Genomic DNA, 57671 nt, shown 5'->3' on the forward strand with positions numbered 1-57671 from the left:
AACACATTATGTATGCCGGAGAACCCCACTCTGAAATACAAGTCTTCTATTCGTTCATTCACTTCACTTACTTGTCTTCGAATGGACATTAATCTTTGCGCATATTCTTGCAGCCTACCAATATTGACGGAAATGTGGGGCTCCATTGGCGTTGATGTATCACGGCCGAAGAACCAGTCTTTCATCTCTTGGAAATAAAGTTTCGCCTTTTGAGCGACCTGATCAAACCACACATTCACCCTTTCAATTGTCTCTCGTGTCCAATTTTCCAATTTAGAAGCGAGCTCGATACATTTATCCTTAATAAATTTCACAGCCTCGTATGCCTCTTGCGATACTGCGACATAAGTTGCTCTCACACTCTCAGCGAATAAATAGTAAGTTTCCTTCATCTTGATCACACTATTAATCCAAGAATATAATTTATTAGAGAGCTCTCGATCCTCGATGTTGGGTTTTCTTGAAGATTTGAAATTTCCATCCGCATCAAATTCCACACTCTCTAGAGAATGTGCATATAAGAATTGGATGTGGAACCCTGAAGTCTCTTTGAGACCTACAACTACATCTGCATAATCTACATTGCCGCCAGCACTCACTACATCTCCTTTTTGTACAACGAACATATAACGTTCACTTCTAAGTGCAGTTTTCTTCCTTTCTGTTAGATCATTCCAGAACACCGGTTGTCCATTTACAGAGTACGCGTAAATGTCCATATCTAAATTATCGAGGAATACTTCTGTTGCAAGGTTACTCCCTTTGGAGTGTCCATAAAGTGAATTTGTTCCTCCCTCAATCTTGTACTTATCGAAGAATGCGTTCGCTTGCTCGATTTGCGTGGAAGTACCTGTTAACATTGACCGTATATTATCAGGCCAATCTACCCAATCTATTAGGTTTAACGATGCATAAATTTCACTTCCTCGGAAAAGCACCCCTCTATTCCCATTACTGTCTTCTAAGGCATAACCAACGAAACCGGTCTTATCATGTACGGTTGGGCTTCCCTTCGTATTATGATTTTCGTATCCAATCAGCCTTACATCGCTTAATGTTGTTCTATTATTTTTTATAAAAGAATCATATGTTTCTATAAGAGAGTTAATTTCATCAAGCTTATCTTCATTAGAGTCCAATTTAGTAGCATAAAATAATATTTCAGGTATCGTGTAGCTTACAGAATATGTGTTAGTAATTACATTTTTTAAATCAATATAAGATAATTTCGATAAAAAATATCTTTCCTCGTTGCTTAAGTCATTCATATTGATTGACATACGTTGTCATCACCTTCCAACCATATCTTCGAAATAACCTATATTCTGTACAGTACGGTCACCCTTAAAAGTTATATCACGCATAAAACCATCACCCATCCAAGTCCATGCAAAATTGGTTGTATGTGATATCCGTATTAAGTCTTTTGCTGGCTGAAATTTGTTTTTCTGTACGTATGCTACCGAAATCAGGAAATTTCTGTTTGTTATTTTCAGCATATAGGAATATAAATCACGTAAGAACTTTGCATCTTTCTTGTAATCTTGATCACTTTCTGCGCTTACTGCTACGAATAACTCAATTTCCCCCTCATAGCTCATATCCTTTGCAAAATCATCGATTGGTGTATTAATTGTACTTGGATCATGCGGTCGGTTTGATAATGCAAAAAAGAATTTTATGGCCTTCTCTCTATTATCTAATTTTTCAACACCAGACTTATATTTTTCAGTAAATTGGTAGCTTAAGCTTGCAGACACATAATTATCGTTATACCCTGATTTCTTCATATTTTTATGTACATTAAACGGTAGTTCTTTATTTTTTTCTGGATAAACCATCATACTATCACCCTCAGACTTACCAGGATAAATCATACCCCCCGGTTCAAAATACTCCTCCACAAACTTCTCACCATACTTATCCTCTAAATAATCCAACATCTTATTAACCCTGTACTCTTTAGGTGCAAACATGCATCCCGACACTCCTAACATCGATATAATCATGAATATATGTAAAATAATTCTTTTTTTCAAAGTTAGTAAACTTCCCTTCTTGAAATGGTATGGAGAGCCGCAGAATAACCTGCAGCCCTCAATACATGTGTAAACTTATTTAAATTGACTTGCGTTATTATTAATAGTAGTTTCAGCTGAATCATAGTTTGAAACTGTTGTATTTAAGAATTTTGAATACTCATCAATTATTTTTTTATAATCCACGAATTTTGCAGCAAGTGCATTGAATTTTTCTTGAATCGTTCTTGAAGCATCACTTTCCCAGGAGTTCGTTAAGCTGTTCATTTCCTTCTTTATATCCTCTAGCTTTGTAGTTAAGTTTCCGTTTAAAGTAGTAATTGTAGAAGCCGTATTGGTTACCTCGGCGAATGATATACTGATCCCTTCAATAGACATATGTATGAGCCTCCTTCACAATATAATTTTAGTTTGTCAATCTTTTAGCTGCGCTTACGATATCTGTTTGTGTTTCTTTGTATGTGGTTGCGCTTTGCTTTAGAAATCCAGAGTACTGTTCCATTAATTTTTTCATATTGTCAAAATCATCTCTGAAACCCTCAATTTGTGTTGTATAGGCCACATTATCTTGACCTTTCCAAGCGTTCCCCATATTCTTAACTTCATTAAATAATTGATCATACAAACGTTGGTACTCGGCCGAATGACCATCCATGGTCTTCGCTACAGTTTCTAATTTTGCTGGATCTACAACAATCTTTCTTGCCATAAATAATTGAATCCCCTCTCAAAAATAAATTTTTTATATTAACATCAGCCTAGAGCCATTATGAAGCCCTAACTCTTGAGCTGACATGTCAATATCCAAGATCGTTCCCGTTTCTCTATTACAAATAACGGTGTCTCTGGATGCTGCGAAGTAACCATTCGATAAATCAGCTATCGCATTCGTTAATAAAATCTCAACCTCATAAAGCTTTAAGGTTAGTGGTATATATACGTCATAAGCTTGATTAATCGCAGGTGTATATACCTCAACAAGAATTTTATCCATCATTATTGTTCCTCCATCGGATACATGGTCGATGTTAACAGCTTAATCAGAACGGTCTTTCCATTCGTAACTGTATAACCGAATCCATCTCCAATCTCCTCGTACATTGGAGAAGTCAGTTTGCCAACTTTCAACTGATATTGATCAGATATTCCATTACCTAGCCAAATACCATCATTTAAGGACACCTTCGCTTTAAACCAGTTCTCAAATGATATAGAGGATAGAGAAGAAACACGTTCACAAAGAATGAAATTCACCTGATACATCACTTCACCTTTCTCAAGCAATACCTTTAGCTTATCCTTGGAGTCATCAGATAAACTTGAGAATAAACTCGAGAACGAGTGAATGATACAAGTTAACCTCTCAAAGGTTGGAGCAGGTTCCCCCGCTGCAATAGCATCCTTATACGCATTGTTTCGACTGACTAAGGTGCTGAATAAATCAACAACAACTTGATCGAGCTCCGCTTGGGTTCTAAACAGCTTATAAGTTTTGGAGTCGTCTGGAGCGAACTTCATGTCTGGATCTAACACCATTAATTCCGTATTCGCTCTCACAGCTATAACCTCAGCTAGACCCTGAACAAAACTTGTATTGTCATTATTTTGCGATAATACAAGCCCTACATATTGCTGTTCAAAATTAAACCAAGCAGGTAACAAACTTTGTTTCTCAACACCTATTGGAATCTTCCGAGTCGAGTTTTGCTTCAACTCGTTAATGAAGAAGGAGATATCAATGACATCAGGTAATATTGGAATTCTTCTCGCACGTAATCCTGTCCAACTTTCTGACAGCTTACTGCAATTCTTTCGTATATGATCAAATCTCTGCTCGATGTCCTCATGTACATGGGCAATCTGGAATTCGTAGACCCGATCGGTCTTCATGATACCTCTTCCCTTGAACTTGGAAGGATACACACCCTCCACATTACCTAGCACACTTGAATAATCATTCACATCATTAAGTTGAAGTACGTACAACTGTTTGAAGTTCTGTAACAATCTAAATCGCACAGCGCTTGTACTTAAAGTTGTAAGAATGAAATAAATGCCGTACTTTACTCCTTCTCGTGTTAAATAAGCGATCTGTTCCTCTTTATCCTCATATAGCTCCGTAAATGCAGAGTAATTATGGATAGCAACGACGATTGCAGCCATATCAGTTTGGGCCATTCTTATATAAGAATGGTAATCCCCACCGTAATCAGCAAATAGTTTCTTACGCTCCTCAACTTCTTTGTAGAGCATCTTTAAGAGATTGTTAACTTTCTCTGTCTCATGCGATAAAAGAACATCCCCTACGTGAGGCGCTTCGCTAAATGCCCGCATCGTCTCAGAACCGAAATCAAGAACGTACAGATTAAGCTCAGACGGCGTATACTCTTCAATAAGTGAATAGAACAATGTGGACAAGAACGTTGTCTTTCCGCTTCCAGCTGCACCGTAGATGATCGCATTTCCTTCTCTGGTTAAAGGGAATGTCATCGGGAATTGGCTCTGATTCTCGGGATCATCAAATTTACCAATCACTGGATTTAGCTCACCCTTGACTTGATTACTCTCCTGAAGTTCCCCTCTCACATCACCCAAATAGATAAACTCAGAAATCGGTTCAAGCCATAGGGATCTGATCTTAATGTTTTCTTCTTTGGCGATTGCTGCCAAGTAGTTATTCACTTCATCAAGTTGTTTCGTCGGATTTGCAAATTGTTTCTTGCGCTTATCTATCTTTAACTGCTTGACGACACGCCCTAAATTATCAATGACCGTGATGCTTTCATCCTTATTCAACTCTATGCGGTCAGAAGGATAATAGGGAGCGCCGCCCCATGCGGATTGGCCTAACTCAAACAGCTCATTAAAGCCAACTTGTACGAAAAACCGTCCTGTAACCGATAGCTCTGCTGCATCTGGTCGTTTGATAACATCCATACTATCTGCACGCTCTTGTACTTTCAGACAGATACGGAACTTGCTATTACTCCAGATTTGATCATCAACAACGCCTGATGGTTTCTGGGTTGCTAAAATTAAGTGCACGCCTAAGCTTCTACCAATACGTGCGGCACTCACAAGCTGCGCCATAAACTCAGGCTGCTGTGTTTTGAGTTCAGCAAACTCATCAGAAATAATAAATAGATGCTGCAGTGGTTCTGTTACCTGACCATCGCGGAACAATTTTTGATACTTATAAATATCAAGATTACTTATATTTAACATCTTGCTCGTATCGCTAAAAATAGCTTGTCTACGTTTTAGCTCACTTTGGATTGAAACTAGGGAGCGCTTTACAGCAGCACCGTCAAGATTCGTAATTGTACCTGCCAGATGCGGCAAAGTCGTAAAGGCATTGGCCATCCCACCGCCTTTATAATCGATCAGAATAAAAGCAACCTCATGCGGATGATAGTTAACCGCTAACGAGAGGATAAACGTCATAATAAACTCACTTTTACCTGATCCCGTCATACCAGCGATCAAGCCATGCGGCCCGTGATACTTCTCATGTAAGTCCAGGAAGAATCGTTCTCCTGTTGTCATTACACCAATTGGCGTCTCTAGTGACAGAGTTGGATCGTTATCCTTCCAGCGCGTAAGTGCATTAAGATGTTCAACCTTGCTAACCTCAAACATATCCAGGAACGTTAGCATATTCGGTAATGCATATGAGGCACCTGTAGTATCCAACTGAATATTCGCCATCTGTACTGCGAGATCCAGCTCGCTTTCTCGTGAAAATAACGTCGGCTCGAAGGCAATATGTTTCCCTGATATGTCATCTTTGTCATATATCTTCGATACATCTCCGTTATATTCAACAACCATGGAGCACTCTTTAGGCAAATTTTTTAACTCATCGTACAAGTGAATGAGACTAAAGCCGCGATGCTCTTTCTTCTTAAGGAGAACATTCATCATCTCCGCCTTATCTGACAGACTTTTGTCGATAGCGAAGATCACATAATAGGGTGTAACTTCCCTTAACTCTTCATCTGATGAAATATGCTCTCGTTTGGCAATCTCCCTCTCTAAATAGACCGAAAGTTCCTTAACCTCACTTGGCTCTGTAGCAATAAAACGGATCGATTTATCATTGCTCCATACATGAGGCAACCACTTAACAAATTCCCATGTATCGGCCTCTTTCTTATCGTACAAAAACACAAGTTTGAGCTCATCATAGCTATGTAATGCTGTAAGCTGTAAGATCAGTCCTCTTGCCTCATCAATGACGAGTGGTCTTCTTCCGATCATTCCGCTGACCCAGTCGTCAAGCAATGACAATGAGATTGGAACCTGCTCCAACGTCTTTGGCTCTTGTGCCAGTGAATACAGCTGCTCCTGCAAGTGATCATCGTCCAGAGAAAATCTTTTTTCAGGAAATTTGATGTCAGCTGCAAGTGGTAAGTTTCCTATTCCCAGACTGATTTTCAAAAAATCATCTTGCCTGTATGTACGTTCCCATAGATTACGTTTAAGATGCTTAATTCTTGATACGCAGTTGTCAATTGTTACGTGATTCTCATGTAAAATCTGCTTCTGATATTCGCTTGTACTAGCAATTTCCTGTCGTACATCTTCGATATAGATCTTGTACTTTTCTTGGCGGATACGCTCATTTCGAATATGTTTCCTCTTCTCATACCTTCTTGCGAGTATTGGCCATAAGATCGAGCCAATCAGCATACTGAGGGACATGACTAATGTTGGTGCAGCACTCATGATGTTCCCTTTGTTCTGAAGTGCATTTTGCACAGAATATAGAGCAGTAAAGAGGGATGCCATTCCCATTGTGATGGATGGACCTAACATGAGCATGAGTGGTGTTTGCTCCATGTTGCCCTTAGCAGGTGGAGGGTCGATCTTGAGCTCCATCTTCTCAATATCACGCTTAAATCGTGGTGAACGGTAGAACTTATCACCTTCTGCTATTTCTTCCTCGAAATCATCCAGTTCTTCTTGAATTTTAGGCTTATTCTTCACTAAGAGCTTAAACACGTTACTGTTGTACTCGACTTGTCCATCAGGATTGTTAATTGCAATAAATCCATTACCGACAATGATCTTAAGGCCAATAATATAAATCATATCTCCAGGCTTCAACATCTGTTCGACTACACGTTTCCCGTTAACGAACGTTCCATTAGAGCTATTCTGATCTCGAATCATGAGTGATGTAGGGGTAACGAACATCTCAGCATGTACAGAGGAAACATAGCGATTCCCATACTGTAGCTCGCAGCCGTTCACTCGGCCGATTTTGAACAAACCTTCTTGCGGTAAAAAAAGCTTTTGATAATTTTTTCGATCTTCCGTTATCGGCTCAGCAAAAAGAATAACGACTTCGTTCGTTTTCTTTAAATGGATGTGGGTAATCGTCATTGCGTCTATCCTTAATTCAGCAATCTTCTTGCTGTTCTGATCTAGGATAATCGCATTTCTGTTAGACTTTAGCAGCCATTCACCTTCTACACCTTCCACGCTAATGACCCGTTCTTCATAACCAAGACGATTGGATTGCGTGATCCAATACTGTCCAGTCTTCTTCTCAGGTAAAACGCAGTGATATACTACATTTTCTTTCAATAAAGATAGCTGCATATTGTTTCTCCTCAGTTTCAATTACAGGAAAAAATAAACCAATTTGAATATAACAATAGAAACCCTTATACGGGTAAATTTGATAATAAGTTCTACTGATCGAATGATCTAAAAACAAATTTGAAATAAACGTCGATGCTTCCGTTGCATCACGCAATATGTGTATTTCTTCTTTGAGAATATGTATAGATAACTCTTCTACATGATTAATAAATAATTTATAAATTGCCCCCTTATTTATCTTGCTCAGACACTCTCATACGACTGTGCCGGACTGATGATACTCCAATATAACTATCGTATTGTTGGTCTAAATGCCCCCTTTTTACTAGAACTATTGTTATCACGTGTTGATTCCAATTACCTAAGAACCAGGACTAAATATCGTGAGGTACTACCCATTATATTGCAACTGTAATTTTTTGTCGATAATTGAAAATACTTTTTTTTCTGATAAACTTGTCGAACATATCCTAAATAAGACCTATTGTGGGACTTATAAATTGTTGCTTTAACCCACAATTACATGGATTAGCACTATGCTAATAATCGGGTTAATCGTCATTAATCCTAACTCTAGTTCATTCGACCCTATATCGTTACACATTCGTTTGTTTAAAAATGATCACATATACCTATTAATTTTTCGAAAATACAGAATAGAAGGATTGACTTTCTATTAATCAAGTATTAATCTATTAATAGATTCAAAGATTTTCCAAATTACATATTTATCATATTGATAAAGGCAAACCCACTTAAAAGTGGCGACGCAAAGCTATAGGGACTAAAGCGATTCATCGCAATGTCAGCCAGTTACCGGTACTGAAGCTTCTTAACGATGATTCGTTATGACAACCCTTCTTTACTAGGTAAAGAGGGGTTTTTCTATTGCTCGACCCTCATATTGATAAAGGCAAATCCATTGAAAAATGGAGACGCAAAGCTATAGGGGCTAAAGCGGTTATCCGCTATGCCAGCCAGTTGCCGGTATGGAAGATTTACGTGCATACGTAATACAAACCTTCCGTTCGGCGAAGATTAATCTATTAATCTAGCATATTTCGGGAGGTTTTCTTTTATGAAACGTACACTTATTGCACTATTTGCTGCTGCGGTATTACTAAGTAGCGTTACAGCTGTAAAGCCTGTAAGTGCCCAAACTGAAGCATTCGCTCTTGTTAATGATATTGTGAAATTACCAGCTGACCATTACGACACCCAAGAAACAGAACATATGAAAGAGAGACTCGCTAAGATCCCAGCGAAATTTTTACAAAACTTAAAAGAAAAATCGGTTAGAATCAAGCTTGTTAACGGCAAAATTACAGAAGAACCTGAATTTGCTCAGTACAAAGGGGTTACACCAAGAGGTTGGGAACAAACAGGACTTACTTGGGATGATATACCTGGTGTTAGCACAAATAACGTTATTGTTCGTATTGGATACAGTGATAAACATAACGGGCATAACAGCCAGAACTTAGAACTACATGAAACATTACATGCTGTAGATCGCATGGCGCTTGGAGAAATAAGTGCAAGTAAAGAGTTTAATGAGATTTTCAAGAAAGAAGCAGAAATTAATTACAAAGATGATGGTTATGTAAGTGCTTATCCAACTGAATATTTTGCAGAAACAGCTACATTGTATTTGTATAGTAAAGCAACTCGTGAAGATTTGAAGAAAGATATGCCTCTGACTTATGATTTTCTGGACAAGCTATTTAACAAGTAATAACAAAAAAAGAAGTTCCTCATGAACCGTAGTGGTTAGAGGAACTTCTTTTTTATTTACTTAAGGATAAACACGATCTGGTTTCACGTTCTTCCAAGCTTCGGAAGTCTTATCTTCACGCTTGTAGTCGTGGTTGTTAGTAGCTTCTAACACATCGAGGTAATACCATTTATCTTCTGTGTTGTCTGGCCATTTCTTCGCGTGAGTATCTAGACCTTCTTTTTTCACTTTACGATTTAATACGCTATTAATGAATGCCATTGCTTCAGCGCGCGTGATGTACTGATCAGGTTTGAAAGTCTTGTCTGCGTAGCCTTTGATCCAACCTTTGTTCGCAGCGGATGCAATATATTTCTCAGCCCAGTGTCCTGAGATGTCTGTAAATGAATCGTTATCACGCTCATCGAGCTTATCGAACTTCGATGCGGTTGTTGCAAATTCAGCTCTTGTGATCGGTGTGTCTGGTTTGAAAATGAGATCTGGATAACCGCTAATGACACCTGCTTTAGCCATTGTCGCGATATACTTATTCGACCAACGAGCATTCTCTACATCAGTGAAAGATTGATTCGTTGATAAGAATTCCTTACGGCTGTTGTCTTCCATCAATCTGTAGAAGATTGTAGCTACTTCTTCACGACTGATGTTATTCTCTGGTCTAATTGTGCCATCTGGATAACCTGCTACATAGTCAAAGTGTAGATCCTTCTCTAACTTCGGCGGTACTGGCGGCAGTGGAGGTAACGGTGGCAATGGCGTTACGTTGTTGCTTCCACCTGTGCTTGGCGTTGATCCGCCGTTATCGTCTGGATTAGGTCTAGTTGGGTTTAACGTGTAGTAGAATGTGTAGCTTTGTTGTGCAGCATCTGTTACCAAATAGGAAGCATTAGATTGAATAGGCGTGTAACCTGTAATAGCTTTAGCTGTAAGCGTAATGCTTTTTCCAACTTCACCTTGAGTTTGTGTAGATGACGCTAATTCTTGATTTGTGCCATTCTCAAGATAAAGAATAGAAATTGGGCGCATTACTGGTACTTCAATATTTTTCGTGTAGTAGAAAATATGCTCCTGAATTTCTCCATTGGTTACTTGATATTGAGTACTCTGCTCGATAGGAGTGTAACCAGAAATTGATTTCGCAGTGAGAGTAATTGTTTTACCTACTTCACCTGAGGTTTGTATAGGTTTTGAAAGTTCCGTGTTAGTGTCTCTTTCAAAATATTTAACTGTAACATTGCGGAATTCTGGTTGTACTTCATCAGTAGCCCATATTGCATACAGTGTTAGATTGTTTGCTGGCATTGTTACTTCTGAACCTGCTACATAGCCATCACCTGAACCGTCTGCATTTGTATTCCACACTTTAAACTGTTTACCCTCAGGTGCTGTCATTGTTTCATGACCTGCAACCGTGAAGCCTTCACCAGCTTCTTTTTCTGTTCCAGCTGGTGCTGATCCTGTTCCTCCGTTTACATCATAAGTAACGGAGTACATTGTAATCGGGATAGCCTCCCATATTGCATACAGCGTCAGATTGTTTGCTGGCATTGGCACTACTGTTCCTGCTGCATAACTAGCACCTTTACCGTCTTCATTTGTATTCCACTCTTTAAACTGTTTACCCGTTGGGGCTGTCATCGTTGTATGACCTGCAACCGTGAAGTCTTTACCTGCTTCGCTAACTGTTCCAGCTGGTGCTGGTCCTGTTCCTCCATTTTCATGATAGGTAACAGTATATGTGGTAACCGGGATAGCCTCCCATATTGCATACAGATTTAGATTGTTTGCTGGCATTGGCACTACTGTTCCTGCTGCATAACTAGCACCTTTACCGTCTTCATTTGTATTCCACTCTTTAAACTGTTTACCCGTTGGGGCTGTCATCGTTGTATGACCTGCAACCGTGAAGTCTTTACCTGCTTCGCTAACTGTTCCAGCTGGTGCTGGTCCTGTTCCTCCATTTTCATGATAGGTAACAGTATATGTGGTAACCGGGATAGCCTCCCATATTGCATACAGATTTAGATTGTTTGCTGGCATTGGCACTACTGTTCCTGCTGCATAACTAGCACCTTTACCGTCTTCATTTGTATTCCACTCTTTAAACTGTTTACCCGTTGGGGCTGTCATCGTTGTATGACCTGCAACCGTGAAGTCTTTACCTGCTTCGCTAACTGTTCCAGCTGGTACTGGTCCTATTCCTCCATTTTCATGATAGGTAACAGTATATGTGGTAACCGGAACAGCTTCCCATATTGCATACAGCGTCAGATTGTTTGCTGGCATTGTTACTTCTACATCTGTTACATAGCCATCACCTGAACCGTCTGCTTTTGTATTCCACTCTTTAAATTGTTTCTTCGCAGGAGCTGTAATTGTTTCATGACCTGCAGCTGCGAACTTCGCACCTGCTTCTTTTTCAGCCTCAGTTGGTGCTTTTCCTGTTCCTCCGTTTACATCATAAGTAACGGAGTACATTGTAATCGGGATTACTTCCCATATTGCATATAGTGTTAGATTGTGAGCTGGCATTGTTACTTCTGCACCTGTTGCATATCCAGTGCCAGTTCCTTCTGCATTTGTATTCCACTCTTTAAACTTTTTACCCGCAGGAGCTGTAATCGCTTCATGACCTGCAACTTTGAATTTTGCACCTTCTGCTTTTGCTGTTTCAGTTGGTGCTGGTCCTGTCCCTTTATTTACATCATAGGTAACGGAATAATTCCCAATGTATCCATACCAAACAATTTCAGACGGATTTGAAGAACTCAAAAATACATTTCTTGGACTATCCACTGACTTAAGGCTATAACCCGTAACAGTTAGTGCTGGTACAGAGTATGTTTTACTAAGATCTAAAGCTAATACATTATTAAATTTAAAATTTTCACTATATAAATGCTGTGCCTTCTCAGGTGATTCCACTTCAACCCCTTGTTCATTAACAGGCTTACCTGATTCATTGACTTTGTATCCTTTAACAAGAATGGAACCTTTACCAATTGCAACTTTTGGCACTTCAAAATTCTTTGTTGTTTGAGTGCCTTTTGCATCGTTATACGTTATCGTTGTATCACCATTGGTTGGATACAATTCACCCGATTGTGGATTTTTCTTGGAATCCATTTTGACCGTATACGTAAGTTGTGCTGGTGCACCTTCGATAATATTTCCGACTTTCCAAGTAAACTTTTCTTTTGTTGCATCCCATTCAATCGTTCCCTGAGTGAGCGTGTAGTCCGAAACTGATATGTCTTTACTCGCCAACTTCAGGTTAAAGAATTCACCCATTGGATCTACAACAACTGCATCTGCTGCTGCATATACGTTTTTACCAGCAAGCTCTGTAAATACTTTCTCGAGTTCTGAACTACTTGAAGAGTAGTAGCCGCTGTTTTGAACATTTTTCAATACATACGTAGCATTTTCATTGCCTTTTACTTCAAGACCAACTGAGTACATTTTAATTCCAGCGTCTATTGCAATCTTTGCTTCGGAAATTGTACCAATTCCGTTATCCTCAACTTTGTACTTACAAGTCCAGCCCCAAAAATCACAATCAAATCCATATGAACTATTTAATGAGTAACTACTTCCTGAACCAATTACTTTGCTATAATCAAAATTTGAAAGTGCAAAATTATGTTGGCTATCAACCCATTTCGAATAACTCGCAACTGAACTTGCTTTATAACTGTAAGTTGGTTCGCCATCACTTAGTAGTACGATAACCTTATTATTGGATTTACTTTTTTGAAGTAATGTTCGAGCACTATTAATACCACCTTGGATATTTGTGCCTCCATCAGCTTCTAATTTATTTATTTTATCTTTTAAACCTTTAACTCCGGCAGTACCCACGAAATCAGATTCAACTGTTACATCTTTTGAAAAGGAGACGACTGCAACATTCGAAATGGATCCTTTACCTAAGAGTAAATCAACAAATTTGTTAGCAGCTTGCTTTGCTTTAGTCATTCTGGAGTCTTCAGGTTTTTTCGTATTGTCCATACTACCTGATCGGTCAATCACCAAAACAACGTCTGATCCTATTGCTAGGTTTTTCCCTTCAGCAGTAAGCGTCACTTTCCACTCGTCACTTACACTTGTCGGTTCTGCCTTCTTCGTTAAGTTAATTGCTCCTGGATTTGGCCATACTGGACCTGGATTTGTTGTTGCTGCTTTAGTTGATGCAAGCGTTCCAGGCAACATACCTAGTACGATTGCAACCGTACATAACCAAGTGACAACTTTTCTCCATACCTGCTTCATTCTCGGCACCCCTTTTTAATAAATAAAAATAATTCCTTCTTCAAAACAAAAAACGCCCAATTGCACTAACCTACTGTTATATGCAACCGGACGATCATAAGTAACATGTACTTTTAGACTCCTGGCTTTGCGACCTAGTCCTTTCGGACTAGTGTGCCGTATTCAGTTGTGCTTTTCTTTTCTTACCTTGACATAACAAAAATCGCCCAGCTGCAATAACATGTTGTTATATGCAACCGGACGATCATAAGTACGAATACTTTTAGACTCCTGGCTTTGCGACCTAATCTTTCGAATTAGTGTGCCATATTAAGTTTAGTGATGCAAGTATTACCAACCTATTACCTACTATATTTTTAAAGGAGTATTTTGTCAACATCTTATTTGTGAAAATTGTGACAATAAAGACACCTTTCTGCTCAATTAAGTCGAAGGGTGTCTCATTATCCTATTTTACAACATTACTTCCCATAAGCTCCATCTGCAAAACTCGTCGGATCATACCACTTATAGCCGCCTGATGGTGCAGCCCAAGGTTCTTTCTGTGGCTCAATAGACTCTTGTGGAAATTCATTCTCTGGACCAGATGTGATCAGATTCGTCACAGGACTTAATTCTAAGCCTTGGATCTGATCCAAACTCTTATAAGTCTCTTTCTTTCCTAGCCAGTTCATCAGATTTACCAGTAGAACCCCGTCGTCCCCTTCTGTAAACCCGTCATATGTCTTCTTTACTTTCCCGTCACGCTCATCGCGATACTTTGGTGTTGCATCCTCGACTGCGGAAGAATCTCCAATGAAAGCTGCTTTGCCCAAACCGACTTTAGCAACAGCTACATAAGGACCCTCTTCAATTCCTCCACCCGCATAATTACCCTTATCCACTTTATTATTCCACGATGAAGTCGTCTTAGGTACGTACACGATGCCCTTCGCTTTCTTCGGATCGAGTACTGCAAGAGTGCTTCCTGCATGCATCTCCACAGTCGTTACACCCTTCGTGATACCAAACGCTTGCGCTGGTTTAACAACAATAGATGGAGCTGTTATATCGCCAAGTGCGTTATACCGGAAACGAATGCCGAAATTTTGCCCCAGCCAATCTGAGCTCTGGACACCTTGCATTGCACTGGATGCCTTCTCACCTGCATTCATCCCCTTAGATGGGTCCGTCCATGCACCTCTACGGTAACCATTAAACGCTTCATTCGCATCCCAACGGTTCATGTTCCGATCCGCATTATAATGATCCCCTACGAAAAAGATACTACCGCCCTTCTGCACATACTCAAGCATCGCTGCTTGTTCTGTCACCTTGAAAGGAATGTTAGCCTCTGGTATAACGAACACATCATATTCTTTCAAATCATCATAAGTGATCGGCGTTGTCTTCCGCAGTTCGGTTACGAAATTCCCCTGCTTCGCAACTCCATTCGCAAAGTCAGAGAATGCTCCATCAATGACCCAATCTGCCGAACCTGCAGTCTGACCGTGCGTATTATCGAACAATACTTTGCCTTTTTGCGTACCTACAGCTGCAATCTGTGGAGCAGGATCCGTCGCCTTCTCAGCCTGTGCAGGAACTAAGAATAGGGCACCTGTAAGCGTTAAAGCGACAGCAAGTGATACAATTGACTTACTTTTTTTCGAAAATAGTACCATACCCAGACCTCCTTATTTACGAATTGTAATATCGTCGAAATTCATTCTCTTACCCGAAGCACCTGTCACAACAATTTTAAAGCGAACAGGACCTGATTCATTAATGTTAAAAAGATGCGGAGTTAGCGTACTCGCACTCTCCACCACTGTACCTACTTCTGTCCAAGTTGCTCCCGCATCCGTAGACTTCAATAACTGCCACTGTGCACCTGTCTCCGTACCGTAAGTGGAAGAGTAGATCTCGAATGTTGAAGCTCCCGCAACGTCAAAGTTCATAATGATATTCGCATTTGCTCTAGCTCGAAGCGAGTAAGTTCCGTTCTTCTTGTCGTTAGCTTGATTACCTGCCATTGCGTTGTCCATCGTCCAGTTCCCTGAACTTAAGTCCACATTCGCAACTGCATAGCCACCTTTAAAGTTGCTGTTAAAATCTTCTGTCATGACCACCACTGGATCTGGTGTTGTGTCTTTAACAATAGTTGTCGCAGCACTCTTCACAGCTGTACCTTGTAAAGTTCCGCTAGATGCAACTGGAGTAACTTCAAACGTAATTGTTTTGCCAACTTCAGATGCTGTTAGTACAAGGTTTGCCCCAGAGGCACCTACGATTTCAACAGCATCTGCATACCATTTGAGAATAGTAGCTCCTTCCAAGTCGCTATCTGCATCTTCATATACATAGCTGCCAGTCAACGTCTGACCCACGACAGCATTTCCTGTAATCGCAACATTCTTCGCTACAGGTGCTGTATTCGGCTTTGGACCTGGACCTTGATCTGACAGCACTTCAACAGCTGTAATCACTTCAAGGGATGGAACTAGATTATAATCATCGATTGTACCTGTGATGCGAACTTGAGCATTAATAGATGCAATATCCAACACGGTCTTTAAAGCGCTAGAAGCCCAATATTTCACGTTCGTTGGCACTTGGATAGCGTTACCCGCTTTGAAATCCACAGCGCCCTTCTGATCGGCAATTACGAATACTTCATTCGTATTGCTAAGTGCATTCTTAGAAGTTAAATAGCCAACAAGCGTTACGATCGTGCCTTTAGATTTTGCTTTTGCTTCAGCCACTGTTAAGCCAGCAACTGGCTCTGTCACAGTTAAAGTAAGCTTTACTTTAGAGGCATATCCGTTTACTGTTCCTTCGAAAAGAGTCGTTCCAATTACGCTCGTATCAACAACCGCAGGCGACCATGTTACTTGAACTTGCTCATGGCTACCATCATTCATTGTTGCTTGCACTTGGGATGGAAGCGAGTAGACTGAGCCTTTTACAACAGAAACTGCGATTGGATCAATCTTCATGATCTGACGATCTTCTGTCATGGCAAGTACGGTCACTGTAAAATCTTTCGTTCCAACTACTCCATTACGTGTAACCGTTGCTGTAAGTGTTACAACTGCATCTGGTTCACCTTTTAACGGACGTTTAACTACACCATTGCTACCCACGACTAACGGTTGATTGAAGGTCCAAGTTACAGTTGTTCCATTCACACTTGTAGTTGGTAAGTTAAGTGTGCTCGTTACATGCTGTAAATCTGTATTATCTTTCTTCACAAGCACATCTGTAATAGCTGCAATTGCTCCATTCACTGCATCCTGATCTGACATCGCACCCGCTTCAAGCACAAGTACATAGATCGGATCGCTGACATAACCTTCATCCGTCTTCACAGCTGAAATTTCGAGTACCGTACCCGCTTCTTGAGGGGCAATCGTAGCTTTAAATGCACCTGTTGCCGAATCTGCAACTGCCGCTGCAAGTGTCACAACTCCCGTACGAATCGTTACGGTCGCACCACGCTTCGCATAACCTTGAACCGCTGCATCACTTTCTGTAACGCCACTTACAACAATCGGGCTTGCATCACTCTTATACACTTGAATCGTATATTCTTTGGTCTTGCTAGTACCATCTAAGCTAATGGTAGCTACTAATACTACATTCACATCTTGTGTAAGCCTTGAACGATTTACTTGACCGTTCGTGACATCAACGATTGAGGATTGAGAACTATTTTTTAATAGCCAAGAGATAAGTGTGTCGTTTAATCCAGATGAAGGTAAGTTAATCGTAGACGCTGATCCGTCATATACGACTTGAAGATTCGCTGACGCTTCATCTAACTTATCCTGAACTGATTTAAGCTCAGCGATGACAGTCATATTGAAGGTTTTCTGTCCTGTCTCTGTACCTTTCGTTACGGTTGCAGTCAATTGAACTTTTGCATCAGGCTCACCTTTAGCTGGACGCGTAACTTTTCCTGCCTCTGTGATAAATGCTGGGTGGCTGGACTGCCATGTGATACTGGAACCATTGTCACCAACTGATGGCAAGGTTAGATCACTTGTAAGTCCTGTTGCTTCATCCAAAGTTAATGCTGCCAAGTCTGTTGCTACTATCTGCCCATCGGTTAATCCGCCTGTGCCTATAAGATCAGAGGATAGACGAGGGTACAACTGCGGCTTACCACCGAATACACCTACAACCCCTGTTACAGAAGCAAAGTCACCATTCTTCAAGGAAGTTGTTACCCCATATTTTTGTAAAAATACTTCATAACTGACACCTGATTGCGTCATTGTGAATTTCTGAGCAGCCATATTCGAGACCGCCACATTCTCAATCGTGACTAGTTCTGCATAATGATCTTGAAGCTGATTAATTGTTACGATTTTACCTTGAGGAGCAACACCTGAGCTTAGCTTCTTAACCGCTGCCTTATCAATCTCAATCTCACTTTGGTAGGTTAACTTCTTGCCACTAATCTCTACACGATCACCAATGACTAGAGCTTCCCCACCTTCAACCGTAGGCGTGAATGCAAGAAGGCCTCCTGTCTCATCTTGTACGTAGAAGCTTCCCTTCGTTGCATTTGTACTCACGATCGGCGTTGTTGTCACTGTTCCACGAACTTTGACTGCGTTTCCATCGGCTGTTGCTGCTTGACGTACTTGCCCAATCGTTAGTAAAGTTGGGTCTGGATTCGTACCACCATCATCTTTCTGAATGCGACCTTCAACTTTGTAATCAATTGGACTTGTAAAGCTTTTAACGAAATTAACGAGTGCTTCTAAATCTTCTGGGCCAGTTACAGGATTCTTGCCAAGCTGCCCCATTGGTATATATTTAGAACCTGTTGACGTGTACATGTAATTATTAATCGCAAGTGTATACGTTCGATCTGGATCAATCGGTGATCCATCTAACATTGTAATGGAAGTAACTTTATTCAAATCGACGTTATACTTATATTTAAATCCGCCAATGCTGAAATCCGGTCCATACAGCTTGCTGAGCTGTGCATTTACGATCTTGGTTAAGTCTGCTCCTTTAATATCTACCTTCATCACAATGTTGTTAAACGGTAGAATATTAAATAACTCGCCCCATGTAATGTCCCCAGCATCTACTTTATCTCGAATACCTCCGCCATTCATCAGTGCAAAGTCGGCATTCATCGACGCTTTCATGCTATCTGCAATTAAATTTCCAAGTGCATGATCGCCATTATTCGTATAGCTGCCTTCCATTGCATTCACTGTATTTCCTACGACTTGCTCAATCTGTGGACGAACTTGATCCATATATTTGGTCAAAATGGCTTTCGCCTCTGGATCAGCTGCTTGCTTGTTCTGGTCGTTGTAGACGATCTCAGCTTTCTTCTCGATAATATCCTTCGTTACAGGATCAATAAGCAAATCGATATCTGCGAAGGCTTTAGCGTATTCCCAAGCTTGCACGATCAGCTTATTGTCTACAACACCGTTAGCAATCTTGTGGTTATGTGCAGACAATATTACATCGACTTCATCATCAATCGCTGCTGCCATTGTTGCTGCTGCACCTGTTACTTTGTCTCCTAAACCTTCGGACTCCATATGAGCAAGAACGATAATTGCTTTAACACCCTGATGTTTCAACTCTGCTGTGTACTTATTAACGGCTTCTGCTTCATCCGTAAAGACAATATCTTGAATACCAGCTGGCATGACCATGTTGGCTGCGTTACGAGTTACTACGCCGATAAATCCAATCTTCACGCCATCAATTTCTTTCACTGTGTAAGGGTCAAGAACTAGCTTGCCGTCACTCTTGTATGAAACATTAGCTGCTAAGATCGGGAAGTTAATACCATCATAATTCGGTGTTCCTTTACCCTGTGGATGCTCTCCGCCTTTCACCATACGAAGCATCTCTTGCGTGCCTTCGTCAAACTCATGATTGCCTACTGTTCCTACATCAAAGCCAATCGCTTCCATTAGCTCAATAGTAGGCTCATCCTGGAGTAATGCAGATACCGGTGAGCTTCCACCCCATGCATCTCCTGTTTCTACGAATAACGTATGTGTAGGATCTAGTGCTTTTATTCCTTTAAAATATCCAGCGAGTGTATCCATTCTGCCAACTGTTACGTCAGCTACTTTGTCTCCATTCAGATCTTCACTATACGTCTGATCAATCTTTCCATGCAGATCGTTCAGCCCCAACAAACGAACGTGGAACGGAGTTGGCACAGGTGTTGGTGTTGGTGTTGGTGTTGGTGTTGGTGTTGGTGTCGGTGTTGGTGTTGATGTCGGTGTTGGTGTTGATGTTGATGTCGGTGTTGGTGTTGGTGTCGGTGTTGGTGTCGGTGTTGGTGTTGTTGGAGGCTTAGATGTGGTAATGATTTTGTTGTTGATCATAATAAAGACAAACTTATCTAGCGTATATGCGTTCGGTGCTTTCGCAAAGTTAACACCGCTGATGTGAACACGGGCATGTTCAATCACGCCATTGCCTGTCACTTTCACTGAAGATGAGAAGTCTGCGAGTTTAACAACAGCATCTGTATTCACCATCAGGTCACTAAAGATTGCACCTGCTTGGAAATTCAGTTTATCCACTGTACCACTGCTAAGTTCTAAGGATGTTCGCATTCCATTTACATCTACAGCTGCAAAATTCCCTACTAACTTGACTTTAACTTGAGACAATAGGAATCCTTCAACTGCAATTTGCTTGAATCCTACTGCTGTTTTGTTCTCAAGCTTCGCACCGGATAGCAGATACGTCTGGTTAATCGTTGTTGTACCTTCAGCAATCACGCCTACGTTACCAGAACGTTTCAGCACGTCCATTTCATTTAACTGTGAATTTTCGATGCGAAATCCATTCGTTCCGCCGCCTAGAATGATTGTCTTGCCCAGTACCTTCACATTCTGAAGATGAACGCTGCGTTCTCCTACACTTCCTGCTAGAACGAGGTTACCGGGAATTGTGACATTCTGAAGCTTCACATTACCTGTCGTTACAATCACATGATCGCCTTTAATCGCATCGACAGTGCCTGCTTTACTTACAACCATCGTCCGATTTAATAATTGATCTAAGAAATCTAAGATAGACTTCGCTTCACCACGTGTTACAAAAAGGTTCGAAGAAGCAAGTAGGTCGTCTAACTCCGCCTTGGCTCCTTTCTTGCTTAATGTTCCGAGTGCATCTTTATTCCAAAGTGTCATCATTTCATTTAAAGAATTACCATAAGTCCCTTCAGTCGGAACGAGCGATTTTAATAAACTGCTCACTTCCTGCTTGCTGATCGTGCCACTTGTACCTAGTCCTTTTCCAAATGGATCAATCGATTTTTGTTTAGGAAACAACTGATTGACGAGCTGCATAAATTCACTGCGTGATAGCTTGTCGTCCTCTTTTTTCAAACTTACATCACTTACTGCCGCCTGTGTAACCATAAGCGCACTACTACTGAAGAACAGGCTGAATACTACCGCGAAAATAAGTGCTAACTTCGCTGCTTTCCTAAATATCATTACAACTCCTCCTACAATAATAATCATGAATAAGGGTGTACACCCTAATCCTACCATAATTTATTCGGACAAATTCATCTTCAAATGAATAATATATTTATTTTTCAGATAAAAAAATGGCATATGAAGCAGGCAAGACTTTAACAGCTCTTACATGCTTCATATACCGTTATACTTACAATTTCTTAATTCAATTAATGATCATCAGCAGGGGGTATGAGTAGAAACCCTTCATTTAACGGATCATCCTCATTGGAAAAGAACGTATGCATCCCCATCATCCAAGCAGACCCCTCAATACGAGTCAGTACAGCTGGAATACCGCCTACTTCACTTACTCCCACAACCGTTCCACGGAAAATCGAACCGACAATACTCTCATGAACGAACTCCTCATTCATACCTAATTGCCCATTACGATACAAGGTTGCGAGTTTCGCAGAGGTTCCTGTCCCGCAAGGTGAACGATCAATTCCGCCAGGTGGAACAACAACCGTATTCTTCACATGCGCTTCGGGATGGGTAGGGTCTGTATAGAACTCAATATGTGTTAACCCCTTAATCGAAGGAAGTTCGGGATGCACAACCTCTACCGACTGATTAATCGTCTTACGGATACGTATAGCTGTCTCGACGATCTTCGAACCATTGGATGGAATAAGTTCCAACCCAATCTTGCGTGCGTCAATTATGGCATAGAAGTTACCACCATATGCAATGTCACAATCAATGCTGCCAAATCCCTCAACCTCGACCTGAATGCTTTTTAACAAGAATGCTGGAATATTGGCAAAAGAGACCCTCAATGCTTTCCCATTCTCCACCGTAATAGAAGCTTCAACAAGTCCCGCTGGTGTATCCAGCTTAATCGTAGTAACCGGCTCGCTAACTGGTATCATCCCTGTCTCCACAAGTGCCGTACATACGCCAATCGTATCATGCCCACACATTGGCAAGTAGCCGCCTGTCTCGATGTAGATTACGCCAATATCGGCTTCTGGGTGGCAAGGATCAGTAAGTAATGCACCTGACATTACCTCATGTCCCCTTGGTTCATTCATCAGAATACGGCGAATATCATCATGTTCCTGCTTCATGTACAGCATCTTCTCCATCATCGTGCTGCCAATCAGCTTCGGAAGTCCACTTGTGACTGTTCTCGTCGGATTTCCCCCAGTATGTGTATCAACCGTTGTAAAAGTTTTCTTCGCTCTCAATAGGTGTGCACCCTCTCTTTAAATCGCTCGAAACGTAGTGGTTTTGGCGAAACAATCGTCTGCGACTGTCCTGTGATGATCTCACTCATTAATTTACCTGTTACTGCTGCAAGACTGATGCCATCTCCTTCATGTCCAGCTGCGATATAGAAGCCCGGTACTTCTTGAACTTCAGATACGATCGGGAGATGATCACTCGTCCATGGTCTTAAACCCGTGTAGGTTCGCACAATGTTAAAGTCGTGCAGCTTCGGGTAGAACCTTAACGTTCTTCGTGCCATACAACGAACAACTTCCATGTTGCAGGAGGTATCAAATCCTACAAACTCTCGACTGCTGCCGATTAAGAAGTTCTGACTTTCAGTCGGTTCAAATACAAGAGCAACACCATATTTCGCTGTCTCTTCATCAACTTTACGCTCTCCACCAAACTTAGAGATCAAGTAGCCGAACTCCATCACCTTACGTATGCCAACTGGCATCTGGCGCGAAGCTACAATAAGATGGCCTTTGCGTGGAACAATCGGGATCTCGATACCAATCATCTGTCCGATCTTAGGTGCCCACACCCCTGCGGCGTTGATGATCTTGGTAGCTGTAATATCCCCATTATTCGTTCGAATCGTAAATCCACTACTCGTTCCACCTTGAGTTATTCCTAACACTTCCGTATGTAAACACATTTTCACACCATATTTATTCATCGCATCTTCAAATAAAGAATACGTAAGTAAGTATGGATTCACCGTTGAATCTGTCGCGCATTCGAGTCCTCCCGGCAGATCATCGGCAAAGTAAGGCGACTCGTCAAGAATGTCTTGTCGATCCAGCATCCGAAACGAAAGCCCAAGCGCCTTCTGACGATCCACCCACTGTTTCGCTGCATCCATTTCCTCGTCCGTTTCACACACCAGAATACTTCCCGGTGCCCGATATTCGAATTTGCGAGTCAAATCTTGACTCAGTTCATGAATGATCTGTTGACTTACGAGCGACATCTGACTGTCGAATCCTGGATCTTTATCAATGGCAAGGATGTTTCCATCACACCGGGAGGATGTGCCGCTTGCCAGCTCTCCTTTTTCAATAACGGTAACATCTACTCCCATTTTCCCAAGAAAATAAGCAATCGATGACCCTACGATCCCACCACCGATAATCGCAACTTCTGTATGCTTAACACTCATTGTTGATCCCCTTTGCACGTGTTGATTATGGATTTCACTTTGTTATTTCATTCTTTAGCAAGATTGATGCCAGTGGGTATGACCTTTGTTTTTGCTTGCTAGTTTTAATAAAATGTTAAAAAAAGGTAAACGGAAGAGAAAAATGCATTGTAGGAACGTAGTGATCGCCTTTGAAATCGTGAAAGTACAGCAGAATAAATTCAAAGTTCACGATTGAGACAGCGACCGGAAATGCGTTTTTCTCTGAAGTGGCCAGTTTTTTCGAACAATCTCTTAAAATGTACAAATAAATTTACACTTCGCTTCGATATGTGTATAATTTATTATTATTTTACTATTCAGATAATAATGACGAGGTGAATCTATTGAAACACAAACTACCACAAATAATCGATCTACTCCGAACAAACTTCACCTATACCGCTGATAAAAAATTAAAACAACCATTTAACCCACCCGTTCTCGGAAGCAAGGGAAGTCTACAAACTTCTGCAGAAATCCATTTTTACAAGCATGGCGATCAAGTTTATTCCTATAACGATACTGCTTGGCAACCTATTGCGTCAGCTTGTGTTACCGATCCAATTAAGTCTATTATACAATGTTTTCATGAAAACGTTTACATATTTATCCAAGATGAAGCCGGCAATCCGCTTGGGTACCTAATTACTTCCGATCTTATGGACGCCTTATTCCAGTCGCATCAGCGGCTTGAGGCTTTTTTTGAAGGCATGATTGAAACGATGGATGCTTCCATTTCAATGATTGATGAGGATGAGCGGACGATCGTATGGACGAAGGGTGCAGAAGATATTTTTTCAATTAAAGCCAAAGACATTCTTGGCAAGCCGATCTCGGATTTTTTCCCGATTCATATGCTCCAAACGCTGCGTGCGCTGCAAACCGGCGATTCCGTGTTCCGCAAGCAGCACCAACCTCGTCCTGATCTATATGTGCTCATTAATTCGAATCCAATTATGCTTGATGGGAAGATTATCGGTTCCATTGCTGCGGAGAAAGACATTACGAGCGAAGTAAGGCTCAACCAAGAACTGTTCAATGCCACAGCCAAAGTACATCATCTTCAGCAGCAGATGGCGCAGCTTATGCCGTCCTCTGATCCTTTTATCCATATTAAAGGAACGAGTCGTGCGATCAAGCATGCCATTGAGATGAGCAGCAAAGTTGGCTCCACGAAAGCAACGGTTCTGGTTCTCGGCGAGAGCGGTGTGGGTAAGGAGTTGTTCGCTAAAGCCATTCACGATACACGCGAGAAAATCGATGCACCCTTCATTGCGATTAACTGTGGCGCGATTCCACCTTCATTATTTGAAAGTGAATTATTTGGTTATGAAAAAGGAGCCTTCTCTGGTGCTGATCACAATGGGAAGAAGGGCAAAATTGAGCTTGCAAAAGGTGGTACTCTTTTCTTAGATGAAATTGGGGAAATGCCGCTGGATATGCAAGTGAAATTGCTGCGCGTCCTTCAAGAACGTAAGTATTACCCTGTTGGTGGAACCAAGCAATTAGAAGCAGACTTCCGTGTCGTTGCTGCAACGAATCGAGATCTGGAGCAGCTTGTGAAGAAAGGCTTGTTCCGCGAAGACCTATACTATCGCCTCAATGTCGTGACTGTTGATATACCACCGCTACGTGAACGGAAAGAAGATATTATTGAGCTGACCCAATATTTCTTATACGAATTCGCGATTAGCTACAACCGCCTGATTCAAGGACTCCCACAAGAAGTGATGCTCGATCTAATGCAGTATGACTGGCCGGGCAATATTCGTGAGCTGCGCAATACGGTGGAGCGCCTTGTAGTGTTTGCAGCCGACGGGCTAGTGAAGCGAGAATACTTGCCGCAGTCCATCTATACGCGCAAGAAATCCGAAGACTACGAAGAGCCTGTACTGATCCCATCAGCGGTCGGTTCTTTGCAGAAAGAGATGGAAACTCACGAGAAGCAGATCATTCTCAAGGCACTTGATCTTGAAAAAGGAAATAAGCAAGCTGCCGCAAAGCGACTTGGCATGAGTCGAGCTACGTTATACAACAAGATGAACAAGCTCGGGCTTATTGAATAATTGAGGATGAAAACCTTTCAGAATTAAGGTATTCTAGTAGTATGATTTATATAAAAATCAAAATAAGCTTTTAGTCTAATACTCACACGATTTACTTCCATTCACAGACGGGAGCTGACATGATGGAACTTAGAGTCAAAGATTTATTTCAGATCGATACCCTGAAGCAAGCATTCGTAGTTAGCGGTAATGAAGGGCTTCATAATCAAATAAGAGGTGTTACGATTATTGAAGCACCCGATATCGCCGAATGGATCAATGGTGGCGAACTGCTGCTCACGAGTCTATATCCGCTGCAATCCTACAACTATGAGGAGCAGCAAGCGTTTATCGAGCGTTTAGCTGAGAAGGATGTAAGCGCTTTAGTTGTAAAGACTGGGCGATTCGTTCATGACGTTCCCGAAGGAATTATTGAAGCATCCAAGAGACTTCGTCTACCTGTTATTCAAATACCCAAGCAAATTCCATACCGTGATGTGATGTATCCGATAATGAAGTCGCTTTTTAATAAACAAGTGATCAAACTCAAATACTTCAAGGAAGTTCACGAGAAATTCACGGCACTTACGCTTACAAATAAAGGATCAGATGAGATGATCGCTTCTCTAACCAAATTGATTGGCAATCCAGCGACATTGTACGATCGTAACTTCGGCTCAATTGCAACAACGGATTCAAGACTGGTTAGCTTTGAGCAATTAGAGAAAGAAGAAACGGATGGCGTTCGTATGGATACCGAATTCCCCTGTTATCGGCAGCGAGTCGTTTATCCCGAGAAAGGGGTAAATGTATACAATCATTATGTGATCCCTATTGAAACGATCAACCACATTAAGATACATCTCGTGATTCATGAGACTTGCAAGCCGGTTGAACCCCTAGACTTTATTGCAATTGAGAATGCGGCGACCGCACTGTCACTAGAGCTGATTAAGCATTATGCAGTTGCTGAAGTTGAAATGAAGTTTAAAGATGACTTAATTGATGATTTGTTACATGCTAAATTCGATAATTTGCAAAATGTATATCAACGCGCGAACGTAATCGGTCTGGATTTAAGCAAATCTTATGCCGTTGTGCTATTTAGGCTGAATAACCTAAAACCAACAAGTTCAGATTCCGAAATGTTCGGTTTGCACAATCCGAATCAGCGTATACTCTACGAAATTATTCAGCAGGAGCTTGCCTCGGGTATGATTCGAAGTCGAAGCGATCAATTAGTTGTACTCTGGGGCATGGATCCAGATGCAGATGATAAATCGGCTTGTACGCATGTCATTAAAAAGGCAGCGAAGCAAATCCAGCAAGTTTTCTTAAAACGCAGCCCTCACTTTGATGTTCAAGTCGGAATTGGTAATATCGCACATACTTTATCCGAACTTCCACAAAGCTATAAAGAAGCGCAAGATTCCCTTCAACTTGGCACGATCATTAAGGGGAAGAACGCTGTTGCGGCTTTTTCAGATTTAGGAATATACCGATTGCTATGCCAAATTCAGCATACCGATGAGCTGGTTGATTTTATACCACTCTCTTTAACCAAGCTACTTGCATACAAACAGCCAAACCGTGATGATCTGATCAAAACGCTGCGAACTTTCTTGCACCATCATCAGAATGCTGCTAAAACCGCAGAAGAATTATTTTGCCATTATAAGACAGTTACATATCGAATGGATCGCATTAAAGAAATTACAGGCATCGATCTAGATGATCCCGATGAGATGCTGTCTGTTCAAGTCGGACTTAAAATTCTGGTGCTGATTGGGGACAAGAAGGAGTCTTTGCAAGTTGATGCTAATATGCAGCCTGTTGTACAGGTATAGATTGTAATTAATACAAATGCACCTTCACCATATTGATTAATCCGTTCAACTGACTGCTTAGCCAAGTAATCCGCTTCCAAATTAGGTTTAGGCAAGTCGCTTATAATCTAATCCATAGCAAGATGTAATTCAGCTACTGATCTTCCGAATGCGAAACAATCTCATATCCATATAAAAGACCCTATCATCGAGAACTCACTTCTCAAATGCTAGGGTCTTCTTGTACATTCATCTCAATTTACAACCGTAAATTTAGTCGCTTTCCCTCCGATGTAATTCTACCTGGGCTTACTCAGCAACAATGATGAGTGCCTGTCCACTCTCTCTGAATGGTGTCTTCTCAAAATCAGAATAAGCTTCGACGTGATGGAAACCTGCATGCTCAAACATCACACGTAGATCAGCATACGTTAAGCGTAGCAAAGCAATTGTATTCGTGAATGTTAGCTCTTCCGCTGTAATCGTACTCGTGAATTGAATCTTTTCACCTGTCAGGTCATATTTGCGATCAAATACAAAGTTGTCTTTAACGAGTGGTAGGAAGTCAAACTTCTCAAGTCCCTCTAATCCCTGTACATTCACAATCTGAATAATGAACTTTCCATCAGGACGAAGTAATGTTCTTACATCATGGAACAACGCTTGCACTTCATCTCGTGTATTCAGATGAACGAGTGTATTGCCAATACAATAGATACCGTCGTATTCACCTTGTAATTGATTCACTTGCTGCATCGCAAGGTTCGAAGCCGTAAGTGTCGCAATACGACTTTCCTTCTCTTGAAGCGCTGAATACATGGATGGTTCAGGCTCTGTCGCTGTCACGGTATAATCCATTGAAGCAAGTGCTTCAGCTGTACATCCCGTTCCCGCCCCTACATCTAGTACCCGCGCACCTGACTGTAGATAAGATTGTATGAATTGAATCTGCTTTGGATTCGCAGGGAAGATTTGTTCGTAGTACGGTGTAAGATCGTGATAAAAACTCATATTTCGTTCCTCCAATCAATAAGGTTACGATGTCTACTATATAGAACTATCAATCATAATGGAAACCGCTTTTCTCATTAAAATAGGACTCTTCTACAAACTCAGTTACACGTTCTTTATCCATTTAAACAATAACTCCCCCTAAACAATATCCTGTATTTCCCTTCTCTTGCAATAAACCCTTTAATTCATCCCTTTTTCAATTAAAAAAATGAAAGCGCTCCATACTCTTATCCAGTCTGGATAAAAAGACGCGGCTCTTTTTATCAAGTTGCCTCGATGTTTATTAATTATAAAGCGCTTACAATAAAAGCATGGATCGTATATATAACTTGCAGAAAGGACAGATACGACTATGGACACTATACAAAAAGAAACAACTCGCCTTGTTGAATGGCTAAGCCAGATTGGCGACGACCCAAATGGAGGTATTACTCGTCTTCTGTACTCCGAAGAATGGACAACTGCCCAGCAAGCATTAGAACAGTACATGAAAGAAGAAGGCTTTACAACTTACTACGATGAGATTGGTAACTTGTATGGTCGAATTGAAGGAAGTACGTATCCTGAGGAAACGATCATGAGCGGTTCCCACATCGATACCGTACGTAATGGTGGTAAATACGATGGTCAATACGGCATTCTTGCTGCATTTATGGCGATAAGAGCACTTAAAGAACAACACGGACAGCCACTTCGTACATTAGAAGTTGTGTCTTTTGCAGAAGAAGAAGGCAGCCGTTTCCCTTATACATTCTGGGGTAGCAAGAACTTAACAGGTATTGCTCGCAAAGAAGATGTTGAGGGTATTGCAGATTTCAACGGAGTTCCTTTCCTAGAGGCAATGAACCAAGCAGGCTTCCGCTTCCGAGATGAAGCTGCTGCTGCTCGTACAGATATTAAAGCTTTCGTCGAGCTTCACATTGAGCAAGGCAGTGTACTTGAACACGAGAAACTATCTGTTGGTGTCGTTCACAGTATTGTGGGTCAGCGCCGCTTCACAGTCGAGATTACAGGTGAAGCGAACCATGCAGGCACAACCCCAATGGGTTACCGCAAAGACGCTGTTCACGCCGCTGGTCGCATGATTCAACAAATTCTAGACCTTGCGCAAGCTGAGGGTGACCCACTTGTAACGACCGTCGGCAAAATCGAAGTCAAGCCAAATGTTGTGAACGTCGTGCCTGGTAGTTCCCTATTCACACTCGATATTCGTCATACGGACAAAGCGGAACTCATCCGTTTCACAGAAGTTGTAACGGATGTTATGCATCAGACTGCTGAAGCATTCGGTGTTGGGCTTAACATCAACATGTGGATGGATGAAGATCCCGTTCCTATGGACAAGCAGATTCTCGAAGTACTAGAGAGACAATGCAAAGACAATAACATTCCTTACAAAATGATGCATAGCGGAGCAGGTCATGATTCACAAATCCTAGCGAAATTCGCACCTACAGCCATGTTGTTCGTGCCAAGTCGCAAGGGAATTAGCCACAATCCGGAAGAATATACAAGCCCTGAACATCTAGCAGATGGCGTTCGAGCTTTGACGCATGCACTACACGAACTAGCCTACTAAGTAAATATGTTTAGAAACATATAAGGCAACTAGATCTGCATCACTTGCTAGTCAACTAACAACTTCCGTTAAGGAGAGTGCAAATATGCAACAGGAGCAAAACGAACAAGGAAAGATGGCTTATTGGAAAAAGATTATTGTCATGTTCTGTTTAGGATGGACTGTGATCTGGATTTACCGTACCATCTTAAATCCCGTTCTTCCTGAAATTCAAGCTGATTTAGGAGTAACATCTGATACAAGTATGGGTATGATCTTCAGTGTATTCTTCTTCGCTTACACCGCCATGCAGATTCCGTCAGGGTTACTCGCCGATAAATTTGGTCGTAAGACCATTATTATTCCCGGATTCATCCTATTTACAATAGGTGCCCTCCTGGTAGGTTTCTCGACTTCACTCATGTTCATCTTGATCGCTAGTTTCATTACAGGACTTGGACAAGGTACATACTACGGTCCTGCTTACTCCATCACATCAGAGACCATTCCACAAGAAAAACGTGGTATCTCTACTGCAATTATTAACAGTGGTTCTGCACTGGGTATGGCAATCGGTCTAATCGGTTCCAGCTTCCTTGTTAAAGACATGGGTATTGATTGGAGAGTTCTACTCTTCATTACAGCAGCTCTATCTTTCAGCATGATGATCGTATTCGCAAGAAACATTAAACAGCAGAAAGCACTGATCGCAAATGCTGCTGGTAAAGATGATGATAATCCACAAGAGAAAGCATCATTCAAGACACTTCTTACGAATCCAAGAATGATCGCCTGTTACGTGCTTTACTTTGCAACTTGTTATGGATATTACATGATCGTGACTTGGTTGCCTTCTTACTTGCAAACAGAGCGCGGTTTTACAGGATCAGCAATCGGCTTCGCAGCTGCACTCGTTGCATTCAGTGCTGTACCGGGTTCCCTATTCTTCAGCCGTCTATCCGATAAGTTCAACAAGAAGAAAATCACTTTCATTATTACACTCGAATTGTTAGCAGCAGGTATGTTGTTCTTAACCGTATCTGTTCAAACGACGACACTTCTAATTGTTTGTCTAGTTCTTTACGGGTTCCTAGGTAAACTTGCAGTTGAGCCGATTCTAATCTCTTATGTAGCAGATATTGCTCCTAAGAAAGGTATTGGTACTACGTTTGGCGTGTTCAACTTCTTCGGTATGATGTCATCGGTTTTAGCACCACTCGTAACAGGTCTTATCTCTGATGCGACAGGTTCGAAAGTATTAGGTTTCTACCTTGCAACTATCATCATCATTATTGGTGCAACATTCATGTTAATTACGAATCTTAGAAACAAACCACAAGGTCCAAACACAGTTAGCTCCTAATCTATAGCTGACATGATATCGAATTCATTTTGTAAAGGAGAGAATGTAACAATGGGATACCCTAGAGATTTATTATCCAGCCGTTCCATTATTAAAAGAGGCAATTTCGCTTTAATTCCACCAGAAGGACAAGTTAAGAACGTTGTTCCTGGTTTTGAAAATTGTGATCTGACGATCCTCGCTTCCCCACGTTTAGGTGCGAAATTCGTTGATTATGTAATCACGATGCACGAAGGAGGCAAGAATTTACAAGGCTACGGCGAACCAGGCGTAGAAACATTCGTGTACTGTATGGAAGGGCAAGTAAAAGCATCTGCAAATGATGAAGCCTTCCACTTAACACAAGGTGGCTACTTGTACTGTCCTTCGGGTGTAACGATGTACTTAGAGAACGCGCAAACTGCCGATACCAAGCTATTCTTATACAAACAAAAATACACACCACTTCCAGATAACAGCCGTACGCCTTGGGTCGTATCCGGTAATGTCAATGAGATTGCTGCAATTGATTATGACGACATGGCCAATGTAAAGCTGCAAGACTTGCTTCCAACGGACCTTGCTTTCGATATGAACTTCCATATCTTAGCGTTCGAACCCGGCGGCTGTCATCCATTTGTTGAGACGCATTATCAAGAGCATGGTGCGATTATGCTATCCGGTGAAGGTGTATACAACCTAGACAATGAGTGGATTCCGATTAAAAAAGGCGACTATCTGTACATGGGGCCCTATGTTCCACAAGCTACATATGCCGTAGGCAGAGAACCATTCGCTTACTTGTACTCCAAAGATTGCAACCGTGATGCTTCTCTTTAATTCATACATCTAACCGCCCCCCTGTTGTTAGACCTTACCCTCAAACAACAGGGATTAGCGGAATACATTGCAAAGTAGGTACTGATCATGAAAGTAACCAAACAGAAACTGCACAAGCTCATTAGCACAAAGCTTACACGTGCAGGCTTAACGACTAGCCATGCAGATGTCGTGGCAGATGTACTCGTTCATGCGGATGTTCGCGGTGTTCACTCTCATGGTGCTATGCGTGTTGAATATTATGCAGAGCGTATTGAAAAAGGCGGTACAAATGTAAATCCTAACTTCACCTATGAGCAGACCGGTCCTTGTTCGGCAGTACTCGATGGAGACAATGGCGCAGGTCACGTTGCAGCTAAGCAAGCCATGGAACATGCCGTGAATATTGCCAAAGAAAATGGAATTGCGATTGTAGGTGTTCGTCGGATTGGTCATAGTGGTGCTCTATCCTACTATGTGCAACAAGCTGCACGTGAAGGATTAATTGGGCTTTCCATCTGTCAGTCTGACCCGATGGTTGTACCTTTTGGCGGTGCAGAGCCTTATTACGGCACGAACCCAATTGCATTTGCCGCTCCAGGAGAAGGCAGCTCCCTCATTACGTTTGACATGGCAACTACCGTACAAGCTTGGGGCAAAATTCTTCATGCACGTTCCAAGCACGAAGCCATTCCGGACACTTGGGCGGTTGACAAGAACGGTGCTAACACAAGCGATCCATTCCAAGTACATGCACTCCTGCCAATCGCTGGACCTAAAGGATATGGCCTCATGATGATGGTCGATATTCTCTCCGGTATCTTACTAGGACTACCATTCGGAAGCCGTGTTAGCTCGATGTATAACGATTTAACGGAAGGTCGCAATCTAGGACAATTGCATATCGTCATTGATCCTTCCTTCTTCACGGACTTAGAAACATTCCGTCGTAACATTACACAAACAATGCGCGACTTAAATAACATCAAGCCTGCACCTGGATTCGATCAAGTGCTCTACCCAGGTCAGAACTATGACATCATTGAACAAGAAAATGAGGCTAACGGTATTGAGATTGTCGATGAAGTGTACGATTATCTCGTATCCGATGTGATTCATCATAACAAGTACAACCACAAGGATCCTTTTGCAACTTAAATAATATCCTCTTTATAAACCGAATCAGAAGACAACTATAGACTATACGAGGTGGATGAGAATGTTACATACGATCATTAAGAAGAATTCCTATCAAGATTCCGTAAACCTGATGCTTCTAACGAACCATATTTCCGCACAAGAAGGTGTAAATCAATCTTCCATCATGATGGGTACGCCTGCAAATAAAGAAATTATGGGCAATTCCGGATTATATACAGTTGAACTCGAACAAGCTGGTGCTAACGATATTTGTATCGTCATTGATCTAGAAGATAACACGAGCATCGATGACATTCTTGTGGCCGTAGACAACTTCCTTAATGATCAATCCATTAATAACAGCCAAGCTACCATCCAGAATGTTCGCTCTTGGGAACGTGCGATCAAAGAAAATCCAAGTGCCAATATGGCGATGATCTCTGTACCTGGTCAATATGCAGCAGCAGAAGCAAATAAAGCACTCGATCTTGGTCTTCATACCTTTATTTTCAGTGATAATATGCCTGTTGAAGATGAATTACGTTTAAAAGAAAAAGCACATAACAAAGGTTTAATCGTGATGGGTCCCGATTGCGGTACAGCTATTCTATCTGGTGTCCCTCTTGCATTTGCTAACCGTGTGAAATCCGGAAACATCGGTATTGTAGGTGCTTCGGGTACTGGTATTCAAGAAGTTTCAACTCTAATTGACCGTATGGGCTGCGGAATCAGCCATGCCATCGGTACAGGTGGACGTGATCTCTCTGAAGGTGTTGGAGCGATTACAATGCTAGATAGTATTCAAGGGCTTGCAAGTAGCGAGCAGACGGAAGTCATCGTTATTGTATCGAAGCCACCAGCAAAACCTGTACGAGATAAAGTTGTACGTTTACTACAAGGTGTTAACAAACCAGTTGTTACTCTATTCCTTGGCGAGAAGCCAACCGAGCATGTTGGTAATGTGTATCAAGCTTACACCATTGAAGAAACAGCTAGAATTGCTGTTGATCTTGCTAAAGGAAATAGCATTCTCCCAGCTTATAGAAATGAGCTTGAAGTACCTACTACGATCTTATTGCCAGAACAAACTTCCATTCAAGGTCTATATGCAGGCGGTACACTCGCAACGGAAGCTGCAATGCTGATTGCAGACGCACTTCAATTAAAGGATGGAATTATTCACGAAGAAGGTTACGTGCTTCGCTCCGGCGGTCACTGCGTCGTGGACTTAGGTGACGATATGTACACACAAGGTAAACCACACCCAATGATTGACCCAGCTACACGTATTCAACATATAGAGAAAGCAGCTCAAGACCCTACTACTGCAGTTATCTTGTTCGATGTCGTTCTAGGGTACGGTGGGCATGATCACATGGCAAGCGTACTTGCTCCGGCGATTGCAAAAGCAATTGCAGCAGCTAAAGCAGAAGGTCGCAACCTTTACTTCGTTGCATCGATCTGTGGCACACACCAAGATCCACAATCTTTTGCTGAACAAAAACGTATGTTTGAAGAAGTCGGTGTCTTGATTACAGAAAGCAATAACCAAGCCGTACTCACAGTTCTTAGCATGATGAATCTATCTATCGAAGATGCACCTAAGGCACATGTACCAGCTAATGTTGAAGCTACTGAAGAGTTGAATACATCGGAAGCGATGAGAGATTTACTAAGCAAAAAGCCTTCCATCATTAACGTTGGCTTATCCAAATTTACAGATGCGATTACGGCAAGCGGTGCAACGGCTGTACAGTACGACTGGAGACCCGTTGCTGGCGGCAATGTCAGAATGCAGCAAGTATTAGATCACTTGAATCGTACAGATGACTATACGATTGATGAATCTAACCAAGCCGTCATTGATAAAATTGCAGGTGGCGCACCATTCCTAGTTGACGTTGTTCCAGCGCATACGGTAATTCCTGAACTAAACAGCAGAACGTTATTACACGCAGGTCCACCAATTGCTTACGAGGACATGACTGGTCCAATGCAAGGCTCATGCGTCGGCGCTATTCTATTCGAAGGTTGGGCGAAAGATGAGGCGGATGCTCGCCGGATGCTTGAACAAGGTGAGATCAACTTCATTCCTTGTCACCATGCCAATGCAGTAGGTCCAATGGGTGGAATCACTTCCGGTAACATGCCTGTATTCGTCGTTGAGAACCGCTCTGAAGGTAATACAGCATACTGCATCATGAATGAAGGAATTGGTAAAGTACTTCGCTTCGGTGCTTTCTCCGAAGAAGTAATTGCTCGTCTGACTTGGATGAAGGATGTTCTTGGACCTACACTATCCAAAGCACTTCGTTCTACAGAAGATGGCCTGAACCTGAACGTTATGATTGCAAAAGCCATCACAATGGGCGATGAGTTCCATCAACGTAATATTGCAGCATCCCTTATTTTCCTAAAAGAAATTAGCCCTTACATCGTAAGTCTCGATATGGACAAAGAGCTTATGCAAGGCGTTATTAAATTCTTAGCGAATACAGACCAGTTCTTCTTGAACATTATGATGGCATCTACAAAAGCAGTAATGGATGGTTCTCGCACCATTGAATCTGGAACAGTCGTTACAGCGATGTGCCGTAATGGTAAAGATTTCGGAATTCGCATCAGCGGTATGGGGGATCAGTGGTTTACAGCACCCGTTAATATCCCGCAAGGCTTGTTCTTCACGGGCTACTCCCAAGCTGAAGCAAACCCAGATATCGGTGACAGCGCGATTACAGAAACATTCGGTGTTGGTGGTATGGCGATGATCGCTGCTCCTGGCGTAACGAGATTCGTAGGCGCAGGTGGCTTCTCAGATGCACTTGCAACAAGTAACGAGATGGTTGAAATTTGTCTAGATCAGAACCCGAACTTCACCGTTCCAACATGGAACTTCCGTGGTGTCTGCTTAGGTATCGATGCTCGTAAAGTTGTGGAAACAGGCATTACTCCTGTCATTAATACTGGAATTGCCCATAAGGAACCAGGAGTAGGACAGATCGGTGCCGGCACGGTACGTCCACCTGTTGAATGTTTCGAGAAAGCACTTGAAGCTTATGCAACTAAGCTGGGATTACAGTAATACACCGATCTACACATCGATCTTCATGGGAGAGAACGTACACGCACAGCTGGCTACGCTTCTCTCCCAGAAGCCGGTGGGTTATATTCATAGCATTTTTGAAAATGGAATCAATATCGCGTTTGGTAAGAAGCTCATTTTTGTTGGAACAACGAAGAATGGCATGCTGCCTTATGGCATTCATATGAGGCAAGAACAAGTTCGCAGGCTTCGCTTCTATGTCAAACAGAATCAAACTGTGATCGCTCAGTCTGCTGACTTGATTCACTTTGATCACCCTGATTATCCAATGACGATCGATCTATCTATGGCATCGAGATTTCAATACACAATTGATTCAAGCCAATACTTGAATTATCACGATCTTATTAATGATGATGCGATGGATCACTTGCACTTCATTAAGAAAGAACGAACCGGTCTTGGAGCGACTTGGGAAGAATTTTTCCGTGATACAGATGAAATAAGGTTAGAACTTTCTATAGAAACGACAATTCGAAATAAGAATGAACTGATGCAAATATTGCTCTCTGAGGCAAACATAGATAAACAGAAATTAGATCGACTTCTTCGCTATTTCTTGGGACGCGGACAAGGGCTCACACCGTCAGGTGACGATTATATCGTTGGATTGTTAGCTGTGCATACGTTGACACAAGCCTTTCATCCTGCCTTTGTAAGTACTTTGCGTCAACTGATTGAAACGGAAGAGCTTACAACAGACGTAAGCAAATCCTATTTACTGCATGCCCTGGAAGGACGTTTCAGCGACAAAATAACGCATGTCATTCATGCGCTGACTTTGAAAGATACACTACTTTTTCAAGCTAAATTGATCAGACTATTACAAACCGGACACAGCTCCGGCATCGATACGGCATTAGGAATTATCCATGCCCTCATCACCATAAGGAGGAATCATCATGTCAAAACGCGTTGTAATTGCCTTGGGGGGGAACGCCATCCTACAACCTCACCAAGAAGCAACATATGAGAATCAACTAGAAAACGTACGTAAAAGCAGCGAGATCATTGCTGATATTGTTGAACAAGGTTATGAGGTTGTCGTTACACACGGTAACGGCCCGCAAGTCGGACTCATCTTGCGTCAAAATGAAGAAGCGATGGATGTCGTTCCTCCATTCCCTCTTGATGTATGTAACGCGAAATCACAAGGGATGATCGGCTACATGCTGGATCAATGCTTGAAGAATGAGATTCATAAGCGTGGACTGAAACAAGATGTGGTGAGTATATTAACACAGACACAAGTGTCTGCTGATGATGAGGCATTCAATCACCCAACAAAACCAATTGGAACGTTCTATAGCGAGGAAGAAGCGAAGCAGATGATGGAAGAGAAAGACTGGAATATGATTGAAGATGCGGGTCGAGGCTGGAGACGTGTCGTACCTTCTCCACAACCACAATCGATTATGGAATCCGAATCCATTATGAAACTAGTCGCTAGTGGCTCTCTCGTTATCGCATCAGGTGGTGGCGGAATTCCAGTTGTTGCAGCTGAAGATGGCACGATATCTGGTGTAGAGGCTGTCGTGGATAAAGATCGCAGTGGACTTAAACTTGCACAAGAAGCTAATGCAGACATCTTCATGATGGTTACTGATGTGAACACTGTGTTTATCAACTATGGTACACCAGACCAGAAAGCACTGCGTCACATTACAGTTGATGAAGCGAATCAGTACATGCATGATGGACACTTCTCTTCTGGTAGTATGGGACCAAAGATGGAAGCTGCTCTTTCATTTGCTAAGCTTGGTAAGCACTCCATCATTTGTTCTTTAAAAGAAGCTGCAATCGCGCTTCAAGGAGATAGTGGTACACATATTTCATAATGAAAGAGGGCGAAAGCCCTCTTTTTTCAATACCACTAATCTTATAAATTTACTTGTTGTCCGATCCCAACTTGCATCGCACGATCATACAACAACTTCGCAACAACGACATCCATGACAGCTAAGCCTACAGATTTAAACACGGTAATCTCATCCTCATTATCGCGCCCTTGTTGAAGTCCGTTTACGATTTCTCCGAGTTCAGCGTGAATATGTTCCGCTGAGAAGACACCTTGCGCAATAGGAATAAGTAGATCCCCTGTTTCATCTAGAGCAGATTCGATAGATTCAACAACTACTTTACTTGCCTGCGCGATCAGAGCACTTGGTAACTCTTGCATCTGAGGGCGGAAGGAACCAATTGCATTCACATGCAAGCCTGGCGAAATCGCTCCAGCGGAGAAGACCGGTTCACTTGAATTCGTTGCCGTCAGTACAATATCTGAGCCTTGCACGGCTTGATCTGCTTCTTCTACAACGATGATTCTTAAGTGTTCACTTCCCGCTTCCTCTCGCAATTCTGCTGCAAGCGCATGCGCTTTATCTAAACTCCGATTATAGAGTCTAACTTCTTCAATCTTTCGCACACAACGTACAGCTTCGATCATTCCCTTGGACTGAGCCCCTGTTCCAATCACACCAAGAACCTTCGCATTCTCACGTGCAAGCAGCTTGGTCGCAAGACCCGATGCTGCTCCAGTACGAATGACTGTTAAATAAGAAGCCTCCAATATTGCCAACGGTTCACCTGTTGTCATATCGGATAAGATCATCAAGCCATAAATCGTCTTTTTGCCAATGCGCTTATTATCTGGGAACACCGATACGAACTTAACTCCTAGGCTGTCTGCACCTGCAACAAGGGATGGCATGAAGAGTGCGGTTCCATGATGCTCATCCACAGGAATCGACATTCGAATCGGAGCAATCGCACGTCCACTTGAATACTCAGCTAGGGCAATACTTACGGCTTCAATCACTTCGTCCATTTGGACCAGCTTCGCTTGATCTTGAGCAGTTAATACTAGCATGTGGTTCACCTCATTAATTATTGGAACGTTAGCTTAGCAGGAAGCCTTTAGCCAGTGGATCTGTTGGGTCGACAACGAATTGATGCATGCCTGTAATGAATGCATTGCCTTCAACTCGTGGCACAATTGCTGCATACCCCGCTACTTCCGTCTTCTCCATCACTTGACTAATGAATTGACTATCTACAATACCCTCATGAACGAACAATTCTCCATTCGTATACTCTCCGCGTGCATGAAGTGCTGCAATTCTCGCGCAAGTCCCTGTACCACAAGGCGAACGGTCAATCTGTTCTTCTGCAAAAACCGTGACATTACGTAAATGTGAAGATGCTAGCTTAGGCTCATCGGATATGATCACCCCGTAAATCCCTTGTAGTTCTGCTTCTAATGGATGCTGGACAACCATTTTACTCTCGATATCATGTTTAATAGCACTACCCAGCTTCTGCATCTGTGCCAAATGTTCGATGTCTACTTTTACATCCAAATCCTTGGCATGCACAATGGCATAGAAAGCCCCGCCGAACGCGATATCCACAAGAATTTCGCGATCTTCAAGCTTCACTACAACATCGGATGCGAAGACGAACGAAGGAACATTTTCAAAAGAGACGGATTTCACTTCGTTACCCTCAATCTTCGCCTCAGCAATGATCTTGCCAGCTGGGCTGTCAATAATGATCGTCGGATTGTTTCCCTCTACTTGTAAAAAGCCAGTCTCGATTACCGCGGTCACAACGGCAATAATGCCATGTCCGCACATTGAACTGTACCCTTCGTTATGCATGAACAGTACGCCAAAGTCAGCATCGTCACTAACAGGTGGCGTAATCACACACCCATACATCCCATGATGACCGCGCGGTTCGTACATCAATACTTGGCGAATATAGTCCAGATTCTCACGGAAATAAGCACGTTTCTCTAGTATCGTATTCCCTCTAAGCGGCGGTATACCACCTGTAATAATACGTAATGGCTCCCCACCCGTATGGGCATCAATCGTCGTAAACAACTGTTTCACTTGCATGATGTAACCTCCCTGAATATCATCTCTCATTATTTTCCATATATATTCTCATTCACCTTCATAAGCCGGCAACGATATTCAAGCAATTTATATGCCACACACAGATACATTCATCATTAAGACAACTGTCTAAACGTTTTTACAACTTAGACCAGAACTGTATAACTAATTAACAGATCGCACTACACAGTCGCGTTACTTAGCCAAAGCCGCGCATGTAAGAAGATGGCATTTATTTTGCATAGAAGAAATTAACAAATGATTTACATACTCATGAGGAGGTTGACACATGCAAGCACGCATTGAAGCATTACGCGAACAATTACGAACTGAGCAGTTAGATGGACTACTCGTTACAGGCGCTTCTAATCGGAGGTACTTGACAGGTTTTACAGGTACTGCTGGTGTTGCTCTGGTCACACTCGAGAAAGCTATCCTGATTACTGACTTCAGATACACGGATCAAGCGAGAAATCAAGCATCAGCATTTGAGGTCATTCAATTCGATGTATCTTTTGTGGAACAGATCGCGATCGAATGCGAGAAGCTTGGGGTTAAGAAGCTTGCTTTTGAACAGGATCACATGACATTCACGAACTTCACTGCATACAAGGACAAAGTCCAAGCTGAACTCATTCCTGTATCCGGTTACATTGAGAATATTCGCATGGTGAAGTCAGCTGAGGAGATTCAAATTATTCGTAAGGCTGTTGAGATTGCTGATGCTACGTTCTCCCACATCTTAAATTTCATTAAACCAGGTCTAACTGAAAAAGATGTAGCCAATGAGATGGAAATGTTCATGCGTGCGTCAGGGGCAGATTGCTCATCATTCGATACAATTGTGGCTTCCGGTCACCGTGGAGCATTGCCACATGGTGTAGCTACAACGAAGGTCATTGAGCAAGGCGATATGGTGACGCTGGACTTCGGCGCTTTATACCGTGGATACCGTTCAGATATGACGCGTACGGTCGCAGTGGGTCATCCACTCGCGCAGCTTAAAGAAGTATATGAGATTGTACTTGAAGCAGAATTACAGACGATTGCCATGTTAAAGCCCGGTGTTGCATGTAAAGATGTTGACTTATTCGCTCACGGTTATGTCGAGCAGAATGGATATGGATTTGGTCACGGAACGGGGCATTCACTTGGGGTGGATCTTCACGAACAACCTTTCTTCTCCACGAAATCCGAGAACGAACTTGTGGAGGGCATGATCATGACTGTCGAGCCGGGCATCTATATCCCATGCGTCGGCGGCGTACGCATTGAGGACGACGTCCTCATCACCGCAACAGGCTGCGAGGTACTCACCCGCTCGCCGAAGGAACTTATTTTGTTGTAACTGACCATTGTATTTATCTTTGCAATTATTAAATAACTAATGATGCTCACAAAGTCGAGCGTAGAAAAGAAGAACCAACTGGAGGAGCGTAGCGTTCGCCTTTGAAATCGTGAAGATACCATTAAATAAATTCAAAATTTCACGATTGAGACAGCGACCGGAAGTGGTTCTTTTTTTCGAAGCACCCTGACTTTGGGAGCATCAATCACTCCCGCCGAAAGGAGGCGATGCTCCCATTTTCCTATCGCAGCTTGGGGCTACATACAGATGTTGTTAACCATAAAGCAAGTCAAATCAATGGAAAGTTAAGGTGAACCGACAATGAAAAAAAGAGGGTCATTAAGCATTTCTCTCCTCCTTGCATTCAGCTTAGTGTTTACAGCGTGCAGTGGAGGAGCAAAGACAGCAACAAGCTCGAACGAACCGAGTCCAACTCCAGGCGCAGCAACTACGGCACCTAAAGAACCGTCTACTGAACCACAAATTCTTAACCTTTCTGCTGGGCAAGATATTGTTACATTGAACACACTCGGTAACGTCGATAATCCAGCAACCGTTGTACAGAACAACTTACTTGAGGGTTTATATCGTCTTGATCCGAAAAACTTACCTACTCCTGGTATTGCAAAGTCCCATGATGTGAGTGCAGATGGTAAGACTTATACGTTCCACCTTCGCGATGCGAAATATAGCAATGGTGATTCGATCGTTGCAGGTGATTTTGAATATGCATGGAAAAAAGCGCTTGATCCAGCTGCTACATCACCAAACTACATATTCTTACTCGATGTAAAGAATGCAGTAGATATTAAAGACAAGAAGAAAGCTCCTTCTGAGCTTGGTATTAAAGCGATCGACGACAAGACACTCCAAGTTGAACTAGCTAACGCAACACCGTACTTCCTCAGCTTAATCACACACCCACTCTTCTACCCAATGAACAAAAAATTCGTTGAAGCTCAAGGTACAGCGTACGCACAAGAAGCCAATACGATGATCTACAGCGGTCCATTCGTCTTGGATTCTTGGAAACACGATGATGGCTACGTATTCAAGAAAAATCCAAACTACTGGGATGCTGCGAACGTCAAGCTTGAACAAATTAATTTCAAAATCGTAAAAGACAACCAAACTGCAATTAACCTGTACGAAGCGGGTCAGATCGATATTTCCGGTCTAACATCCGAATTCACAGAGCAATACAAAACGAGCAAAGAGTACCAAACTTATTCTGATCCAACAATTACATTCCTAAAAGTTAACCAAAAGAATAAATACTTAAACAACGTTAATATCCGTAAAGCACTAAGGTCTAGCGTAAATAAAGAAGAGCTTACAGGCATCATCTTAAACAACGGTTCCACACCTGCTAACTACCTGGTTGCTAAAGACTTCTCGTTCGGTCCAGACGGTAAAGATTTCCGTGATAAATACGGCGATTTCCAAAAAGAAGGCGTTGCCGAAGCAAAGAAATATTGGGAGCAAGGTCTTAAAGAACTTGGTGAGTCTGCAATTAAGCTTGAGTTCTTGAACTATGAAGGAGAAGTTTCCAAGACGATTGGACAATACTTGAAGAATCAGTGGGAGAAGAACCTTCCGGGCTTAACGATTACAATCAACGTTCAACCACAAAAACAAAAATTAGCACTTGAGAAGAAGCTTCAATATGACATTAACAACTCCGGTTGGGGTCCAGACTATCAAGATCCAACGACTTACTTAGACATTTTCCTTTCCGACAATTCCTACAATGCATCGGATTACAAAAGTGCGAAGTACGATGACTTGATGAAAAAAGCAAAAGAAAATTCTACAAACTTGCCTGAACGTTGGAAACTGCTGCAAGATGCTGAGAAAGTGTTAATCGAAGAAGATGCTGCAGTACTTCCACTTTACCAAAGTGGTGTAGCGAAGCTGACGAAATCTTATGTGAAGAATGTAATCAATCACCCATTCGGCGTATACACAAGCTACAAATGGGCTTCTATTGAAGGTAAGAAAGCGAAGTAATCACGCGAACAAGGGAGAGGATGAGTCCTCTCCCTTTATCTATTGCTGTTAACCATCAATTTACTGACGTAACAATCGAATCATTTCCTCCATCTTTCCTACGTGCAGAGTTTCATGAAGGATTGTAAATCCAGCACACTCTCCATATCGAAAAAATCCGAAGAAGGGTTTAGTTAGTATCTCCTCAAACTTTTCAGGTGGTATAGCAAGAAGCCTTGTTTGTTGATCGTATAGAAGTGTAATGAGATCATTTAAGCTAGGAGGTTGTTCAGTCCAATTAGCCGGACTCGTTCCGGATTCAAACCATTTAGTGAAGTTTGATGGAAGCAATGTAGTATCACCCGGATATTGAAACAACATCCTTTCCGTTACAGTTAGAATATGCCCAACTTGCCATTGTATCGTATTGTTGAATACATCTAGCTGAATTACCGAAAGCTCATTCGGACATGACTCAGCCACTTCAATGCACCAATCCCGCGCCATCTTCATTTGAAACAGTAGTAAATGATCCATAGAACCCTCCTGTAAGTCACTAGACTTCTTTATATATCTCTAACCTCTTATTTGCAATCCCAATATAATTCGAGTTTTGTGGTGACTTATCCTTTTCCAATTTAAGTTACCCAATGATACAATTGTGTGATCTCCTAAAAAAAATCTATCATTATTTCGAGCAGGAACTCGATCATAATGTGACTCACACTTGGCTTCTAAGGAACATTTTCAAGGTGAAACTGTGAGAAGCGTCCTTACTTTGGAAAACGACCCTGCATTTATTGATTGGAGCGGTGGAGCTTATGGAGATCCCCGTTATGATGTATCACTCGCGATTAGACCTAAGTCAAAAGGAGAAGTATACCCAAATGAAGCTTATTACGATAAACGAAGCGATTAAACATGTACATCATTGCTTAGATATACCTGCAACACATGAAATCATCTACAGTGGTATTTATCGCAATGCAGAACCGAATATGAAGCCTTATTTCCGTATTGAGCTCGAATGGAACAAGATTGGCGAGCCAAGGCTGGATGAGGATGAACTAGTAAATCCACATACGATTCGAGCTGAATTAGACGCTGTTACTGGTAAAATAACCGCTTATTATCGTCATGATCGCCGTAATGATCTCAATGAGACAAATGAAGAAATGAGCGATGAAGTTTACGAAGAAATCTACCCTAACATTATTGGATGGATACACAAGCTGGACTTAACGATTAACACTGCTGAATTATATGTAACCAAGAAATTAATCACAAATCATGATCTCTATGAAGTTCAATACGTACGTGCACACAATGGTATCCGTGTTAGCGACTACCAAATGTTCAATATTACACTCGATCATAACTTCAATCTCATCCACTTATCTTATAGGTGGGATTCCAGCTCATTCACCAAGAATGAAAATCCGATCCCCCTTGAGAATTTCGTGAAACAGTTCAATCCCAACCAGTTGTCGCTCTTCTATCACAAGTTAATATCTCCAAAATATCCTTACTATGCATGGCGAGAAAATATATATGACGCTGTAACTGGGGAACTGATTCGAGAAGACAAGGATGAGCTTATTGAAGTAATCGACATGGATGCGAGTTTAACATTAGAACATCAACCCATCGTAAATTTGAAGAAGCCTATTTTTACAACTGATAGCTATAATGCCTTGAAACTACCCGACCATACGACTAATGCGGACCCATATGCCCCACACCCATTCTACCCTCTATTAACGGATGATGAGGTAGAGCGTGCGAAAGACATTGCAGTCTCCTGCCTACGGCAATCATCTGCTGACAAGACGCAGTATCAATACGCATTCATCAACAAGCTAGGACACCCGCCAATTCAAAGTATGCTAGGCAATCAGATTCAGGTGACCATCCACCGTATGCTTCATGGGGTTGGTATTGGTGGAGCTGGTATCCGGTTCATTATTGATCGTGAATCTTGGGCGTTAAATAATACGATTGATGCTTTGAAAATGTTTAATACCGATCTTTCCAATGACGATAACGATCTATTCCTGAAGCCGACCGTTTCAATTGAAGAAGCTTGGAGTAAATTGCAAGACAAAGTAGAAATACGATTACGTTATAAACTTGAAACTGATTCTGAGACACAGACATCAAATCTTCGCTTGGTATATATTCTCGACAGTGATTGGGTTTGTAATGCAATTACGGTTGAGCTTACTCAGTTGACATAAGAATAGGAAGTGACATACATGTATCGTATTCTCATAAGAAACGAATGGCTTGCAGACCAATTGATTCATGCTCATAGTGATTGCATGTTTGCAGCAGTAGTTGCAGGGCATAACCCTGGTGAAGTGTGGGTCGACAACTTGGAGAATCCGTCCTCTGCACTTGTATGGTCAAATGGTTTAGAATGCTTCAACTTCATGGGTCGAGCAAATAATCCTTCTTTCCCTGCATCGATTAAAATTCTGATTGAGAACGAAATTATCCCTTTTCTTAAGGATAAAGATATCAATTATTTCGAGTTTTCCGCAGAGGAGTCTTGGTATCCGACCATTTATCAAAGCATTGCTAATAGAGAGCTACATGAAAGCTACCAATACGTATATAAATCCGTTGCGAACAGAAGTGAAAATTACTCTATTCATATAGAACCCTTTAGAGCCCTAGCGGTTAACGAAGCTCTATTCACTGAAATACACATGGGAGCCTATAAAAACGCTGATTTTCTGATCAAATATGTGGAGCAATATTGGGGGACTATCAATAACTTTTTACAAAATGGATATGGATACATTGCATTAACAGTGGATAATCAAATCGCAAGTATGGCCATCTCATCAGCGAAGTTTCATTCTACCCACACCATTGGGGTTGAAACACTTCAGCCTTATAAGAAACAAGGTCTGTCTAGCTCCCTTGTACAATTATTGCTAAATACATTCAATGAAAACCAGATTACAGCATGGTGGGACTGCATGGAAAGTAATATCGCCTCACAGAAAACAGCGGAAAAAGCAGGGCTTATTCAGACTTTACGCTACAAAGTAAATTGGTTTTATTTTGAATGAAACAAACAGTAACTAAATCTTGAACAACAAAGAGCCACCCCATAAGGTGGCTCTCCAATCTTCATAACGATTATCTATAGTAAGATAACACCCAGCATACGCCGTTTCGATCAGCCACGATTGCAAGCAGTCCGTTAAACGGAGCTTCGTACAATTCGGTGTGAATCTTACCAGTCGATGCGAATTCATCATAGATGTTACGGAACTTCTCCTCTGTGTCGATTTTCAAGAAGATTCTCACGTAATCGCCTTTCACTTCTGGCTTTGCTGCTTGAGAATCGGCGAAATTCAAGATCCCACCATCAACATGCAAATCTGCGTTAAGCACTTCATCCCCTTGCTTACGCAAAATTGTAATCTCTCCGCCAAACACGCGTTGATAATACTTGATTTCATCTTTGCAATTGTCTACCGAGATAAATGGAAGTACGATCATGTTTAACATCCTCCTAGGATTAAGCAATTTTATTGTTATTCGCTGAGATTATGAAGAACCTTCTTCAACATACCGATAAATACATCATATTCTTCATCAGTAATACCCTTCTTCGTTCGGCTCTTCACCCGCCCCAAAGATTCTTGTACCTTCGGAACAACTTCACGACCTGCTTCTGTCAAATAGAGCTGATGGTAGCGATTATCTGCAGGATCGACTTCTCTTCGCACGTACCCTTCTAATTCTAGCTTTGCTATCGCCTTAGCGGTTGTCGTCTTATCAATGAGCAACTTCTCACTTAGCGCTTTCTGTGTGATTGGCTGGCCAGTTGCTATCACCATTAGAAAAATATACTGTCCACTTCCGATTCGGTATGGCGCTAGCTCCGCGGAGATTAAGATTTGCATATGACGGTAAATGGCTGAGATATAGTGGCCATGTGATTCAGTTGTATTTTTGTCATGTTGATTAGATTGTTGTGTAATTTTAATCTCCTCCTATATACGTTGTTATTGCAACTAAGTTAATCATAATCGATATATGATGTTATTGCAACTATTATTTTGTTATATTTTCCCTTTACCTTCATCCACATCATATGTATCCTTGTCTTGAAGCTATCTGACCTGTTTTACCTATTACATAACAAGGAGTAACTGCCATGAGTGATTATTATTGGGACACGAGAATTGAATATCTACGTAACTCAAGAGACTTATACTACAACGATGATTACATTAATTTTTTAGTCAAAATGGTCTGGAAGATCGAATCACCTGTGCACATTATCGATTTCGGCTGTGGGTATGGATATTTGGGACTCAAGCTCCTACCGCTCTTACCCGAAGGTTCTACATACACGGGTGTTGATCTTGGGGATCAATTACTGGATGAAGCAAGACAGCTTTATGCAAAGCTTCCATATGAAACAGAATTTATACAAGGGGACATTCAGGAGATTGTTCTGGAGAGAAAATACGATATCGCGATATGCCATGCCTTTCTGCTTCATGTACCGAATCCAATGACAATTCTCCAGAAAATGATGGACACCGTTGTTGAAACGGGAAAAATGATCACCTTCGAGCCTCATTGGATTTCGAATATGGCAAACTTCCACCTTCATGGACCAACTCAATCCAAGACGGTTCAACTTGGACTTCTCCAGAAGCTTTATGAACAGAGTGCTGCTCAAAGTGGGAAAGACGGCAATATCGGAATGAAGATTCCTGTTTATTTCAGTCAATTGGGTTTGCAAAATATTGAGTGCCGGGTCTCCGACAAAGTAAATTTCCTTCACCCAAATATGGAAGATAGCCATAAACAGAAGCTTTATCAATCTTTGCTCGATAGTGGTTATGCAGATGCTCCAACTCAGGATCGTGAATCGTTTATTCACAATCTGATTGATCGTGGAGCAACTGAGCAAGAGGCTATCACTCAATATGAGAATGAACTACTTCTATCACAAGAGTTTCATCAAGAATCAACTATCACCTATGCAGCGAATATGAAGATTACCTTTGGGACTGTAGTTAGGAGACTCTAATAAATTCAATTATCCGATTAAAAAAATAAAGATAGACGGCTATTCTAAGCCGCCCACCATCACACTTGATACCACATACATCCCAACAAACAATAATCCCCCTGCCCATAAAAAAGGGTACGTCACTGCATAGCGTAGCGTGGGGCGAGATTGCATAGTTTGTGGGGCAACTTGATCCACATATTGCCCCACTTTATCTTGATGCTTACTAAACAGCATAAAAATTCGGATTACCCGATCTTGTACTCCGCTTTGTAAGACCCACATGCTCCCACCGATCATGAGCAGCACTAACGAGACAAGTGAAACTGTATTAATATAGGATAGCCAGAATGTTGCTTGACGCATGAACGCCACGATCAGTGATAGCAAACACACGGACACGATCATTACCATCGTATGTTGAAGGTTTTTCCGCATGGAATTCCTCCTCGTTATGCATGATATTTTTTCGCTGAATTCGTTAAATCATAATCATCATCAGAACAAGCTAGCCAGTGCCCTGGTTTTACTTCACGGAATGTTTGGCGCGCTTCGTCTCGTACGTACGTCTCATGATCGAATATAATCCGTTTCCGCTTTCTCTCTTGCACGGGATCTGGCTGAGGGATCGCTGATAGCAGCGACTGTGTATACGGATGCATCGGATTCTCATACAACTCTGCACTACTTGCAAGTTCAACAATTCTCCCCCGATACATAACCCCAATTCGATCACTAATGTGCTTCACCATAGATAGATCATGAGCAATGAATAAATACGTCAGCCCTTTCTCCCGCTGAAGCTCCTTGAGCAAATTAACAACTTGCGCTTGAACGGATACGTCGAGTGCAGAAATTGGCTCATCGGCAATAATGAACTCTGGATTAACAGCAAGTGCACGCGCAATCCCGATCCGCTGACGCTGACCTCCGCTAAATTCATGTGGATAACGACTTGCGTGTTCACGGTTCAGACCAACGGTTTCTAATAGTTCATACACTTTCGCCATCCGCTGCCCCCGACTAGACAACAAGCAATGAATATCGATTCCTTCTGCGATAATGTCCGCAACTGTCATCCGAGGATTAAGTGAAGAGTATGGATCTTGGAAAATCATCTGCATCATCCGATTCATCTGCTGACGCTGACTTCTCTTCTCCCACTGCTTCATATCGACTCCGCCATACTTAATCGACCCTTGAGTCGCCTCATAAAGTCCGATCATCGTGCGCCCAGTCGTCGACTTCCCACAGCCTGATTCCCCAACAAGGCCGAACGTCTCACCTTTATAAATATCGAACGTTAGCCCATTTACTGCTTTATGAATAAGTCCTTTGCCCATTTTAAAATGTTTATGAAGCTCGTTTACTTCCACTAATTTCTCACGCGCAGATAGATCTTGTTTCACCTGAGCGCTACTTGCTGTAAACAACACCTTACGGTTAAGTTCTACATTCGGACGGGTTACCGAAGGTGCGAAATCATGAAGCAGCCAAGTCGCTGCAAAGTGCGTCTCTGAAATCTGGAACATCGGCGGCTCTTCCATATAATCAATCTTAAGTGCGAATTTATTTCTCGAGGCAAACGCATCTCCAACAGGTACACGAAGCAAGTTAGGAGGCGTACCAGGAATTGAATACAACGTCTCCCCTTGTGTATGTAAGCTAGGCATTGAACCGAGCAGCCCCCATGTATACGGGTGTCTAGGATCGTAGAAAATATCGTCTGTTGTACCCATCTCAATCGTCTTACCCGCATACATCACAATGACCCGATCTGCCATGCTGGCAACAATACCTAGATCATGGGTAATAAAAATAATCGACATGCCCATCTTCTTCTGCAAATCTTTGAGCAAATCAAGGATTTGTGCTTGGATCGTAACATCCAGCGCAGTCGTCGGTTCATCGGCAATCAGAATCTTAGGCTTACAAGCTAGTGCGATCGCAATTGCAACACGCTGCCTCATGCCACCTGAGAATTGATGAGGGTAGTGCTTGATTCGAATATTCGGCTCGGGTATACCTACGAGATGAAGCAATTCGATCGCTTGCTTCTTCGCTTCGGATTTAGACAGTTTCTGATGCTTCGTCATACACTCCATAATCTGATTACCTACGGTCATTGTTGGGTTCAAAGATGTCATTGGATCTTGGGAAATAATCGAAATTTCCGATCCGCGAATGGATTGCATCTGTTTCTCCGACATCGCTAATAAATTCTGATCCTCTAGCCACACTTCGCCGCCTTTAACGGAGCCGACTGACTTTTGAATAAGACGCATAATGCTTTTGACGGTTACCGATTTGCCTGAGCCTGATTCGCCAACTATTGCGAGTGTCTCGCCTTTATATAAATCGAACGAAACACCACGAACGGCTTTCACTTCGCCTGCATAGGTGTTGAATGAGACTTGTAAGTCTTTCACGACAAGGCTTTTCTCCACTTGAGTTCCTCCTTTTACTTTTTTTAAAAATGTTGCTTTTTCACCATTCACTGCGTAAAAACAATGCACTTCCGGTCGCTGTCTCAATCGAGAAATTTTTGAATTGGTTTTATGGGTATTTCTCGATTTCAAAGGCGATCACTTCGTTCCTACAGTGCATTGTTTTTTCTACGTTCCGTGCATTTAGCAAACCATCATTTTTCAAAATAACCTTTCAAAACCTAACGCCGCATCTTCGGGTCTAAAGCATCGCGCAAGCCGTCGCCTAGCATATTGAAGCTGATCATGATCAAGCTAATAACGACTGAGGACATGATGAGCATGTGCGGATAGATGCGCATGAGTTTGTAACCATCGTTAATGATGGTGCCAAGTGATGCAGTAGGTGGCTGTAAGCCAAGCCCGATAAAGCTTAAGAATGCTTCTGTAAAAATAGCCCCAGGAATCGTGAACATTGAAGTTACGATGATCGGTCCCATCGAGTTCGGGATCAAGTGTCTGAACATAAGTCGCTTATCTTTCGCTCCTAATGTACGTGCTGCAAGCACATATTCTTGATCGCGAAGCTTCAATATCTGCCCCCGCACAATACGCGACATCCCGACCCAGCCCGTCATGACCATCGCTAGGACAATAGTGAGAATACCTGGCTTCAGCACGAGAATTAGCAAGATTACAATAATTAAGCTTGGAATCCCGACTAATACTTCGCAAATTCGCTGCATCACATTGTCGACCTTTCCACCATAGAACGCAGAGATAGCCCCGTACGCTACACCGATAATGACATCAATACAAGCAGCAAGCACAGCGATGAATAACGAGATTCGAGTCCCTTCCCAGATACGTGTCCACAAATCACGACCTAATTCATCCGTTCCGAACCAGAAGTAGTCGGTCACTCCTTTTTTCGCATATTGATCGACGCCTTGAATATCATGTCCATTGAAACCGAGCCACGGTATATTTTCTAGAAAAGGTACTTTCGGTGGTAATTTCGCACGTGTTAATTGCTGATCATCAAATCCCCATTTGTTCATATAAGGACCGAAGATCGCCATAAATATGAGGAAGATAATAATAATTAGCCCAACTAAAGCAACTTTATTTTGCCGAAAACGAATCCATGAATCCTGCAAGGAAGTAAGCGACTTCGTCGTTATTTTCTCAGGATTAAGGTTCGTGTCATCTGCTGGTTCGAATACTTCTTTATTATATGAATTGATAGGTAAGCTCACAGCTGCTTCCCTCCCGTCAAACGTATTCTTGGATCAATAACTCCGTACAGAATGTCTACGACAAAGATGATTGCAATAAATAAGAAGCTGTAGAATAACGTCGTACCCATAATAACCGGATAATCATTCGTCATAATGGATTTCGTGAACTGCTCACCTAGCCCCGGAATACTAAAGATGCGCTCAATCACCAGAGAACCCGTCATTAGGCCAATTGCCATCGGTCCAAGTAGTGTCAGAATGGGAATCATTGCGTTACGCAAGCCGTGTTTAAGCACAATTGCCGTACCGCCAAGCCCTTTCGCCCTTGCAGTTGTCATATAATCCTGCCCTAGAATCTCGATCATTTCCGTTCTCATAAATCGTGCAATCGTCGCAATAACGAATACCGACATCGAGATGGTAGGTAGTATCGTGTGGGCGAAGCCTTCCCAGAACGCAATCGGCAGCCACCCTAGCCGTACACCCACCCAATACTGTAGCATCCCAGCGAATACGAAGGAAGGAATGGACACCCCTAACACCGAAAATATCATCGACCCATAATCCCAAGCCGTATTGTGCTTCAGAGCTCCAATCATACCGAGCAGAAGCCCCACCAGAACCCCAAACACTAGCGCTTGAGCCCCTAGAATCGCAGACGGTCCAATACGCTCACCAATAATCGTCGTCACCGGTCTGTCTTCGAATTGGAATGACTTTCCTAGATCACCCTGCACCAAATTCGTCATATATTTGACGTACCGAATCGGAATAGGCTTATCCAAATCGTATCTTTCGTACAAAATTTTCTTCTGATCATTCGTGAGCTTCAAGTCATTAAATGGCGATCCCGGCAAGGTCTGCATCAAGAAGAACGTTAGCGTCGAGATAACCAAGAACGTCACCAGCATGTAACCCAGCCGTCTAGCAACATATTTCACCATACCCACAGCACCCCCAAGTCTATATTTTTGTTATCGCTTTCAAAAAGGTGTTTGACACCTTTTATCCTTTTTCCAAAATAAGCAAATCTCATGCCATGATCTTCTAATAATGTACCCTCTATCCATTTAGCAAGAGGTGTCAAAATACATATACAACTTGTTTACAGATAAATAGACACTTTTCGCCAATTCCTTATGATATAGACACTTCCAAATGGCATGAATTCATACAGGAGTTGGCTTGTTTCTTGCAACGAGAAGCATATGATATTCGCATGAAAAGGGGAGTCCAATGGATCAGTCATCAATTATTATTTGTCGATGTGAAGAAGTCAGCCTCGGTCAGATCGTCGATACAGCCAAGCAATACCAATGTTCGTCGCGAGAAGTTAAGCTTCGTACAAGAGCAGGAATGGGTTTTTGCGGAGGCAGAACTTGCCGTTTATTAATCGATACAATTATTGAACAAACATCAGGAGTGCCTACTCCACACGAAACAACGCTAAAGTATCAACCTCCTGTAAGGCCCGTTACTTTTCATAATTTGGGGGGTAATGAGTCATGAGCTACGGACGCATCGAGAACCATCCCATCTTAGGGCAATTACGTGAACGTCAGAAGATCAACATCACCTTCGATGGACAATTATTGCAAGGTTATGAAGAAGAGACCATTGCAGCTGCGCTACTAGCAAGTGGCATTCGTACACTTCGTTATCATGAGGAAAAAGGGACGCCTCGCGGCATCTACTGCAACATCGGGCATTGTTTTGAATGTCGAGTTACCGTGAATGGTAAAGATGGTGTGCGTGCTTGCATAACCACGATCAGTGAAGGAATGGAAGTTCGATCTGGTCAAGTCTTACCTACTCCTTTTCATAAAAAAGGAGGCAACGAGCATGATTGACGTCATCATCATTGGTGCTGGACCTGCCGGCTTGTCCGCAGCGATTGTATGTGCGGAGAATGGTCTTCAAGTGAAAGTAATCGATGAGTTTATGAAGCCTGGAGGCAGATTGCTTGGACAACTACACCAAGAACCGACCGGAGAATGGTGGAATGGGATTGAAGAAGCGAAGAACATGTACAATCGCGCCGTATCCTTATCCGTAGATATTACGCTTGGAACATCCGTCTATGATGTCCAGCCATCGAATTCCGGTTGGCGAGTCTATACCTCCGAAGAAATATTGGAAACTAACACCTTGCTGATCGCAACTGGTGCCGCTGAAGTTGCTGCACCTATGCCAGGTTGGACACTACCGGGGGTAATGTCTATTGGCGCAGCGCAAGTCATGACGAATGTGCACCGTGTACGTGTCGGCAAGCGCGGTATCATTGTTGGAGTTAATGTACTGTCTGTTGCCATTGCCAGAGAGCTTCAACTTGCAGACATCGAGATCGTCGGGATGATGCTCCCACCGCAGAATACTGTGAATAAAGATGCTGCTTCTCCTGAAAAAGTCATGCAGTCCTTACTGCGCGTCGCTCATCTTGCGCCTTCTGCGATTCTTCGCCTTGGCAGCAAGCTGATGAAATTCAAGCTGTTTCAGCGCCTTGGATTAGCATTTTATCCGAGTGGTTTACTCAAAATGTGGGGCATTCCAATTCACCTCAAACGTGCAGTCATCGAGATTTGTGGGGAAAATCAAGTCGAGAGCGTTAAAGTCGCTTACGTCACAGCAAGCGGCGAGGTCGTTCCGGGAACAACTCGCATCGCTCCTGTTGACTTCGTATGTATTGCAGGGGATTTGTATCCATTAGCCGAACTCGCATCCGTTGCTGGCTGCCCACTCCGATACGTACCAGAACTCGGTGGTCATGTACCGCTTCATGATACGAATATGCAAACACCACTCGAAGGACTATACGTCGCCGGTAACATTACAGGCATCGAAAGCGCCAAAGTCGCCAAAGCACAAGGGAAAGTAGCAGGACTTGCAATCGTCCAAAGCTTCAAACCGAAACATCCGATGGTGCAAAAAGAGCTAGATCAAGCCAAGCAGCAAGTCATCGACATCCGTGAACAAGCCCTCATCCAATTCCACCCGCAAGTCGCCGAAGGGCGCGAGCGAATCGCACGTATGGCATCTAATTCTGAAGTCGGTCAGGGAGTTATATAGTTGAAGTAAATCGCATCTAACCTTCGGTTGGGTGCGTTTTTGCTTTGGGGTTTCGTTCTTGGGGCTTTTCCATGGACTCTGCGCTGGCGGAAGCAGCGGGATGTTGCACTCGGTGATTGTACTTTAGGTTTTGCTTTGAGGTTTGCTTTGAATTTGAACTTCAGGTTGACTTGGGAAGGATTTAAGCTTTGCTTTGGAGACTGCTTGGGGATCTGACTTGTTTTTTTGATTGCTTTGAAGGTCACATAGTGAACTTTTAAAGATAATTTTCTAACGAACATTCAGATTGAAAACCTGATGTTCATTAGAAATGTTCTTTAAGAAACTTAGGGTTTCCCATTAAAAAGGGCTATCCCCTCGCAAAGCGAAGGGATAGCCCTTTATCCTCACACACCTTGTGTTATAAAAGTTAAACGGAAGAGAAATATGCACTGTAGGAACGAAGTGTTCGCCTTTGAAATCGAGAATTACCCATAAAACCTAATCAAATAATTCTCGATTGAGACAGCGACCGGAAGTGCATATTTCTCTGCAGTGACACCACTTTTATCCCACCAAAACTAACTGTATTTTATAGCACAAGTCTTAACCTCACTATAGAAATCAAGTGCAGCCTGACCTTGCTCTCTTGTATGCGAACTCGACCATTTCGTTCCGCCAAACGGTGCTTGGTATTCAACACCAGCTGTCTCTTGATTAACTCGAACCATCCCAACCTCAGCATCGTCCAAGAATCGTAATCCTTGATTTAGATCTTGTGTAAATACCGAAGCACTCAGCCCGAATATCGTCGCATTACACAAGGCAACCGCATGTTCATAGTTGTCTGCTTCAAGCACGACCGCTACTGGTCCGAAGATCTCCTCCTGTACAAGCGGATGATCGCTGCTCACACCAGACACCACTAAAGGATGAATAAAGTAACCTTCACCATCAGCCACGTCAGACTTACATTCTGCAACAACTTGAGCTTGCTCACGTGCCATCGTTACATAAGACATGACACTATCGTATTGGCTGCTTGATGCTACTGGGCCCAGATAAGCTTTGGCATCAAGTGCCGGTGCCATGATGAGAGCTTCCATTCCCTTCTGCAAAGCAGCTGTAAAGCTCGGCATAATCTCCCGCTCCACAATAATACGACTCGTTGCTGTACACTTCTGCCCCGCCGAACGGAACGCACCACTTAGAATAGCTGGAATCGCAAGATCAAGGTCTGCATCTTTCAAGACAACAGCTGCATTCTTGCCGCCCATCTCCGTTTGGTACTTGATATTGCGTCTAGCACAGATCGCTGCAATACGTTGACCCGTTGAAGTTGAACCTGTGAACGAAATTGCATTCAGGTTGCAATGCTCAAGCAACACATCGCCGATCTTACTTCCCTTACCGATAACTAAATTTATAATTCCAGCAGGCAATCCTGCATCCACAAAAATTTCGATCATCTTCGTCGCTGTTAAACACGCGAACTCAGCTGGCTTCCATACGACCGTATTACCACAAAGAAGCGCAGGCGCAATTTTCCAAATCGGGATTGCAACAGGGAAGTTCCACGGTGTAATGATGCCAACAACGCCTAGAGGAACACGCTTCGTGTATTGAAGTACACCCGCTTCAGAGGCTGGAATCACACTACCATGACTGCGCACGCCTTCCGCCGCATAATACTTCAGCAGATTAACTCCGCGCATCACTTCGCCTTTCATCTCACTAATCGGCTTACCCATCTCACGACTTGCAATAGTTGCGAGAGTTTCTACATTTGCTTCAAGAGCAGTTGCTAAGCGACCTAACGTATCACCGCGTTTAGCCGGAGACAATCCTGCCCAACCTGGCAAAGCACTACGCGCCGCCTGCTCTGCATGAAGTACTTCACTTGCACCTGACAAATGTACAATTCCCACTTGCTCTTTCACATTCGAAGGATTGTGTACGATCAGTTCACCATCAGTTGGTATTGACCACTCACCACCGATATAGTTCTGACTATGTATCATGGCTAGCACCTCCAAGCTTTACATTAGTTCGCGCTAATCGCAAGGTTAGATTTTGTCGCATAATCGAATGCTGCTTTAATTGCCACTTCTTCTTCCGGTGTTAATCCAAGGCGTGGCGGACGACAAGGACCTACTGGGCGGCCGATAAGCTCCATCGTATATTTAATCGCCTGTACCAAGCGAGGACCTGCATCATAATGGAATAATGGAACAAGGCGACGGAACAGTTCAAGCGCCTCA

40 protein-coding genes, 2 pseudogenes and 4 riboswitches (1 of these 46 running past the window's edge) are annotated in these 57671 nt (G+C 42.4%); of the genes and pseudogenes, 19 read left to right on the plus strand and 23 right to left on the minus strand.

The window, feature by feature from the left end; translation table 11 throughout:
* The 6 genes from NV379_RS19045 to essC all read right to left on the minus strand — a co-directional run.
* Positions 1–860, minus strand: an 860-nt coding sequence (locus NV379_RS19045; protein ID WP_258208935.1) for a hypothetical protein, incomplete at its 3' end; no start/stop codon positions are given.
* A 429-nt stretch (positions 861–1289) separates the two neighbouring features.
* On the minus strand, positions 1290–1976 hold the full coding sequence (locus NV379_RS19050) for a hypothetical protein (RefSeq protein ID WP_258207831.1): 687 nt from the start codon (positions 1974–1976) through the stop codon (positions 1290–1292).
* A 138-nt stretch (positions 1977–2114) separates the two neighbouring features.
* Positions 2115–2417, minus strand: a complete 303-nt coding sequence (locus NV379_RS19055; RefSeq protein ID WP_258207830.1) for a pore-forming ESAT-6 family protein — start codon at positions 2415–2417, stop codon at positions 2115–2117.
* Positions 2418–2445: 28 nt separating this feature from the next.
* A complete protein-coding gene (locus NV379_RS19060; RefSeq protein WP_258207829.1) occupies positions 2446–2748 on the minus strand; it encodes a WXG100 family type VII secretion target in 303 nt (100 codons plus the stop codon).
* A 33-nt stretch (positions 2749–2781) separates the two neighbouring features.
* The gene (locus NV379_RS19065) at positions 2782–3036 is read right to left on the minus strand and encodes a methyltransferase (protein WP_258207828.1); all 255 of its coding nucleotides are present in this window, start codon (positions 3034–3036) and stop codon (positions 2782–2784) included.
* Complete coding sequence (gene essC / locus NV379_RS19070; RefSeq protein ID WP_258207827.1) at positions 3036–7646, minus strand: type VII secretion protein EssC; 4611 nt, start codon at positions 7644–7646, stop codon at positions 3036–3038. The genes NV379_RS19065 and essC overlap by 1 nt, the downstream gene beginning before the upstream one ends.
* Before the next feature lie 737 nt (positions 7647–8383).
* Positions 8384–8470, plus strand: a riboswitch (cyclic di-GMP riboswitch).
* An 81-nt stretch (positions 8471–8551) separates the two neighbouring features.
* Positions 8552–8638, plus strand: a riboswitch (cyclic di-GMP riboswitch).
* A gap of 89 nt (positions 8639–8727) precedes the next feature.
* On the opposite strand from essC, the gene NV379_RS19075 reads away from it, so the two are divergent.
* Complete coding sequence (locus NV379_RS19075) at positions 8728–9384, plus strand: anthrax toxin lethal factor-related metalloendopeptidase (RefSeq protein ID WP_258207826.1); 657 nt, start codon at positions 8728–8730, stop codon at positions 9382–9384.
* A 60-nt stretch (positions 9385–9444) separates the two neighbouring features.
* Here NV379_RS19075 and NV379_RS19080 read toward each other — a convergent pair whose 3' ends face one another.
* The 5 genes and pseudogenes from NV379_RS19080 to NV379_RS19100 form a co-directional block, all read right to left on the minus strand.
* Complete coding sequence (locus NV379_RS19080; RefSeq protein WP_258208936.1) at positions 9445–13656, minus strand: InlB B-repeat-containing protein; 4212 nt, start codon at positions 13654–13656, stop codon at positions 9445–9447.
* Positions 13657–13734: 78 nt separating this feature from the next.
* Positions 13735–13824, minus strand: a riboswitch (cyclic di-GMP riboswitch).
* A 60-nt stretch (positions 13825–13884) separates the two neighbouring features.
* Positions 13885–13972, minus strand: a riboswitch (cyclic di-GMP riboswitch).
* A gap of 151 nt (positions 13973–14123) precedes the next feature.
* Positions 14124–15317 (minus strand): annotated as a pseudogene (locus NV379_RS19085) (DNA-binding protein); the annotation flags it as partial.
* Between the two features lie 12 nt (positions 15318–15329).
* Positions 15330–21140, minus strand: a complete 5811-nt coding sequence (locus NV379_RS19090; protein ID WP_258208937.1) for an immunoglobulin-like domain-containing protein — start codon at positions 21138–21140, stop codon at positions 15330–15332.
* 194 nt (positions 21141–21334) lie between these two features.
* Positions 21335–22357 carry a proline racemase family protein gene (locus NV379_RS19095; protein WP_258208938.1) on the minus strand — a complete coding sequence of 341 codons (1023 nt, stop codon included), beginning with the start codon at positions 22355–22357 and terminating at the stop codon, positions 21335–21337.
* The gene (locus NV379_RS19100) at positions 22354–23544 is read right to left on the minus strand and encodes an NAD(P)/FAD-dependent oxidoreductase (RefSeq protein ID WP_258208939.1); all 1191 of its coding nucleotides are present in this window, start codon (positions 23542–23544) and stop codon (positions 22354–22356) included. The genes NV379_RS19095 and NV379_RS19100 overlap by 4 nt, the downstream gene beginning before the upstream one ends.
* Positions 23545–23909: 365 nt before the next feature.
* Here NV379_RS19100 and NV379_RS19105 point away from each other — a divergent pair, with 365 nt between their 5' ends.
* Positions 23910–25631: a sigma-54 interaction domain-containing protein gene (locus NV379_RS19105; RefSeq protein WP_258208940.1), complete on the plus strand. Its 1722-nt coding sequence runs from the start codon at positions 23910–23912 to the stop codon at positions 25629–25631.
* Between the two features lie 122 nt (positions 25632–25753).
* The gene (locus NV379_RS19110) at positions 25754–27457 is read left to right on the plus strand and encodes a PucR family transcriptional regulator (protein WP_258208941.1); all 1704 of its coding nucleotides are present in this window, start codon (positions 25754–25756) and stop codon (positions 27455–27457) included.
* Positions 27458–27745: 288 nt separating this feature from the next.
* On the opposite strand, the gene NV379_RS19115 is transcribed toward NV379_RS19110, so the two are convergent.
* Positions 27746–28447 (minus strand): class I SAM-dependent methyltransferase, encoded by a 702-nt coding sequence (locus NV379_RS19115; protein ID WP_258208942.1) that lies wholly within the window; start codon positions 28445–28447, stop codon positions 27746–27748.
* 355 nt (positions 28448–28802) lie between these two features.
* Between NV379_RS19115 and allC the strand changes: the two genes are divergently transcribed.
* From allC to arcC, 8 genes and pseudogenes are all read left to right on the plus strand, one after another.
* Complete coding sequence (gene allC / locus NV379_RS19120; protein WP_258208943.1) at positions 28803–30029, plus strand: allantoate deiminase; 1227 nt, start codon at positions 28803–28805, stop codon at positions 30027–30029.
* Between the two features lie 4 nt (positions 30030–30033).
* A complete protein-coding gene (locus tag NV379_RS19125; protein WP_258209122.1) occupies positions 30034–31371 on the plus strand; it encodes an MFS transporter in 1338 nt (445 codons plus the stop codon).
* A 51-nt stretch (positions 31372–31422) separates the two neighbouring features.
* Positions 31423–32190: a (S)-ureidoglycine aminohydrolase gene (gene allE, locus NV379_RS19130; protein ID WP_258208944.1), complete on the plus strand. Its 768-nt coding sequence runs from the start codon at positions 31423–31425 to the stop codon at positions 32188–32190.
* Between the two features lie 87 nt (positions 32191–32277).
* On the plus strand, positions 32278–33327 hold the full coding sequence (gene allD, locus NV379_RS19135; RefSeq protein WP_258208945.1) for an ureidoglycolate dehydrogenase: 1050 nt from the start codon (positions 32278–32280) through the stop codon (positions 33325–33327).
* Between the two features lie 61 nt (positions 33328–33388).
* Positions 33389–35125, plus strand: a pseudogene (fdrA, locus tag NV379_RS19140) (acyl-CoA synthetase FdrA); the annotation flags it as partial.
* The gene (locus NV379_RS19145; protein WP_258209123.1) at positions 35102–36391 is read left to right on the plus strand and encodes a YlbE family protein; all 1290 of its coding nucleotides are present in this window, start codon (positions 35102–35104) and stop codon (positions 36389–36391) included. The pseudogene fdrA and the gene NV379_RS19145, both read left to right, overlap by 24 nt.
* Complete coding sequence (locus tag NV379_RS19150; RefSeq protein ID WP_258208946.1) at positions 36336–37385, plus strand: oxamate carbamoyltransferase subunit AllH family protein; 1050 nt, start codon at positions 36336–36338, stop codon at positions 37383–37385. Before NV379_RS19145 ends, NV379_RS19150 begins: the two co-directional genes overlap by 56 nt.
* Positions 37315–38250: a carbamate kinase gene (gene arcC, locus NV379_RS19155; protein ID WP_258208947.1), complete on the plus strand. Its 936-nt coding sequence runs from the start codon at positions 37315–37317 to the stop codon at positions 38248–38250. The genes NV379_RS19150 and arcC overlap by 71 nt, the downstream gene beginning before the upstream one ends.
* Positions 38251–38291: 41 nt before the next feature.
* On the opposite strand, the gene NV379_RS19160 is transcribed toward arcC, so the two are convergent.
* Together NV379_RS19160 and NV379_RS19165 are read right to left on the minus strand one after the other, a co-directional pair.
* Positions 38292–39281, minus strand: coding sequence for an ornithine cyclodeaminase family protein (locus NV379_RS19160; protein ID WP_258208948.1), 990 nt, complete (start codon positions 39279–39281; stop codon positions 38292–38294).
* A gap of 28 nt (positions 39282–39309) precedes the next feature.
* Complete coding sequence (locus tag NV379_RS19165; protein ID WP_258208949.1) at positions 39310–40314, minus strand: proline racemase family protein; 1005 nt, start codon at positions 40312–40314, stop codon at positions 39310–39312.
* Positions 40315–40603: 289 nt separating this feature from the next.
* Between NV379_RS19165 and NV379_RS19170 the strand changes: the two genes are divergently transcribed.
* Positions 40604–41662, plus strand: a complete 1059-nt coding sequence (locus tag NV379_RS19170) for a M24 family metallopeptidase (RefSeq protein ID WP_258208950.1) — start codon at positions 40604–40606, stop codon at positions 41660–41662.
* A gap of 321 nt (positions 41663–41983) precedes the next feature.
* Positions 41984–43672, plus strand: coding sequence for a peptide ABC transporter substrate-binding protein (locus NV379_RS19175; protein WP_258208951.1), 1689 nt, complete (start codon positions 41984–41986; stop codon positions 43670–43672).
* A gap of 60 nt (positions 43673–43732) precedes the next feature.
* Here NV379_RS19175 and NV379_RS19180 read toward each other — a convergent pair whose 3' ends face one another.
* Complete coding sequence (locus NV379_RS19180) at positions 43733–44188, minus strand: DinB family protein (RefSeq protein ID WP_258208952.1); 456 nt, start codon at positions 44186–44188, stop codon at positions 43733–43735.
* A gap of 350 nt (positions 44189–44538) precedes the next feature.
* On the opposite strand from NV379_RS19180, the gene NV379_RS19185 reads away from it, so the two are divergent.
* Positions 44539–45888 carry a hypothetical protein gene (locus NV379_RS19185; protein ID WP_258208953.1) on the plus strand — a complete coding sequence of 450 codons (1350 nt, stop codon included), beginning with the start codon at positions 44539–44541 and terminating at the stop codon, positions 45886–45888.
* Positions 45889–45906: 18 nt separating this feature from the next.
* Positions 45907–46731: a GNAT family N-acetyltransferase gene (locus tag NV379_RS19190; protein ID WP_258208954.1), complete on the plus strand. Its 825-nt coding sequence runs from the start codon at positions 45907–45909 to the stop codon at positions 46729–46731.
* A gap of 70 nt (positions 46732–46801) precedes the next feature.
* Here NV379_RS19190 and NV379_RS19195 read toward each other — a convergent pair whose 3' ends face one another.
* Positions 46802–47167, minus strand: coding sequence for a VOC family protein (locus tag NV379_RS19195; protein WP_258208955.1), 366 nt, complete (start codon positions 47165–47167; stop codon positions 46802–46804).
* A 35-nt stretch (positions 47168–47202) separates the two neighbouring features.
* Positions 47203–47574, minus strand: a complete 372-nt coding sequence (locus NV379_RS19200; protein ID WP_258208956.1) for a MarR family winged helix-turn-helix transcriptional regulator — start codon at positions 47572–47574, stop codon at positions 47203–47205.
* A gap of 254 nt (positions 47575–47828) precedes the next feature.
* Here NV379_RS19200 and NV379_RS19205 point away from each other — a divergent pair, with 254 nt between their 5' ends.
* Positions 47829–48716, plus strand: a complete 888-nt coding sequence (locus NV379_RS19205) for a methyltransferase domain-containing protein (protein WP_258208957.1) — start codon at positions 47829–47831, stop codon at positions 48714–48716.
* Positions 48717–48755: 39 nt separating this feature from the next.
* Here the strand turns inward: NV379_RS19205 and NV379_RS19210 are convergent, their stop codons facing one another.
* From NV379_RS19210 to opp3b, 4 genes are all read right to left on the minus strand, one after another.
* On the minus strand, positions 48756–49136 hold the full coding sequence (locus tag NV379_RS19210) for a DUF3899 domain-containing protein (protein WP_258208958.1): 381 nt from the start codon (positions 49134–49136) through the stop codon (positions 48756–48758).
* A 14-nt stretch (positions 49137–49150) separates the two neighbouring features.
* Entirely contained in the window at positions 49151–51145 is a 1995-nt protein-coding gene (locus tag NV379_RS26105) for an ABC transporter ATP-binding protein (protein ID WP_308860309.1), read from the minus strand.
* Positions 51146–51366: 221 nt separating this feature from the next.
* Positions 51367–52383 (minus strand): oligopeptide ABC transporter permease, encoded by a 1017-nt coding sequence (opp3C, locus tag NV379_RS19225; RefSeq protein WP_373426132.1) that lies wholly within the window; start codon positions 52381–52383, stop codon positions 51367–51369.
* Complete coding sequence (gene opp3b / locus NV379_RS19230; RefSeq protein ID WP_258208959.1) at positions 52380–53309, minus strand: oligopeptide ABC transporter permease; 930 nt, start codon at positions 53307–53309, stop codon at positions 52380–52382. Before opp3b ends, opp3C begins: the two co-directional genes overlap by 4 nt.
* Before the next feature lie 292 nt (positions 53310–53601).
* Here opp3b and NV379_RS19235 point away from each other — a divergent pair, with 292 nt between their 5' ends.
* From NV379_RS19235 to NV379_RS19245, 3 genes are read left to right on the plus strand one after another with little or no spacing between them, the layout of a single operon-like run.
* The gene (locus tag NV379_RS19235) at positions 53602–53874 is read left to right on the plus strand and encodes a (2Fe-2S)-binding protein (RefSeq protein ID WP_258208960.1); all 273 of its coding nucleotides are present in this window, start codon (positions 53602–53604) and stop codon (positions 53872–53874) included.
* Complete coding sequence (locus NV379_RS19240; protein WP_258208961.1) at positions 53871–54215, plus strand: (2Fe-2S)-binding protein; 345 nt, start codon at positions 53871–53873, stop codon at positions 54213–54215. Before NV379_RS19235 ends, NV379_RS19240 begins: the two co-directional genes overlap by 4 nt.
* Complete coding sequence (locus tag NV379_RS19245) at positions 54208–55431, plus strand: NAD(P)/FAD-dependent oxidoreductase (protein ID WP_258208962.1); 1224 nt, start codon at positions 54208–54210, stop codon at positions 55429–55431. Before NV379_RS19240 ends, NV379_RS19245 begins: the two co-directional genes overlap by 8 nt.
* Before the next feature lie 560 nt (positions 55432–55991).
* Here NV379_RS19245 and NV379_RS19250 read toward each other — a convergent pair.
* Together NV379_RS19250 and NV379_RS19255 are read right to left on the minus strand one after the other, a co-directional pair.
* Positions 55992–57428: an aldehyde dehydrogenase family protein gene (locus NV379_RS19250; RefSeq protein WP_258209126.1), complete on the minus strand. Its 1437-nt coding sequence runs from the start codon at positions 57426–57428 to the stop codon at positions 55992–55994.
* A gap of 26 nt (positions 57429–57454) precedes the next feature.
* On the minus strand, positions 57455–57671 hold the final stretch of the coding sequence (locus NV379_RS19255; protein ID WP_258208963.1) for a dihydrodipicolinate synthase family protein. Its footprint extends 677 nt past the window's final position; 217 of the gene's 894 nt are visible here — the last part of the coding sequence; its start codon lies off the right edge, out of view; its stop codon occupies positions 57455–57457.

It is taken from the genome of Paenibacillus radicibacter, assembly GCF_024721995.1.
Taxonomy (GTDB): Bacteria; Bacillota; Bacilli; order Paenibacillales; family NBRC-103111; genus Paenibacillus_AM; species Paenibacillus_AM radicibacter.

Bases quoted from the DNA above. Each gene is read 5' to 3' on its own strand.
- NV379_RS19165 (WP_258208949.1), bottom strand. From the start codon at position 40,314: ATGCAAGTGAAACAGTTGTTTACGACGATTGATGCCCATACGGGTGGG.
- NV379_RS19195 (WP_258208955.1), bottom strand. From the start codon at position 47,167: ATGATCGTACTTCCATTTATCTCGGTAGACAATTGCAAAGATGAAATC.
- NV379_RS19235 (WP_258208960.1), top strand. From the start codon at position 53,602: ATGGATCAGTCATCAATTATTATTTGTCGATGTGAAGAAGTCAGCCTC.
- NV379_RS19175 (WP_258208951.1), top strand. From the start codon at position 41,984: ATGAAAAAAAGAGGGTCATTAAGCATTTCTCTCCTCCTTGCATTCAGC.
- NV379_RS19115 (WP_258208942.1), bottom strand. From the start codon at position 28,447: ATGAGTTTTTATCACGATCTTACACCGTACTACGAACAAATCTTCCCT.
- NV379_RS19100 (WP_258208939.1), bottom strand. From the start codon at position 23,544: ATGAGTGTTAAGCATACAGAAGTTGCGATTATCGGTGGTGGGATCGTA.
- NV379_RS19075 (WP_258207826.1), top strand. From the start codon at position 8,728: ATGAAACGTACACTTATTGCACTATTTGCTGCTGCGGTATTACTAAGT.
- NV379_RS19205 (WP_258208957.1), top strand. From the start codon at position 47,829: ATGAGTGATTATTATTGGGACACGAGAATTGAATATCTACGTAACTCA.
- NV379_RS19200 (WP_258208956.1), bottom strand. From the start codon at position 47,574: ATGCAAATCTTAATCTCCGCGGAGCTAGCGCCATACCGAATCGGAAGT.
- arcC (WP_258208947.1), top strand. From the start codon at position 37,315: ATGTCAAAACGCGTTGTAATTGCCTTGGGGGGGAACGCCATCCTACAA.
- NV379_RS19050 (WP_258207831.1), bottom strand. From the start codon at position 1,976: ATGTTTGCACCTAAAGAGTACAGGGTTAATAAGATGTTGGATTATTTA.
- NV379_RS19060 (WP_258207829.1), bottom strand. From the start codon at position 2,748: ATGGCAAGAAAGATTGTTGTAGATCCAGCAAAATTAGAAACTGTAGCG.
- allC (WP_258208943.1), top strand. From the start codon at position 28,803: ATGGACACTATACAAAAAGAAACAACTCGCCTTGTTGAATGGCTAAGC.
- NV379_RS19190 (WP_258208954.1), top strand. From the start codon at position 45,907: ATGTATCGTATTCTCATAAGAAACGAATGGCTTGCAGACCAATTGATT.
- NV379_RS19090 (WP_258208937.1), bottom strand. From the start codon at position 21,140: ATGATATTTAGGAAAGCAGCGAAGTTAGCACTTATTTTCGCGGTAGTA.
- opp3b (WP_258208959.1), bottom strand. From the start codon at position 53,309: ATGGTGAAATATGTTGCTAGACGGCTGGGTTACATGCTGGTGACGTTC.
- allE (WP_258208944.1), top strand. From the start codon at position 31,423: ATGGGATACCCTAGAGATTTATTATCCAGCCGTTCCATTATTAAAAGA.
- NV379_RS19185 (WP_258208953.1), top strand. From the start codon at position 44,539: ATGAAGCTTATTACGATAAACGAAGCGATTAAACATGTACATCATTGC.
- NV379_RS19110 (WP_258208941.1), top strand. From the start codon at position 25,754: ATGGAACTTAGAGTCAAAGATTTATTTCAGATCGATACCCTGAAGCAA.
- NV379_RS19170 (WP_258208950.1), top strand. From the start codon at position 40,604: ATGCAAGCACGCATTGAAGCATTACGCGAACAATTACGAACTGAGCAG.
- NV379_RS19210 (WP_258208958.1), bottom strand. From the start codon at position 49,136: ATGCGGAAAAACCTTCAACATACGATGGTAATGATCGTGTCCGTGTGT.
- NV379_RS19180 (WP_258208952.1), bottom strand. From the start codon at position 44,188: ATGGATCATTTACTACTGTTTCAAATGAAGATGGCGCGGGATTGGTGC.
- essC (WP_258207827.1), bottom strand. From the start codon at position 7,646: ATGCAGCTATCTTTATTGAAAGAAAATGTAGTATATCACTGCGTTTTA.
- NV379_RS19245 (WP_258208962.1), top strand. From the start codon at position 54,208: ATGATTGACGTCATCATCATTGGTGCTGGACCTGCCGGCTTGTCCGCA.
- NV379_RS19160 (WP_258208948.1), bottom strand. From the start codon at position 39,281: ATGCTAGTATTAACTGCTCAAGATCAAGCGAAGCTGGTCCAAATGGAC.
- allD (WP_258208945.1), top strand. From the start codon at position 32,278: ATGAAAGTAACCAAACAGAAACTGCACAAGCTCATTAGCACAAAGCTT.
- NV379_RS19145 (WP_258209123.1), top strand. From the start codon at position 35,102: ATGCAGCAAGTATTAGATCACTTGAATCGTACAGATGACTATACGATT.
- NV379_RS19080 (WP_258208936.1), bottom strand. From the start codon at position 13,656: ATGAAGCAGGTATGGAGAAAAGTTGTCACTTGGTTATGTACGGTTGCA.
- NV379_RS19065 (WP_258207828.1), bottom strand. From the start codon at position 3,036: ATGATGGATAAAATTCTTGTTGAGGTATATACACCTGCGATTAATCAA.
- NV379_RS19055 (WP_258207830.1), bottom strand. From the start codon at position 2,417: ATGTCTATTGAAGGGATCAGTATATCATTCGCCGAGGTAACCAATACG.
- NV379_RS19240 (WP_258208961.1), top strand. From the start codon at position 53,871: ATGAGCTACGGACGCATCGAGAACCATCCCATCTTAGGGCAATTACGT.